At 43.8% G+C, this 57671-nt stretch carries 48 protein-coding genes and 1 pseudogene; 18 read left to right on the top strand and 31 right to left on the bottom strand.

Going from position 1 to position 57671, the window contains the following annotated elements:
* Window positions 1-360 precede the first annotated feature (360 nt).
* The 8 genes from hydF to R3O62_RS00210 form a co-directional block, all read right to left on the bottom strand.
* Window positions 361-1545 (bottom strand): [FeFe] hydrogenase H-cluster maturation GTPase HydF, encoded by a 1185-nt coding sequence (gene hydF, locus R3O62_RS00245; RefSeq protein WP_188520918.1) that lies wholly within the window; start codon window positions 1543-1545, stop codon window positions 361-363.
* Window positions 1542-2960, bottom strand: a complete 1419-nt coding sequence (hydG, locus tag R3O62_RS00240) for a [FeFe] hydrogenase H-cluster radical SAM maturase HydG (RefSeq protein ID WP_005781494.1) — start codon at window positions 2958-2960, stop codon at window positions 1542-1544. The genes hydF and hydG overlap by 4 nt, the downstream gene beginning before the upstream one ends.
* 12 nt (window positions 2961-2972) lie before the next feature.
* The gene (hydE, locus tag R3O62_RS00235; RefSeq protein WP_250710103.1) at window positions 2973-4010 is read right to left on the bottom strand and encodes a [FeFe] hydrogenase H-cluster radical SAM maturase HydE; all 1038 of its coding nucleotides are present in this window, start codon (window positions 4008-4010) and stop codon (window positions 2973-2975) included.
* On the bottom strand, window positions 3991-5460 hold the full coding sequence (locus R3O62_RS00230) for a monomeric [FeFe] hydrogenase (RefSeq protein ID WP_032529799.1): 1470 nt from the start codon (window positions 5458-5460) through the stop codon (window positions 3991-3993). The genes hydE and R3O62_RS00230 overlap by 20 nt, the downstream gene beginning before the upstream one ends.
* Before the next feature lie 88 nt (window positions 5461-5548).
* A complete protein-coding gene (locus tag R3O62_RS00225; RefSeq protein WP_005781490.1) occupies window positions 5549-6328 on the bottom strand; it encodes a LytR/AlgR family response regulator transcription factor in 780 nt (259 codons plus the stop codon).
* Window positions 6325-7386 carry a sensor histidine kinase gene (locus R3O62_RS00220; protein ID WP_005808531.1) on the bottom strand — a complete coding sequence of 354 codons (1062 nt, stop codon included), beginning with the start codon at window positions 7384-7386 and terminating at the stop codon, window positions 6325-6327. Before R3O62_RS00220 ends, R3O62_RS00225 begins: the two co-directional genes overlap by 4 nt.
* A 28-nt stretch (window positions 7387-7414) precedes the next feature.
* Complete coding sequence (locus R3O62_RS00215; RefSeq protein ID WP_005808529.1) at window positions 7415-8302, bottom strand: efflux RND transporter periplasmic adaptor subunit; 888 nt, start codon at window positions 8300-8302, stop codon at window positions 7415-7417.
* A gap of 20 nt (window positions 8303-8322) precedes the next feature.
* Window positions 8323-12642, bottom strand: coding sequence for a CusA/CzcA family heavy metal efflux RND transporter (locus tag R3O62_RS00210; RefSeq protein ID WP_188520920.1), 4320 nt, complete (start codon window positions 12640-12642; stop codon window positions 8323-8325).
* Between the two features lie 178 nt (window positions 12643-12820).
* Here R3O62_RS00210 and R3O62_RS00205 point away from each other — a divergent pair, with 178 nt between their 5' ends.
* Window positions 12821-15163 (top strand): GH92 family glycosyl hydrolase, encoded by a 2343-nt coding sequence (locus R3O62_RS00205; protein WP_317472528.1) that lies wholly within the window; start codon window positions 12821-12823, stop codon window positions 15161-15163.
* 62 nt (window positions 15164-15225) lie between these two features.
* On the top strand, window positions 15226-15768 hold the full coding sequence (locus R3O62_RS00200) for a glutathione peroxidase (protein WP_005781482.1): 543 nt from the start codon (window positions 15226-15228) through the stop codon (window positions 15766-15768).
* Window positions 15769-15887: 119 nt separating this feature from the next.
* Here R3O62_RS00200 and R3O62_RS00195 read toward each other — a convergent pair whose 3' ends face one another.
* Window positions 15888-16418: an NUDIX hydrolase gene (locus tag R3O62_RS00195; protein WP_005808522.1), complete on the bottom strand. Its 531-nt coding sequence runs from the start codon at window positions 16416-16418 to the stop codon at window positions 15888-15890.
* A gap of 3 nt (window positions 16419-16421) precedes the next feature.
* The gene (locus tag R3O62_RS00190) at window positions 16422-17642 is read right to left on the bottom strand and encodes an S-adenosylmethionine:tRNA ribosyltransferase-isomerase (RefSeq protein ID WP_165017572.1); all 1221 of its coding nucleotides are present in this window, start codon (window positions 17640-17642) and stop codon (window positions 16422-16424) included.
* Window positions 17643-17722: 80 nt separating this feature from the next.
* Between R3O62_RS00190 and R3O62_RS00185 the strand changes: the two genes are divergently transcribed.
* Together R3O62_RS00185 and R3O62_RS00180 are read left to right on the top strand one after the other, a co-directional pair.
* Window positions 17723-18772 (top strand): DUF2027 domain-containing protein, encoded by a 1050-nt coding sequence (locus R3O62_RS00185; protein WP_317472526.1) that lies wholly within the window; start codon window positions 17723-17725, stop codon window positions 18770-18772.
* A gap of 111 nt (window positions 18773-18883) precedes the next feature.
* The gene (locus R3O62_RS00180) at window positions 18884-19108 is read left to right on the top strand and encodes a hypothetical protein (protein ID WP_250710101.1); all 225 of its coding nucleotides are present in this window, start codon (window positions 18884-18886) and stop codon (window positions 19106-19108) included.
* 304 nt (window positions 19109-19412) lie between these two features.
* Here R3O62_RS00180 and R3O62_RS00175 read toward each other — a convergent pair.
* The 11 genes and pseudogenes from R3O62_RS00175 to hemW form a co-directional block, all read right to left on the bottom strand.
* Window positions 19413-19619, bottom strand: a pseudogene (locus tag R3O62_RS00175) (hypothetical protein); the annotation flags it as partial.
* A 456-nt stretch (window positions 19620-20075) separates the two neighbouring features.
* On the bottom strand, window positions 20076-20639 hold the full coding sequence (locus R3O62_RS00170) for a DUF2007 domain-containing protein (protein ID WP_317472525.1): 564 nt from the start codon (window positions 20637-20639) through the stop codon (window positions 20076-20078).
* A 1088-nt stretch (window positions 20640-21727) separates the two neighbouring features.
* Window positions 21728-22081, bottom strand: a complete 354-nt coding sequence (locus R3O62_RS00165; RefSeq protein ID WP_005808506.1) for a hypothetical protein — start codon at window positions 22079-22081, stop codon at window positions 21728-21730.
* A gap of 265 nt (window positions 22082-22346) precedes the next feature.
* Window positions 22347-22949 carry a lysine exporter LysO family protein gene (locus R3O62_RS00160; RefSeq protein ID WP_005808504.1) on the bottom strand — a complete coding sequence of 201 codons (603 nt, stop codon included), beginning with the start codon at window positions 22947-22949 and terminating at the stop codon, window positions 22347-22349.
* Complete coding sequence (locus R3O62_RS00155; RefSeq protein WP_005808502.1) at window positions 22946-23233, bottom strand: LysO family transporter; 288 nt, start codon at window positions 23231-23233, stop codon at window positions 22946-22948. Before R3O62_RS00155 ends, R3O62_RS00160 begins: the two co-directional genes overlap by 4 nt.
* 37 nt (window positions 23234-23270) lie before the next feature.
* Window positions 23271-24305, bottom strand: a complete 1035-nt coding sequence (locus tag R3O62_RS00150; RefSeq protein WP_317472524.1) for a DUF4249 domain-containing protein — start codon at window positions 24303-24305, stop codon at window positions 23271-23273.
* 6 nt (window positions 24306-24311) lie between these two features.
* On the bottom strand, window positions 24312-26990 hold the full coding sequence (locus R3O62_RS00145; RefSeq protein WP_269095285.1) for a carboxypeptidase-like regulatory domain-containing protein: 2679 nt from the start codon (window positions 26988-26990) through the stop codon (window positions 24312-24314).
* 2 nt (window positions 26991-26992) lie between these two features.
* A complete protein-coding gene (locus tag R3O62_RS00140; protein WP_250741083.1) occupies window positions 26993-27871 on the bottom strand; it encodes a FecR family protein in 879 nt (292 codons plus the stop codon).
* 11 nt (window positions 27872-27882) lie between these two features.
* Complete coding sequence (locus R3O62_RS00135) at window positions 27883-28320, bottom strand: hypothetical protein (protein WP_005808494.1); 438 nt, start codon at window positions 28318-28320, stop codon at window positions 27883-27885.
* Between the two features lie 125 nt (window positions 28321-28445).
* A complete protein-coding gene (locus tag R3O62_RS00130) occupies window positions 28446-29003 on the bottom strand; it encodes an RNA polymerase sigma-70 factor (protein WP_005808492.1) in 558 nt (185 codons plus the stop codon).
* 12 nt (window positions 29004-29015) lie between these two features.
* On the bottom strand, window positions 29016-30149 hold the full coding sequence (gene hemW, locus R3O62_RS00125) for a radical SAM family heme chaperone HemW (protein WP_217737806.1): 1134 nt from the start codon (window positions 30147-30149) through the stop codon (window positions 29016-29018).
* Between the two features lie 835 nt (window positions 30150-30984).
* Between hemW and R3O62_RS00120 the strand changes: the two genes are divergently transcribed.
* The 6 genes from R3O62_RS00120 to R3O62_RS00095 all read left to right on the top strand — a co-directional run bounded on the left by R3O62_RS00120 (window position 30985) and on the right by R3O62_RS00095 (window position 37851).
* Window positions 30985-31296 (top strand): hypothetical protein, encoded by a 312-nt coding sequence (locus R3O62_RS00120; protein ID WP_005808483.1) that lies wholly within the window; start codon window positions 30985-30987, stop codon window positions 31294-31296.
* 6 nt (window positions 31297-31302) lie between these two features.
* Complete coding sequence (locus R3O62_RS00115) at window positions 31303-32289, top strand: hypothetical protein (RefSeq protein ID WP_005781464.1); 987 nt, start codon at window positions 31303-31305, stop codon at window positions 32287-32289.
* The gene (locus tag R3O62_RS00110) at window positions 32276-32770 is read left to right on the top strand and encodes a hypothetical protein (RefSeq protein WP_005781462.1); all 495 of its coding nucleotides are present in this window, start codon (window positions 32276-32278) and stop codon (window positions 32768-32770) included. Before R3O62_RS00115 ends, R3O62_RS00110 begins: the two co-directional genes overlap by 14 nt.
* Before the next feature lie 272 nt (window positions 32771-33042).
* Window positions 33043-35199, top strand: coding sequence for an elongation factor G (locus tag R3O62_RS00105; RefSeq protein ID WP_005781460.1), 2157 nt, complete (start codon window positions 33043-33045; stop codon window positions 35197-35199).
* A 389-nt stretch (window positions 35200-35588) separates the two neighbouring features.
* Entirely contained in the window at window positions 35589-37148 is a 1560-nt protein-coding gene (locus R3O62_RS00100) for a sensor histidine kinase (protein WP_269109921.1), read from the top strand.
* 1 nt (window position 37149) lies between these two features.
* Window positions 37150-37851 carry a response regulator transcription factor gene (locus R3O62_RS00095; protein ID WP_005781457.1) on the top strand — a complete coding sequence of 234 codons (702 nt, stop codon included), beginning with the start codon at window positions 37150-37152 and terminating at the stop codon, window positions 37849-37851.
* Window positions 37852-37926: 75 nt separating this feature from the next.
* Here R3O62_RS00095 and R3O62_RS00090 read toward each other — a convergent pair whose 3' ends face one another.
* Entirely contained in the window at window positions 37927-38103 is a 177-nt protein-coding gene (locus R3O62_RS00090; protein WP_005781456.1) for a hypothetical protein, read from the bottom strand.
* A 138-nt stretch (window positions 38104-38241) separates the two neighbouring features.
* On the bottom strand, window positions 38242-38688 hold the full coding sequence (locus R3O62_RS00085; RefSeq protein WP_005781455.1) for a MarR family winged helix-turn-helix transcriptional regulator: 447 nt from the start codon (window positions 38686-38688) through the stop codon (window positions 38242-38244).
* A 161-nt stretch (window positions 38689-38849) separates the two neighbouring features.
* Between R3O62_RS00085 and rpsF the strand changes: the two genes are divergently transcribed.
* Genes rpsF through rplI form a run of 3 tightly spaced genes read left to right on the top strand, consistent with a single transcriptional unit; the run spans window position 38850 to window position 39924 of the window.
* Window positions 38850-39194, top strand: a complete 345-nt coding sequence (gene rpsF, locus R3O62_RS00080) for a 30S ribosomal protein S6 (protein ID WP_005781453.1) — start codon at window positions 38850-38852, stop codon at window positions 39192-39194.
* Window positions 39195-39196: 2 nt separating this feature from the next.
* Complete coding sequence (rpsR, locus tag R3O62_RS00075) at window positions 39197-39469, top strand: 30S ribosomal protein S18 (protein WP_005781450.1); 273 nt, start codon at window positions 39197-39199, stop codon at window positions 39467-39469.
* Between the two features lie 11 nt (window positions 39470-39480).
* Entirely contained in the window at window positions 39481-39924 is a 444-nt protein-coding gene (rplI, locus tag R3O62_RS00070) for a 50S ribosomal protein L9 (protein ID WP_005781448.1), read from the top strand.
* A gap of 225 nt (window positions 39925-40149) precedes the next feature.
* Here rplI and R3O62_RS00065 read toward each other — a convergent pair whose 3' ends face one another.
* A complete protein-coding gene (locus R3O62_RS00065) occupies window positions 40150-40365 on the bottom strand; it encodes a hypothetical protein (RefSeq protein ID WP_005808476.1) in 216 nt (71 codons plus the stop codon).
* A 158-nt stretch (window positions 40366-40523) separates the two neighbouring features.
* Window positions 40524-42197, bottom strand: coding sequence for a long-chain fatty acid--CoA ligase (locus R3O62_RS00060; RefSeq protein ID WP_317472523.1), 1674 nt, complete (start codon window positions 42195-42197; stop codon window positions 40524-40526).
* A gap of 139 nt (window positions 42198-42336) precedes the next feature.
* Between R3O62_RS00060 and mtaB the strand changes: the two genes are divergently transcribed.
* Genes mtaB through R3O62_RS00040 form a run of 4 tightly spaced genes read left to right on the top strand, consistent with a single transcriptional unit; the run spans window position 42337 to window position 46102 of the window.
* On the top strand, window positions 42337-43656 hold the full coding sequence (mtaB, locus tag R3O62_RS00055) for a tRNA (N(6)-L-threonylcarbamoyladenosine(37)-C(2))-methylthiotransferase MtaB (RefSeq protein ID WP_005808470.1): 1320 nt from the start codon (window positions 42337-42339) through the stop codon (window positions 43654-43656).
* 2 nt (window positions 43657-43658) lie between these two features.
* On the top strand, window positions 43659-44555 hold the full coding sequence (locus R3O62_RS00050) for a lysophospholipid acyltransferase family protein (protein ID WP_032537576.1): 897 nt from the start codon (window positions 43659-43661) through the stop codon (window positions 44553-44555).
* Entirely contained in the window at window positions 44548-45579 is a 1032-nt protein-coding gene (locus tag R3O62_RS00045; RefSeq protein WP_195316797.1) for a glycosyltransferase family 2 protein, read from the top strand. The genes R3O62_RS00050 and R3O62_RS00045 overlap by 8 nt, the downstream gene beginning before the upstream one ends.
* 4 nt (window positions 45580-45583) lie before the next feature.
* Window positions 45584-46102, top strand: coding sequence for a methylglyoxal synthase (locus R3O62_RS00040; protein WP_005781440.1), 519 nt, complete (start codon window positions 45584-45586; stop codon window positions 46100-46102).
* A gap of 563 nt (window positions 46103-46665) precedes the next feature.
* Here the strand turns inward: R3O62_RS00040 and R3O62_RS00035 are convergent.
* The 5 genes from R3O62_RS00035 to R3O62_RS00015 all read right to left on the bottom strand — a co-directional run bounded on the left by R3O62_RS00035 (window position 46666) and on the right by R3O62_RS00015 (window position 55134).
* Window positions 46666-48087, bottom strand: a complete 1422-nt coding sequence (locus tag R3O62_RS00035) for a TlpA disulfide reductase family protein (RefSeq protein ID WP_317472522.1) — start codon at window positions 48085-48087, stop codon at window positions 46666-46668.
* Between the two features lie 23 nt (window positions 48088-48110).
* A complete protein-coding gene (folB, locus tag R3O62_RS00030) occupies window positions 48111-48479 on the bottom strand; it encodes a dihydroneopterin aldolase (protein WP_005781435.1) in 369 nt (122 codons plus the stop codon).
* Between the two features lie 51 nt (window positions 48480-48530).
* Window positions 48531-49562, bottom strand: a complete 1032-nt coding sequence (locus R3O62_RS00025) for an acyltransferase family protein (RefSeq protein WP_005781433.1) — start codon at window positions 49560-49562, stop codon at window positions 48531-48533.
* Between the two features lie 128 nt (window positions 49563-49690).
* The gene (locus tag R3O62_RS00020; RefSeq protein WP_317472521.1) at window positions 49691-52393 is read right to left on the bottom strand and encodes a 4-alpha-glucanotransferase; all 2703 of its coding nucleotides are present in this window, start codon (window positions 52391-52393) and stop codon (window positions 49691-49693) included.
* Window positions 52394-52590: 197 nt separating this feature from the next.
* Window positions 52591-55134 carry an adenosylcobalamin-dependent ribonucleoside-diphosphate reductase gene (locus R3O62_RS00015; RefSeq protein ID WP_032539721.1) on the bottom strand — a complete coding sequence of 848 codons (2544 nt, stop codon included), beginning with the start codon at window positions 55132-55134 and terminating at the stop codon, window positions 52591-52593.
* Between the two features lie 248 nt (window positions 55135-55382).
* On the opposite strand from R3O62_RS00015, the gene R3O62_RS00010 reads away from it, so the two are divergent.
* Complete coding sequence (locus tag R3O62_RS00010; protein ID WP_217737813.1) at window positions 55383-56171, top strand: NADPH-dependent oxidoreductase; 789 nt, start codon at window positions 55383-55385, stop codon at window positions 56169-56171.
* Between the two features lie 72 nt (window positions 56172-56243).
* Here R3O62_RS00010 and dnaA read toward each other — a convergent pair whose 3' ends face one another.
* Entirely contained in the window at window positions 56244-57671 is a 1428-nt protein-coding gene (gene dnaA / locus R3O62_RS00005) for a chromosomal replication initiator protein DnaA (RefSeq protein WP_005781424.1), read from the bottom strand.

Below are 57671 nucleotides of genomic sequence, written 5' to 3'. Positions count from 1 at the left end.
TGGTGAAGAGTCCGGTGTCGGTACGCAAAACGGGGAGGAACGGCGCAATCTTTTTTCCGTAACCGTATTTGTTACGTGAGTTGTGGGTAACTCACTATAACATAGTGTCTTGTTTCGCCATTCGTACCCGTTTGTCGCATTTTCGGACATGGTTACGAACAAGTAACGTTGCGGCGTCAAGATTTGGCTTCGGCAAGGATTGTAATGGCTTCACGAATTATCGCCACTTTAACTAAAACCCTTGTAACTCAATTCTATCACTATATCTTTCCGCATTTCACTTTTTTGTAGTAACTTTGCATCTGTAACATTGCAATAACCTTTTTTCTGAGCTAATACTATTAGGGTATTGGGGATAGCCTATTTATCTATCTGTTCTAAAATACCATTGATATATGCGATAACTACCCCATAGTTAGTCATCGGGACACCTTGCGTTTTAGCTTTGGCTATCCGGTTCAGAACATGTTTGCGGTTGAACATACATGCTCCACAATGGATAATCAGGTCGTAACAATTCAGGTCCTTAGGGAAATCATTTCCGGAAACAATATCGATATGCAGTTGCTCTCCGATCCGTTTGCGCAACATTCGCGGAAGTTTCACTCTGCCGATGTCTTCGGACAGGGGAGCATGGGTACAGGCTTCGGCTATCAGGACACGGGAGCTTTCCGTCAGTTGGTCTATGATATACGCTCCTTCGGTATAGTAGTCAATGTCTCCCTTGTACCGGGCGAATAATACCGAAAAGGAGGTCAGCCGGCTTTGTGGCGGCTTTTTCTCGTATACGGTCCTAAAGATTTGTGAATCGGTGATGATCAGTGCAGGAGGGGCTGACAAAACATTCAGGGCACTGTCTAACTGGTCGGTAGTGCAACTCAGGGTGATGCACTTCTTGTCGAGCAATTCGCGTAGCGTCTGTACCTGTGGCAGGATGAGCCGTCCTTTGGGAGCTTGAATATCTTGTGGCATGACGAGTAGAACTACATCGCCTTTGTTAACCAGATCGCCCATAATATCCGGCTGTCCGCCGAGTTCCGGTAGTTTTTGGAGGATGGACCTGCAGATAGAGTCCATGCCTGTTTTCTCTTTGGCGCTGACAATCAGAGGACGTTCTCCTGTCTGCCGTTCCAGTTCGTTGGCTGTTTCTTCCGGGTTTTCTGACAGATCGGCTTTGTTCAGTATCAGTAGATAGGGGATGCCTTTTTCTTTCAGCAGTTCTATCCATCGCTTCTCTTCGGATAACTCCGTATCACAACAAACCATCAGTGCAATGTCGGTTTTGTCCACTGCTTGCACAGTCCGTTCGATACGCAGGGACCCCAGTTCACTGTTGTCATCGAATCCGGCCGTGTCGATGAATACACACGGGCCGATGCCGTGTATCTCCATCGGTTGGTATACAGGGTCGGTAGTGGTACCGGCGATATTCGATACCAAAGCAGCATTTTGATTGGTCAGTGCATTGATCAATGACGACTTGCCACTGTTTCGCTTACCAAACAGGGCAATATGCAGGCGGTTGGAGAGCGGAGTTGTTTTCAAAATCTGAAATCCCTTTCTCCCGCTGCTATTTGCTTCAGGTTTTCCAAGGCCCTTTCCCGGATTTTGGGATTGGGGATGTGTTGCATTTCTTGTTTTATCATGGCCGCTCCGCGGACTTTCGTTTCTTCCGAAGCATAATCTTCCAGATACTCCTGTAAGGTCATCAGCGCATTGGGTGAACAGCAATTGGCTATTTGCCCCGATTTGACAAGTGACATAAACCGGTCACCTGTGCGTCCCGCACGATAGCAGGCTGTACAGAAGCTGGGAATATATCCGAGTTTCAGAAGCCAGTTAACTACTTCGTCCAGTGTACGGGTATCGCTGACATCGAACTGCGCAGAATTTTCCTCCGGAGTTTCCGTTTCGGCATATCCACCTACGCTGGTCCGTGAGCCTCCGCTTATCTGTGAAATGCCCAGATCGAGTACTTTTTCACGGGTTTTTTGTGATTCGCGTGTAGAGATGATCATGCCGGTATAGGGGACGCTGATGCGAATGACCGCTACTATTTTCCGGAAGATTTCATCGGAAATAGCATTCTCGAAGTCTCCGGCATCGATGTCGTCTGCCGAACAGATACGTGGAACGCTGATGGTATGTGGTCCCACACCATAGACAGCTTCCAGATGTTCGGCGTGCATCAGCAGGCCTACAAAATCGTAACGATATGTATTCAGTCCGAACAGGACTCCCATTCCCACATCGTCAATTCCCCCTTGCATGGCACGGTCCATGGCTTCGGTGTGGTAGGCATAGTTGCTTTTGGGGCCTGTGGGGTGCAACTGTTCATAGTTCTCTTTATGATATGTCTCCTGAAAGAGGATATAGGTGCCGATACCCGCCTCCTTCAGTTTGCGGTAATTTTCCACTGTTGTGGCGGCGATATTTACGTTCACCCGGCGGATAGCTCCGTTTTTATGATGAATGCTGTAGATGGTGCGGATAGATTCCAATATGTAGTCGATGGAGTTACGCACCGGGTCTTCGCCGGCTTCAAGTGCCAGACGTTTGTGTCCCATATCTTGCAGGGCAATCACTTCCCGGCGTATTTCTTCCTGAGTCAGTTTTTTGCGGGCGATAGTTTTGTTTTTGAGATGATACGGACAATATACACAACCGTTGACACAATAATTGGATAGGTAAAGCGGAGCAAACATTACGATGCGGTTGCCGTAGAATTTTTGTTTGATTTCTTTGGCAAGACGAAATATTTCTTCAGTCAGGTCCTCTTCAACACATTCCAGCAATATGGCAGCTTCCCGGTGGGTGAGTCCTTTGCAAGTGCGGGCTTTCTCTATCAGTTCCCGAATCAGTTTCCGGTCATTTCGGTGCGCACGGGCATACTCCAGAGTTTCAATTATTTCCTGATGGTCTATGAAGTCGGTGGCATCAGGTGAATCTACTTTATACATATCATTTATTGATTAGTCGTTATAGTCTCCCCTGCTGTAGTCGATGTGGTATCCGACATCTGCCAGTTGCTTTTCCAGCAAGGCAAGTCCTTCGGCAGCTTCGGCACCGAAAGCTACTTTCTGGTCGTACAGGTCATATTTATTTCTCACAATAATGGGTGACAGATTGGGCATGACCACATTGGCTCCGGCAAGGATGCCACGTACTCTTCCATCCGGTGCCAAGCTTGCCAATGCCGTTGTCGAAGGGATCAGCGCCTGGGGGTGCATCAGCCTGAAGATGGAAAGCAGTAACAGGGTCAGTTCCACGCTGCCCGGCTTTTCGTCACAAAATGGAGTTCGCTGATGGGGAATGAAGGGGCCGATGCCAATCATTTCCGGATGAAAACTTTCAATAAAGCGGATATCTTCTATCAAGTATTCTACAGTTTGAAGAGGGCTGCCCACCATGATACCTGTTCCTGTCTGATAACCGATTCGTTTCAGCTCGTGGAGGCATTTGATACGCCTCTCGTTGGACATTTCGTAAGGGTGCAGACAATAGTAATGTCCCCTGTCGATTGTTTCGTGACGTAACAGGTAGCGGTTGGCTCCTTTCATGAAATAGCGTTCGTAGGCTTTCGGTGGTTTCTCGCCGATGGATAATGTAATGGCACACTCCGGATAGCGCCGGCGGATTTCCGCGATGATCTCCTCCATGTCGTAATCAGATCGTTTCGGATCTTCTCCTCCCTGAAGAACGAATGAGCGAAAACCGAGCTTGTAGCCGTGTTCGCAGCAATCCAGAATCATTTCTTTGCTGAGGCGGTATCGGTCGGCTTGCCAATTATCCTTCCGGATACCACAGTATTTGCAATTGTTCCGGCAGTAATTACTTATTTCAATGAGTCCGCGTATGTAGACCCCTTTTCCAAAGTGTGCGTTGGCCACTTCGCGTGCCTGCAGGTTGATGTATGCCAGAGTTTCGTCATCATAATGCGATAGCAGGTGTGCAAACTCTTCGTTGGTGAGGGTGTGTTCCCCCTTTAATTTATCTATGAGTCTCTTCATATGATTCGCGGCGTTTTATCAGTTCCTGGTTCAACTGCCGGCGTCCGCCGACAGCGTCATTATGGGCGCTGGGGCCACTGATACATCCGCCTTCGCAAGCCATGACTTCGATGAATTGTCCTTGCGCTTTGCCTGTTTTGGCAGCAGCACGCAGTAAACCTATGTTTTTCTTATTCAGGTCTGAAACCTGGATGGCAGAGAATCTCTTTGCCTCTTCGCCCAGATATGCCTGAATCGCTCCCATCACGCCTCCGGCTTGTGCGAAGCCGTGTGCTTCGCGCACTGAAGTGTAGAGTACAGAGAACGGTTGTGTCTGTTCAAGCTGGATATCCAATCCTTCGAAGATGGAAGCCATTTCCTCAAAAGTGAGTATATAGTCTACACATTCGTCGCGACGGGCTTCTTTACGTTTGGCTACGCATGGGCCGATGAATACGATTTTTGCGTCCGGATGGCGTTCTTTGGCGATACGGGCGGCATAATACATCGGTGATCCGGTAGAAGAAACATAAGGCTTCATTCCCGGTATATGCTTGTTTACCAGTTCGATGTAGGATGGGCAGCAAGAGGTTGTCATGAATGGTTGTCCCTCTTCCAGCTTTTCTTTCAGTTCGGCAGCTTCGTGGCTTACGGTATCCATGGCTCCTTGAGCCACTTCGACCACATCGGCAAATCCCATTTGGCGGAGTGCACCGTATACTGCCTCGATCGATGTGTTGAATTGTCCGAGAATGGAAGGAGCGGGAATCGCAACCATTTTTTCACCACGGCGGATACCTTCGAGCACATCAAAGGCTTGTGAGATTTCGAAGATAGCCCCGAAAGGACAAGCGTTGAGGCATTTGCCACAGTAGATGCATTTGTTTTCGTCAATGTGTTCGATACCGTTTTCGTCTTTGCTGATGGCTTTCACAGGGCAGGCTTCTTCGCAAGGTACCGGAATGAATACGATGGCGTGGTACGGGCAACTTTGATGGCATTTTCCACAACTGATACAGGCGTCATGGTCGATCTTTGCCTGTCCGTTTTTCCGGAAGCGGATAGCGTCTTTAGGACAGTTCATGTAGCAACTGCGAGCCACACAACCACGACAGAGGTTGGTTATCTCGTAATTGACCTGTACACAGGATGAACACGCCTCGTCGATGACACAGAGTATGTTTTCTTTTTGTTCGTTTTTACGCTCCAGGGCGTGACGGGCATACTCTGAAAGCGGAGTGAGTTCATCTGCTTCATCTGTCATGTCGAAGCCCAACAACGGGAACAGCTTGTATTTGTACACTGCACGCTCTTTGTGGATGCAGCAGCGTCCGAGCGGGCGTGAACGGCGTGGGCTCAGTTCAATGGGAAGTCTGTCAATTTCATTAGTCAGTTTGTTCTCTTTCCAGAGATTTACCAGTTTTGCCAGCAACTTGTGGCGTACAATCATTACGTTGTTGGTGAAAGCCATATTTGAGTATTTAGAATTAGGGTTACAAAGATACGGCTTGCAGGGGTATCCTGCAAGCTTGCATTAATATTTGTTTTTTATTCCTTAATTATTTAACACAGAACCACTCTTTAAACTCGGCTACACGTGCCTTGCTCACCAGAATCTTTTCCCCCGCAACCGGATGACGTAGATTGATGGAGAGGCGGCTGTTGAACCAGAGGTCTATATCCTTGATAGCTTCTCGTGAAAGCAGGTATTGTCGGTTTGCGCGGAAAAAGAGTGCCGGATCCAGACATTCCGTCAACTCATCAAGAGTCTGTGGAAAGGAGTATTCCGTATTATCTGTCAGGACAGCTTTCACCTGGCAGTCTTTGATATAGAACAACATGATCATATCGACCGAAACCGGGAGTAGTTTATCCCCTTTCACTGGAATCAGGAAATGGGTTTTATAGCTTTCTTGTTTTTTTAATGAACGTATCAGTTTCAACAGTTCGTCTGTTTCCAGGCCAGCGGGTCCGGATGTGTTGGAACTGAAGAGAGATAACTTTTCCAGTGCCTGTTCTACATCTTTTCGTCCGATGGGTTTCAGCAGATAATCGATACTGTTGACTTTGAAGGCCCGTAAAGCATATTCGTCGTAGGCAGTCGTGAAAATAATGGGACATGTGATGTGGATGTGTTCGAATATCTCAAATGCCGAACCGTCCGCCAGATGGATATCCATAAATATCAATTCAGGCATAGGGTGGCTGGCAAACCATTCGATGGTGCCGGCAATGCTGTCGAGTTCCGTCACCATTTCTATTTGCGGACAGACTTCGGTGAGGAGTGAAGTCAGATTCCGTATTGCTGCTTTTTCGTCTTCAATGATAATTGTTTTCATGGGTATTTCCGGATGAGGGGTATACGAACGGTAAAGTTACTATCTTCTGTGATTTGTATTTCCTGCCGGAACAAGAGATGGTAACGTTTGTCGAGGTTAGCCAGTCCGATGCCGGTACCGGTGGCTGCTGTCAGTTTAGGTTGGATAGGGTTACTTACAGAGAGGCTGCCCTCCGGATCGGTGACGATTGTGATGGTGAGCGGACGACGGTTACTGATTTCATTGTGTTTTACAGCGTTTTCAATTAACATCTGTATCGACATAGGTGGTAGAAAATAGTCTTCAAGGTTACATTCTATGTCAATTTCGAATTGCAGATTATCTTCAAAGCGCATTTTTAAAAGAAAGATGTAGGCCGATACAAAATCCATTTCTTCACGTAAGGTGACAGATTGAGATTCGTTGCCTTGCAATGTATAGCGTAATACGCGTGACAATTCTTGAATGTAATCTTGTGCCCGGTCCTGATTTTCACGGACGAGTGAACGCAGCGTGTTGAGCGAATTGAATAGCATATGTGGATTCAGCTGGTTTTTCAATACTTCGAACTGGTTGCGTATGTTCTCTGCCTGCAATTGTTCATTTTCAATGATTACTTGTTGTTGACGGCGGATCAGGTAGATGATGTAACAACTGCTGGTGACAAGGCATGACATGATAAAATCGCGTAATGGGTGCAGGTAGTGGTGTACCATGGCATCGATTGCGGGAATATCGAATGTTTTGTGCAGATAGACAAAACATTGTCCCAATAGGTTACTCAATATCCAGGTCAGTACAAAAGAGAGAACAATCTTTTGCCACGTGATTTTCATCGAGGTCTGATTGAAATGAAACAATCTTGTGTTGACAGCGAACAGGGCCAATAGTGAGAGGAAAGTGAAGATAATCTCGTTGGCTACATCTGCAAATTTCATGCCCGGGAAAAGGGTATGGCTCTCAAACCCGTCAAAGAGGGAGACGGATTCGGGGAAGTGGATAAGTACCGCCACAGCCATTGAAATGATAACCGTGGACAGAAGGTATTTATCGTTATATAGAGCTCTGATTCTTTTCATGGGAACAAAGATAAGATAATCTACCGGATTATTTCTGTATTCTTGCTGTTACATACATGCCGGGACGGAACTGTGGAGCGGTGCTGTCAATCCGGGCGTATACTTCGAGTGAACGACTCGTTTCATCTACTTTCTGCCCGATTGAGACCAAGGTAGCTTTAAATACTGTTTTGCCCATGCCGTTTACCCGGAATTGGACGGGGCTGCCTACCTTCATATCTGCCAGGTCTTTTTCATAAGTTGTCAGGCAGAGTAGGGGAGATGATTTGTCAATGACCTCACAAAGCGCTTCTCCGGGTTGAATGTATTTGCCTATATTCATGGTTACATCGCTGATATAGCCGCTTATAGGAGCTTTCACCTGCAACAGAGGCTGTATACCACTTTTCAATAATTCTTCAGGGGTAATACCTAATAAGGAAAGTTGTGCAGCTGTAGCTTCCAGTTTGCTTTTCATTGATAAGTAGTCTGCTTTGCTTTGTTGAAACTTTTTTTGCGAAGCGGCCTGTTCGGCTGAGAGTGACTTTTGGCGTTCATATTCCGCTTGCAAATATTCTGTTTGGGCATGACTGTCAAGGTAGGTCTGTTGCAACATGATGAAGTCCGGATTCTCAAGGGTTGCCAGCAGGGTACCTTTCTGCACCTGTTGTCCCGGTAAAAGTGAAGTGTTTCTTACTACTCCTCCCATGGTAAGGGCTACGGTGGCCTGGCGTTGGGGAGATAGTACGATAGTTCCGTTGAAAGATACTTGATTGGGTTTTGAGGTGGCTGATGTAATTCCATCCACTTGCGTAGCAGTAGTATCTGTTTGTACCTTAGCGATGGAAGGAGCTGTTGTTGCTGTTTCGGAAGTTTGTTTTGTCTCTTTGCATGCTATAAGAGCCAACAAGAGAATGGGATAAAATATTCTTTTCATATTATTTATGTTTCAACAGGTTATTGATAAAGTTCATACTCCAGTGAGGCGATGTTATATTGATATACCGTTTCGATATAACCTTTGCGTATTTCACGTGCGGCACTGACCGATTGGATAAATTCCGCGATGCTCGTTTCGCTGTGTTGCAATTGTAGATTAGCCACCTTGATTAATTCGTCTGCTTCTTTGAGTGCAGACGAGGTATAAAACCGGAGACTCTCTTCGTGACGGCGTAAGGTGGCACTCAGTTCAGTAACTTTATTGTTCAATTCGCGAATATTGGCTTCTGCTTGTATTTGTGCGGCAGAAGCGGCAAGTTTTGCTTGTTTGATCCGGCTCTTTTGTGGTAAGAAGTAGATAGGAAATGATACCCCCACCATCCATGCATTCAGGTTTTTCAGGGGCAGAATATTTTGGCGGCTATATCCTATGCTGAGTTCCGGAAAGAAACGACTGCGCTCTACGTTCAGTGCTGCCCGTGTTTCGGAAATCTGGCTGTTGAAAAATCCGAGATGGGCTTCGGATACGCTTCCTGGCTGAATATTTGTCGGGAAGAGCTGCATGCTCGTGTTTTCCGGTATGATGGGCGCATCTGCGTAGCAACTCCATTGAAAACGGGTAAGAGCCATTTTTTCTTCTTCCTGTGCCTGAAAGAGTCGGTTGTGCAGGTCCGCAGCCGATGTAGCCATCATGTTTTTTTCCAACAGGGTGATTTCTCCTTGTTCGTATCTCAGTTCGCTGATGCGCTTTAATTCAGCAGCCATGCGATCTTGGTCGCGATAAAGTGAACATATTGCTGAAGCATACTGATAATAAGCCCATGCACGTTTTACTTCTGCCGTTACTTCTTTTTCTACCATTTGGCGGTAGTAAGTGCCGGTTTGTACTTGACGGTTGACAAGAGTATTCTTGTAGAACGGTGTCAATAGTGAACCCAGGTTTTGTTCGAGAACCATTTCTTTATCTTTCTTGTTTTCACCGTTCAGTTGTCCCCAGGAGTAACTGAATGTGGTAGGGGAGGCTTCTACAATCTCGCCTCTTGTGGCCTGTGCCTGCCGGATGGCGGTTGTGGCTGTCTTAAGCCTTGGATGGTTCTGTCTGGCTATTTTTATTGCTTGTTCCAGGCTGACGGTTTGTGGCGCTTGTGCTGTGACGGTGGCACTCAGCAGAAGTGCCGGTAGCAGGATGAACAGATGCAACCGTCTCTTAGGTTGTTTCCAACCGGCACTTGTCGCATTTACTATTTTATAAAAAACCGGAAGGATAATCAGGGTCAATATGGTTGATAGAATCAAGCCTCCGATTACAACAGTTGCCAGTGGGCGTTGTACTTCAGCTCCGGCGGATGTGGCAATGGCCATCGGTACGAAACCCAATGAAGCTACCAGCCCGGTTAGGAATACCGGACGTAGCAGGTGTGGTGTTCCTTTTTTTATAATCTGATTAGTGGTCATGGCATATTTATTTTGTTTTCTTAAGTCGTTGAAGTGGTTAATCATCAGAATTCCATTGAGCACAGATACCCCAAACAATGCGATGAATCCTACTCCTGCCGAAATACTGAACGGGAGTCCGCGTAGCCAAAGAGCCAGGATACCACCTATTAATGATAATGGCACTGTAGAGAATACCACCAGTGTATAGGTTACATTCTTGAAAGCGAAGAATAAAATCAGCAGGATCAACATCAGGGCTACCGGTATTACGATAGTCAGTGTACGGATGGCGTTCTGCAGATTTTCAAACTGCCCCCCGTATTCAAAATAATATCCCGGTTTCAACCGGATGTTTTTGTCCAATGTTTGTTGGATTTCTGATACTACCTGTTGAATGTCGGCATCGCGCACATTGACTCCGATCACGATGCGGCGTTTAGTGGCATCCCGGTTAATTTGGAGCGGACCGCTTACCAGGTCAATACTTGCCACTTCGCTGACAGGAATCTGTACTCCTTCTGAAGTACGGATAAAGAGTTTATCGAGGTTCAGGTCTGCCACTTTCTCTTGATCGAGGCGTACTACCAAATCGAATCTTCTTTCGTTTTCAAATACTACTCCGCTTACTTCGCCGGCATAAGCTGTACGGATCATTGTGTTTAATTCCTCGATGTTAATGCCATAACGGGCTATTTTCCCCCGGTTGTATTTTACTACCAGTTGGGGTAATCCCATGGTTTGCTCGACAATGACATCGGCAGCGCCCGGAATCTGTTCGACAAACTTTGCAGCCTCTTTCGCTTTTGCATAAAGTTCGTGAGTGTCTTCGCCATATAGCTTGACCGCTATGTCAGCCTTAGCTCCGGTCATCAGCTCGTTAAAACGCAACTGAATGGGTTGGGAGAAGTTGAATTCTGCACGGTTCTCTAAAGGCAGGAGAGCTTCTTTCATCTTTTCTACCATTTCCGCCCTGCTCGAAGCAGAGGTCCATTCCTTGAAGGGTTTCATTACAATCATCACATCGGCATCTTCCACAGCCATTGGATCGGTAGGAACCTCGGCAGTTCCGATTTTGGCAACTACATGTTTGATTTCCGGAAATTGATCCATCAAAACCTTTTCGGCCTGGTTGGATACTTCAATACTTTCAGAGAGTGAACTTCCGGCCGGTAATGTCATTTGCATGGCAAAATCGCCTTCGTCCAAAGTAGGGATAAATTCTGCTCCCAAACGTCCGAAGAGTAAGAAAGAACCTATTAAAGCAGCGAAAGCTATAGTGACTGTCTGCCATTTGAAACGCAGGCAGAAGCATAGGCAACGTTGGTATATGACATTAAGTTTTTTAAAGAAACGGTCGGCAAACGTAGGTTTTACCACAATGGTGTGTTTCAGGAAGAGGGAAGCCATCATCGGTACATAAGTCAGAGAGAGTAATAGGGCTCCGATAATGCAGAATACCAGTGTCTTTGCCATTGGAGTGAAATATTTTCCTTCAATTCCGTTCAGAGTCAGGATGGGGAAGAATACGATCAGGATGATGAAAACGGCAAATGTAGCCGAACGTACTACTCCCGAAGCACCCTTCTCCACTTCTTCATCCATTTCTGTTTTCGATAAAGTGCGGCCTTTTAGTTTATTGCCGTAGAGGTGAGCTAATATACCTTCTACTATTACAATAGAACCGTCTACCACAATACCGAAGTCGATGGCACCGAGGCTCATCAGGTTGGCTGTCACACCGAAAATACGCATAAGGATAAATGCAAACAGCATGGCCAGTGGGATAACTGAGGCTACGATGAGCCCTGCACGTACGTTACCCAGGAAAATGATAAGTACTACGAATACGATAATTGCACCTTCTATCAGGTTGTGTATGACGGTGGAGATATTTCGGTTGACAAGTTCCGAACGATTCAGATAAGGCTCTATACTTACCCCTTCGGGTAATAGTTTCTGTATTTTTTCCACCCTTTTTTCCAACTCTTGTGTCACAACGTTGGCGTTGGCTCCTTTCAACATCATCGCAATGCCTCCTACACATTCACCATTTCCGTCTTTGGTCATTGCGCCAAACCGCTTTGGAGCTCCAAAGCGGACAGTACCTACATCACTAATGTGCACAGGAATGCCGTTGCGGTTGGCAACAACAATCTGCTCGATGTCTTTAGTGCGGCTGATCATTCCCTCTGAACGGATATAATAAGCATTTCGAGCCTTCTCAATATAGCTTCCTCCGGTGTTCTGATTGTTTTTGCTTAAAGCTTCGAACACCTCACCGATGGTGATATTCAGCGAAAAGAGCGCATCCGGATCAACGGCTACTTCATATTGTTTCAGGTATCCGCCAAAACTGTTAATTTCCACAATACCCGGTATGCCGGATAATTGGCGTTTCACCATCCAATCCTGAATTGTGCGGAGTTCCATCGCATCATATTTGTTTTCGTAACCGGATTCTACCTTTAGGATATATTGGTAGATTTCTCCCAATCCGGTAGTGATGGGCATCATTTCCGGCATACCCAATTCCGATGGAATTTCTCCTGCTACGGATTGTATCTGTTCGTTAATCAGTTGCCGGGCATCCAAGGTCGGTACACTCTCTTTAAATACAACTGTCACTACCGATAGTCCGAAGCGACTTACCGAACGGATATCTTCCACATTCATGATATTGCTCATGGCAATTTCGATGGGCATTGTGATCAGTTGCTCTACTTCCTGTGGGGCAAGTGTCGGCGAGACAGTTACGATTTGTACCTGATTGTTGGTGATGTCCGGTACGGCATCAATTGGCAAGGTCATCATCGCATAAATGCCTCCGATAAGAAGAAAGAGGGTAGTGAGTCCTACGAATAGTTTCTTCTTTATAGAAAAACGTACGATAGCTTTAAACATAATCCTTAAGTGTTTGAATATCGGTACAAAGGTAGATCGCTGAAACTTTTGTTGTTGATGAAAAATTGCGAGGTGGAAAGATTGGCAGGTGAAATGGCAAAATGTGGGAATGAAGTGGAACGGAATTGTTGAAAAAGGCTATCTTTGCATATCAACAACACATCACAATAATAAGATTATGAAGAAAAAAGCACTTTCCTTGCTGGCATTCATCCCGGCATTTACGACAGTGACGGCTCAACAGCCGGCAGTACCGGATGTATGCGCACTTGTCAATCCCATTATCGGAACCAATGGTATGGGGCACACCTTTCCCGGGGCCTGCGCTCCGTTCGGACTTGTACAGTTGAGCCCTGATACGGATACAATTCCTCACAATGTGGATGGAGTTTATCAAAAAAATGCATATGAATATTGTGCCGGGTACCAGCATCACGATCAAACAATAGTAGGATTCAGTCATACCCACTTGAGTGGTACGGGACATTCTGATCTGGGGGATATCTTGATTATGCCTGCTACAGGTGAATTGAAACTGAATCCCGGAAGGGCGGACACCCCAGACGAAGGATACCGTTCCCGTTTCAGCCATGAAACTGAAGTGGCTCGTCCGGGCTATTATGAAGTGGAGCTTACAGATTACGGTATAAAAGCACAGTTGACAGCTACCCAACGGGTAGGGATACATAAATATACTTTTCCGGACGGTGCCGACGGACGCATTATTCTTGACCTGGTACACGGCATCTATAATTATGACGGGAAAACGTTGTGGGCTAATATACGCGTAGAAAATGATACATTGCTGACGGGGTATCGTATCACGAACGGGTGGGCCCGCACCAACTATACTTATTTTGCCATATCCTTGTCTCAACCCATCAAAGACTATGGATATACAGATAAAGAGAAGGCTTTGTATAAAGGATTCTGGCGACGGTTCAATACCGACCGGAATTTCCCGGAAATGACCGGACGAAAACTGGTGGCTTATTTCAACTTCGATACCCGGCAGAATCCGGAACTGATAATTAAAGTCGCTCTTTCGGCAGTGAGCACAGAAGGGGCTTTAAAAAATTTGCAGGCTGAGGCCGGCGGAAAGACTTTCAGCCGGCTGGCAGCCGAGACACATTCGGCATGGAATCGTGAATTGGATGTGCTTGAGGCCAAAGGAACCCCTGACCAGCTTGCCATGTTTTATACTTCACTGTATCATACGATGATTAATCCGTCTGTCTATATGGATGTAGACGGTAGTTATCGCGGGCTCGATCATAATATCCATACAGCCGAAGGATTTACCAATTATACTATTTTCTCCTTATGGGATACGTACCGTGCAGAACATCCTTTTTTGAATTTGCTTAAACCCCGGCAGAATAGAGACATGGTGCAGTCTATGATTCGGCATCAGCAGCAGAGTGTGCATGGCATGTTGCCGGTATGGAGTCTGATGGGGAATGAAGGCTGGTGTATGAGCGGTTATCATGCTGTATCTGCTTTGGCTGACGCGATTGTCAAAGGTGCCGGAATATCCGTCCGGGAGGCTTTGCCGGCGATGGATCATACGGCAAATGTGTCTTATTATGAAGGCATTGAAGCGTATAAACGATTGGGATATGTGCCTTTTGATCAGAGTGGAACGGCTGCATCTACTACGTTGGAATATGCTTATGACGACTGGACCATTTACCGGGTGGCTTTGTTGGCGGGAGATAAACGGTTAGCCGATATTTATAAGAAAAGGGCGGATAATTATCGGAATGTTTTTGATGCTTCTGTCGGTTTTGCCCGCCCTCGCTATAGCAACGGTGAATTTAAGAAAGAGTTTGATGCTATGCAGACCTACGGTGAAGGTTTTATTGAAGGAAACTCATGGAATTTCTCTTTCCATGTGCCGCATGATGTAACCGGATTGATCGGGCTGATGGGTGGTGAAAAGAAATTTGTCAACCGGCTGGACACACTCTTCTCTATGGCACTTCCCCGGAAATATTATGAAAAGAATGAAGATATCGCCGAGGTGAGTTTGGTAGGAGGGTACGTGCATGGCAACGAACCCAGTCATCATATTCCCTATTTGTATGCATGGACTTCCCAGCCCTGGAAAACACAATATTGGGTGCGTGAGGTGATGAACCGGATGTACAAAAATGATATTGACGGTCTGGGGGGCAATGACGATTGCGGGCAGATGTCTGCCTGGTATCTGTTTACGGCAATGGGATTCTATCCCGTTTGTCCGGGTACCGATCAATACGTGTTGGGAGCACCTTATCTTCCATACATCCGTATGAATCTGCCTAATGGAAACACTTTTGAGATAAAAGCGCCGAAAGTGAACGATCGCAACCGCTATGTTCGACAGGCAAAGCTCAACGGAAAAGTTTATGATAAAATGTATATTACCCATGCCGATCTCTTGGCAGGGGGAATACTTGAATTTGAAATGTCTGCTTCTCCAAACAAGAAGAGAGGGCTTGCCAAGGAGGCTAAACCTTATTCGATGTCTGAGGAGTAGAACGTTTTCAAACATTCTGTCCGGGCTGCTTGTTAATTATTTGATGAACCAAATAATAGAATATGAAAGCAATTTTTTCTTTTGTAGCAGTCTTGGTACTCTCATTATCGATGGCTGCGCAGAGTAAATCGTTCTATGACTTCTCTGTGAAGACCATAGATGGCAAAGAGTATAAACTGGCAGACCTTAAAGGCAAGAAGGTATTGGTGGTTAATGTCGCTTCCAAGTGCGGACTGACGCCACAGTATGCCGAGTTACAGGAGTTGTACGATCAGTATAAAGATCGGAATTTTGTGATTATAGCTTTTCCTGCCAATAACTTTATGGGGCAAGAACCGGGTACGAACGAAGAGATAGCCAAGTTCTGTTCGGCAAATTATGATGTTACTTTCCCGATGATGGCTAAGATTTCGGTAAAGGGTAAAGATATGGCTCCACTTTATCAGTGGCTGACTGAGAAGAAGCTGAACGGGAAGCAGGATGCGCCCGTACAGTGGAATTTTCAGAAGTTTATGATTGATGAGAATGGAAATTGGGTTGGTTTCGCAGCTCCTAAAGAAAGTCCTTTTTCTGAGACTATTATCAGTTGGATAGAAAAGAAGTGATTTAATGTGTCAAAACTCACCACAGAGGACACAGAGTAACACAGAGACGATTTTAAGTTGTTGATTATTAATAAAAAGACTCTGTGCTACTCTGTGTTACTCCGTAGTGAAAAGAGTTTCTACACAGCCTCTTTGGGGGAAGTAGAAGAGAAAATCCCAGCTTTTTCTATTTCACTTTCAAAGTTCGGTGTGAAGACACCTTTTCCTAAATTCGTTTTGATTTCTTCATAGCTCCAGAAACGTCCGCCATCTAATTCATCGCTGGGATGTATTGCTCCGTCATATACTGTTTTATGCACAAAGACTAACTCCCGTTCACGGGAAGACTCAAAGACATAACTTGTCAGGAGTTCCGGTGTGAAGTCCGTGATACCTAATTCTTCGGCGACCTCTCTCTTTAAAGCTATTTCTACACTCTCTCCCAGATCGATGTGTCCGCCTACGGCGGTATCCCATTTGCCCGGCTGTATATCCTTCCATTCAGGGCGTTTCTGCAAGTAAAGTTCACCTTTTGAGTTGAATACGTGCAGATGGACAACCGGATGCAATAGCTTGCTTCCGCTATGGCATTCGCCGCGTGTAGCAGCTCCTGTAATAGTTCCCTGTTCGTCTACGATGGGAAACATTTCCTGATTATTATCGCTTTGCATATCTTAAGGTATTAATAAGGATGAATCGCCGTAGCTCAGGAAGCGGAAATCGTGGCTGAGTGCATAGTCGTAAATTGTACGCCAGTTCCCTTTGACAAATGCCGAGACCAATAATAGCAGGGTGCTCTGTGGCTGATGAAAATTGGTAACCATTGCTTTGACTATTTTGTATTCGTACCCCGGAGCAATAATAATTTGTGTACTGGTGTGCAATGCTTCCATACCGTGACGGTCGAGATAACCTAATATTTTCTGTAAAGCTACAACAGGGCGTACGTCACATTCCGTTTCGTAAGGTTGCCACTGTTTTACACGCAATTGTTCTTCCGTAGCTTCCGGGTTGTTGGCCAGCGTTACACCGATGTGGTAGAGACTTTCAAGGGTACGTACGGAAGTTGTTCCTACGGCAATGGCACAAGCGTCGTGGTCTATCAGCTTTTTGATAATACTGCGTGATACGGATATATATTCCGTATGCATTTCGTGTCCCTCTATCTCTTCACTTTTTACCGGTTTAAAAGTACCGGCGCCAACATGGAGGGTCAGTTCCTCGAGGTCGATCCCTTTTTCGGTCAGGGCATCCAGTACACGAGGGGTGAAATGTAAACCTGCCGTAGGAGCGGCCACCGAGCCTTTTATTTTTGAATAGACTGTCTGATAGGTCTCTTTATCACTTTCTTCCGTATCCCGGTTGAGATATGGAGGGATGGGTAACTCGCCGAATACTTCAAGAATATCGGCAAAGGTGACTTCCGGATTATCCCAGTTGAAATCTATCCAATGACTGGTTCCACGACACTCGCCACGAGTAGCCGTCAGGGTGATGGGGAAACCTTTTACAGTCATTTCACGACGTAACGGACCGTCTTTCCATTTTTTCAGGTTACCGATCATGCAAAGCCACGCCGCATGTTCCGTTTGCTGGAAATTGAGTACATAGTCGTTAGGTTGAATCGGTTCCAGACAAAAAACTTCGATTAAGGCTCCTGTCTCTTTGCGGAAATGGAGTCGTGCCTGAATAACCTTGGTATTGTTGAATATCATCAGACTTCCGGCAGGCAAGTGTTCCGGTAAGGAGGTGAATACATCTTCGCTGACTTCGCCGTGACGGTAAATAAGTAACTTAGACTGGTCCCGCATAGGCAACGGGAATTTAGCGATGCGTTCATCCGGCAATGGATAATTGTATTCGCTAATACGGATATGTTTCGGGTTTTCTTTCATCATTTCTTTCTTTGCGACGACAAAAGTAGTTATATTTGCCTTAATTTGTAGATTGTAAATGGTAAATTGTAAACAGAACGATGAAAATAGGTGATAAAGTGCGCTTCCTCAGTGAGGTGGGCGGAGGAATCGTAAAGGGATTCCGGGGAAAAGATATTGTATTGGTGGAAGATGCTGATGGATTTGATATCCCGATGCAGATACGCGAGTGTGTGGTGATCGATACGGATGATTATAATATGACCCGGAAGGCTGCTCCTGCGCCAAAGAAACCCGAAGAACCCGTCAAACCGGTAAAGCCTGAGATTCCGGTAGTTCGTCCGGCCGAAGTGCGGGGTGGCGATGTTTTAAATGTTTTTCTGGCTTATGTGCCCGAAGATGTGAAAGCTATCAGCAGTACTCCATTCGAGGCCTATCTGGTGAATGACAGCAATTATTATTTGTATTATACGTATCAGAGTGCCGAAGGAAAGGCTTGGAAAACCCGTTCGCATGGACTGGTGGAACCCAATACGAAGCTTTTGCTGGAAGAGTTTACTAAAGATATGCTGAATGAAATGGAGCATGTAGCCGTTCAGTTCATTGCTTTTAAAGATGGACGGACAGCGCCTTTGAAACCTGCGGTTTGTGTGGAGCTGCGTATCGATACGGTGAAGTTCTATAAACTTCATACTTTCCGTGAGTCCGATTTCTTTGAACAACCGGCACTGGTTTATGACATTGTGAAAGACGATGTTCCTACCCGTCAGGTATTTGTTTCGGCCGAAGAATTGCAATCCGTATTGATCCAGAAGAAAGAAGTGGATAAACCCAAGTCGCAGCCTATCGTAAAACGTGGCGGGAAAAATGATATTCTTGAAGTGGACCTGCACATCAACGAGTTGCTGGATGACACACGTGGCATGGGGAATGCCGAGATACTGAATTATCAGTTGGATAAATTCCGTGAAGTGATGGAGAAGTACAAAACCAAACGTGAACAAAAAATAGTTTTCATTCATGGCAAAGGTGACGGAGTGCTTCGTAAAGCATTGATTGATGAGCTAAAGCGAAAATATAGTAATTGCCGCTATCAGGATGCTTCATTTCAGGAATATGGCTTCGGAGCAACCATGGTGTCCATTAAATGATGCTTCTATGCCTGTTTTTGAAATAAATAATCTTTGAAATTATACATCGATGTATTATACGTTGATGTATAATTTGTGTCTTTAGTTCTATGATAAAGAAGGAAACAGCTTATGAAATCACCTTTTCAGTATGGTACACTGGTCGATAAAGAGAATTTCGTCAACCGGGTAGAAGAACGCAAACAGCTGAAAGAGTGGTTAGATTCGGGAAGTGTACAAACCATCACCCGCAACAAACGCATGCTGACCGAACGTGATTTTATTGAGAAGGAGGGGGAACTGTATGTGTTTTCTGATCCTGTATTCGAACTTTGGTGTAAGAGGGAGTATTGTTGAGCTGAATTGTAAGGGGAAAACCGGCTGTTTAACAATGTTAACGTCAATTTTCGTTCATTTTATTCTTGTGTGCAAATAACAAGCCTTTTGCATTTAAAACACTTGTTATTTGCATCCAAAGAACAAGCTTTAACTCTGTGTTAAAACAAAGCTTTTACTGACAGATGTTTTGAACTTTGAATAGTTTGTATTTCAGTTTGTTAAGTCTGATTTTTACTTCTTAGCCTCACTAAAGGTCTCTGCAGGTTAGAGCCGATATACTTGCTTTTTTGTCAACTATACACAGGGGACTTGCCCTATCCGTTTATTTCCTTTTTGCCTTATTCTGTGCCGCTATCAGATACCTTCCTTTTGACCCTATGTTATTCCAGCAAGTGTTGGCAATCAGCCGCCACACCGTCGTTCCCTTTCTTCCATAGTCCGACAGCCTGAGAATGGCATTTACTTCGCTCACTTCGTTAATCCCCAATCTTTTTAGTGTATCTGTCAGTCCCGGATAATTGTGTGTCATCATGGCTTCACTTTGTGATGCCGGTCTTTTTTTCCGTTTCATACGTATATTTTTTAAGTTGATAAAATGTTATCGTCACGAAGATAGGGACGTTTCATGTAAGGCGGATTATGATAATTCATTGTGCGTATTTTTGTGGATGACGGCTTTGTGCGGTTTGTCTTTTCCCACTTTTTCCCAAATGTTGCTGATATAGACTGATATTGAACTGATGGATAATGGTTTAAATACTCCGTTTTAAATATTCCGAATTAGTCTTTTTTCATTGATGTAGTGTGCGAGTGAAGCCTGGCATGTATTGATATTTTGTGTATCTGCATTCTCTGTGTAGGATTTTTATATATAAGTCAGAATTTTAAACCTCATAATAAAAAACATTTATTATGTAAGACAATCTCTTTTTATTAACTTGATTCTGTTGGAATAAAACAATAGAATCGATTATGGACAATAAAGTCAATAATGCCTAAATCTATTGCCGCATTTTTTACACTTGTAATTAACATTATAATGATTAATAATTGGCATTAAAATAAAACCTAGCACAACCATCATTAAAGCAATTTTATTTATTAAGGAAGACCTGAGTCCAAAATCTTCAGGCAAAGCAATATAAATACCAGGAGTAAGTATAAGAAACAGGCAAAGGAAAATTAAATAAGTAATATATTTGTGATTACCAATAATGGGTTTTACATTCTCACTTCCACATTTTGGACAAAATGTACTGGTGGTATTAAAATCTTTAAGAATAGGGGAAACTATAGATAAAGCCTTTTCATAATCCTTAGCAAATACATATATAGCAATACCAGTTACGGCACCATATGCACCAACCCTAGGATTCTGATTCTCGTCATGCTGTCGTAGCGCAATATTATGTTCGTTGAGCAAGCTCACAATTTTGTAAGCGCGAATACTATTTTCGCACTTTAATAATAATTTTTCATCCATGTTTCTATTAGTAACATTCTCATGTAAACTAATTTTGTTCAATTGTTTAAATTCTAACTGTGCCATTGTTCATATTATATTTAAAGATTGAAGGAACATTTTTCTAATATAGTCAAAATAAATTTTATTGTAAGTATATACTAATGTGTTTTGCGTAATTTAACAAATTGTCTAATTTACGAGAAAATCAGATTGCAAAAAGAATATTGATTTTTATAACTCATATTCCAATTATTACTTAGATTTTGTTTTAAAATATAGTATATTCTATAAATAAAATTTAAAGTTGTAGAAAAGGACTAATACTCGTTCTGATTTTAGCAAAACGATCTTTCTATATACCGTTTTTATCTATTGTCTTTTTCATGGTAAGATGAATCTCCTCTACCAACAGGAAAGGCGGATCAATAAGTTTGAGAATGGGCTTTTCTTTATTGTTATGCTTCTTGTATTTTTTTGTATTACACCTCTTCGAGTTCCATCTTTACTAGGAAGAAATTTCTTCTGCAGCAAACAGGAATTATTAATTAGATTAAACTGAGGATTTTTCTCGCTCTTTCTGAGCTAATAAAAGAATTACTCCAATGGTGTAGCCTTATTAGGAAGTACATCACTTACCAATAGTGTAACAGTATCAATGCAACACCGTAGCTATGAGAGGATATTATGAAACCTTCCAATTCACTCATAATCAAATTATTGAAAATTGTTTGATTTTTTGTGTCTTTAGGTATCTCGTGCGACAAGAAGTCGTATAAGTAATTATTCAGCTTGCTGAGTGGAATATATATTGTTTTTATGCGCAAATATTTTCACTTGCATCTTTTACCTAAAAGATAATTATTATAAATATAATAATTTTAGTTATGGCCGTTATTAATTCTTTGGTAGTTAGAGGATACGTTTCTCCTCGTTCTTTTTGTGATAGCGTTGTCGAAACAGAAAACTTGATTCTATGATAAATCTGGTGCTAAACAATATAATTGCTACATAAGACTTTACTTTTCAAGAAATATTTTTTCGTCTTCCGGAAAACCAAAAACATCAGTGCTAACCATCTTCGCGGCTGTCGGTGATTGGTATAAAAATAAAAGACCGGTGTCAGTTCATTCGACGACACCGGTCTTTTATCCTTTTATTCATCAATCAAGTTCCTACTTTACTTCGATGCCCTTGTTCTTCAAAGTCATATTCAATATTGTAGTATACTTCGTGTACTGAGCATCCGTCAACGTTTTTTTCATCAACTTCAGATTTCCGTAGACAGCGTTACGAACCAGGGTGTCTTTATTCTTTTTTGACGTAGTGGCTCTTCCCATCTGCTCGTCAAAGTAGTTACAAATGTTGGCTACTTCTTCTGCCTGTACAGAAGATAAATTCAGGTATTTACCCAATTTATTCACATTGATGTTACCTTCCCATTTTGCAACTGTAGGTTGATTTTCTGCTGCAAATGTGGTGGCAGCAAGGCAGAGTGCTGCTACTAATGTTAATCCTAATCTTTTCATAATACCTACTTTTTTAATTGTTATTCCTGAAAACTAATCTTTGTCCTTATCCTTATCATAAGGACCCCTAATACCTATTAAAAACAATTGTTAAGCTCTTAGCTTTTTCTTTTTACCTATGCAAATATACAAATATGTTGTTCAACATAAAAGGGATAGGGAAGGGAAGTAGGCAATAAGGTGTCATTTCTTGATGTATATCAAGAAAGAAGTGTGAAAAAGATAATCTTATTACGAAAATTGAAACAGTTTTGTAATAAGATGCCTATATGGAACAGAATAGTGTCACCAGAAACGGCACGCTAAAGTCCACAATGAAACCATGAAAGATAGAGACTATGACGAATTCCTGCCCTGAACAGCGGGTGATAATGGGAAGAGTCGTATCCATAGTGGTAGCTCCTCCGACAGAAATGGGGGCCAGTTTTCCGAAGAACTTTACCAATAAAGGAGCGCAAAGCAAGGCGATGATTTCGCGCATGATATTTGAGAGCAGTGCGATGGTTCCCAGTTCGGCTCCCTTGTATTCGGTGATGAAAATGCTTGAGAGTGAATAATACCCGAATCCGGAACCCACTGCCATGCAATCGGCCGGTGAGCGATGCGATAGAAAGAGACTGACTACGGCACATCCTGCCAGTGTTCCCAGAATGGTCATTACGGGCAGGAAGAGTAAGCGCGGATTCAGTGACCGGAAACTTTTCAATGTTTGCGGATCATTGCCTATACTGATACCGACACAAAACATCAGCCCGCATAAAGCATAAAAACTGAGTTTGCTTTGGCTGAAATCATATGGAATCAGATGAAAAAGTCCGCACAGGGTGCCGACGATAAAAAAAGAGACGATAATAAGGCTGCCTTTCATGGCTTCACCTCCTTTTTCTGATAACGTGCATAAAGCAGATACCATAGTCCCCATGCAGCCAGTGTGCTTCCGGCTACGGCTGCTGTGGTGATGATGAAGGCTTCCAGCCCGATGGCGTGCAGTCCTTTCACGATGGCTTCGTTGCCTCCTACGTCGATGCCGAGGAGGAAGAGCAACAGCCATATTAATAATGTGATGACTTTATGTATCCATGTGAGTCTTTTGCTCCGTAACAGGTAGCCAAGCAGCATACCTGTAAGCATGATTCCGATTATTATAAACATATAAATGTGCTTTTAGGGCACAAAGATAGTGGTTTCTTTATAAATCCGGCATCGTTGGGGGAACTGCGTGGTTTTTAACCGTCAGCATGTAGTTGGTTTCTGCGCTGAATCCAACCATTCCGGTACCGCCGTTCACATTGCTGGGGAAAGCAATGGGCTCACTTAAGGTATTGTCATAGGCATCTGAGTCGAGCAGGTTCAGTGCTCTCAGATAATAATATTCTTTTTCGGTGATGCTGAGTATGCGGATATAGACATCTGTTTTTATCCATGTATATTCACTTCCCCAGAATCCCCATCCGTAAATATCGTTATAGACAGTCATTGTATAACTTCCGTCCGCGAAACGTGAGTCGTCAAATACGGCATACTTGTTAGTGACACTGCCGAACAGGCCGTTTTCGTCATCTTCTTCCGTACTCGGCTTGCCGTCGGTCAATACCACATCTTCGTTTGTCTGCAACTTAAAACTTTTCGACATGGCCGATTCCCAGTTAATCTGGTCACCCTGTTGCCAATAGTATTTCCAGTATTTCCGCTGTTCCACAATGATCCGATAGAAATTCTTCTCCCCCGGACGGTCGTTTATTTTGATTTGATAACGGAGATGTCTTCTCGGCGGAGTCCCGTAACCATAGTTACTTGGTATTCTCATGATAGAGACTGTATCTACCTTTTCTATCTTCCCGATAGGTTGGGGGACGGTGACTTCCGCCCATGCATGATATGCACCGTCATCTGTCATGGCGTCTATGCGGACTACATCGCTCGGACGGAAAGTACTGTTGATATAAAAACGTCCTTTATCGCTGCTGTACGGATCGGGGCGCAGCGTTTCGCTGAGAGAACCGTTAATGCGTACTTCCACAGTGGCTCCGTTGATTTGTCCGATTTGGTTTCTGCCGGTAAAGTTCAGGAACAGTTCGTTGTAAGTGCTATCGGCGTTGATGATGGCGTTCATCACCAACTTAGGCGGATTCTCCTTCAGGTCGAAAGGGAGATCGTGGTTGCAGGCTGTGGCAGATATAATAACCAGCAGGAACAGGAGTATGTCGGGAATGGATCGTTTCATAAATACTTAGAATTTATATGTATAACTGAATGAAGGAATACAGGGCAACAAAGTGAATTTCCGGATGACCGGTATGCGGTTGCCTTGTGTTTGTTCGCCTTGAGTATATTCAGTCTTTTTGTAGGTGCGATATACCAAGGTAGGGTTCATGGCATTGTATACATTATATATACTGACGTTCCAGATACGCATGCCATGCCGTGTTTTCTTGCTGAAATTAACACCTACATTGAGCCGGTGCGTGGCGGGAAGGCGATAGTTGTTGCGGTGCTTGACATAATCTCCTTCTTGTATCGATGAATTGTTATCGCCCGGACGTATGATAGCCGTCAGTTCAGTGGGGATTGTGGTTGTACCTCCGGTGGTAAGTATCCATGAGGCACTTACGTCGATTCGTTCATTGAACCGGTGGTTGAGGGTCAGGTCTATATTGTGCCTCCGGTCATATTTATATGGAAAGCGTGCCCCATTGTTTATCCCTCCTTTGGCAAACTTACGGTCACTCTTGGCCAATGTATATGCCAGCCATCCGGTTGTCTTCCCGATGGTTCTCTGTGCCATGAATTCTATACCCATGGAGCGTCCGCGTCCCATCTCCACTTTGTCTTCCCATCCGGTGGAAGAGCCGAGGAAACTGACTCCGTCTTTGTATTCAAGCACATTTTTCATTCCTTTATAGTAGCTTTCCACCGAGAATTCCCATCCGTCGATTCCTGTGTAATAGCCACCCAACGATACCTGATGCGCCTGCATAGGTTTGATTTTATTGGTCACCGGCACCCACAGGTCGGTGGGCATGGCGAACGGCATGGATGAAATCAAGTGTACATACTGGCTCATTTTGGTGTAAGAAGCTTTGATTACGATGTCCTTGTTGAGCTGATAGCGTGCGGAGATGCGGGGTTGTATGGAGAAATAGTTCTTCTTTTGCACTTGGAAAGTCGAGAAGTGCAGGCCCAGGTTCATACGCAGGCGACTGCTCAGGTTGAAGTTGTCTTCAAGGTAGGCAGATGCTTCGTGGGCAAGGATTTCGCTGTTAGAGGCGGTATAATACGTCGTATCCCGCTCGATGGTTTCTCCGGTCTTGTCGAATATCTTTGAGGTGGATACTTCCGGGCGGAAACTATGGTGCAGGTATTGTATTCCGAACTTGACATGGTGTGCGGGGATAGGATTATAGTCAAAATCTATCTGAGCACTCCAGTCCCGGATTCCCGATTTATAGTCGGCTTTATAGCGGTTCCAGGTTATTTGGTTGTTTGTATGTATCTCGTTCTTGGTGAACGTGCTGACGTCAAACTTATAGTTATTGAAAGCGACTGTGGTATTGCTGAACAGTTTGTTGTTAAAGATGTAATTCCAGCGTCCCGAAACGATGGTGTTGCCCCAGTTCATTTTTCCGCCGTCCCTGTACTTGTCTTCGTCACCGTAGTAAGTGTCGTCATACTTTGTCATGAAATGGTCTTTGCCATTGTATGCACTGAGGAAGAGGCGGCTCCGGTCGGAGAATTTATGGTTGATTTTGGCATTAATGTCATAAAAGTAATAACTGTACTTTTCCTCTTTCGGCATGAAGGGTTTGGCCAACAGGTCGATGTAGGAGCGGCGGGCAGAAATGTTGAAAGAGGTCCGGTCCTTGATGATCGGCCCTTCGAAATTGAGTTTGCTGGTCAGGAGTCCTATACTGACTACGCCATGATAGTTCTTCATGTCGCCATCGTTGGTGCGTACGTCGATTACGGAGGAGAGGCGTCCGCCGAAGCGGGCGGGGAAAGAACTTTTGAAGAGGGTTACTTTCTTTACGGCTTCGGGAGTGAAGACAGAGAAGAATCCTAATAAATGGTCTACGTTGTACACCGGTACACCGTCCAGCAAGATCAGGTTTTGGTCGGGGCCGCCGCCACGTACATACAATCCGGCAGATCCTTCCATTCCGGCCTGTACGCCCGGCATCAACTGGATGGCTTTCATTACATCTGCTTCTCCCAATATGCTGGGAGTGTTTTTTATTTGTGTCATCGGTATCTCGCTGGCCCCCATTTGAGTGGCCATGATCCCCGATTCGGCCTTGTCCGATACGATGACCACTTCTTGCAGCATGTTATTGTCTTCCATCCGGATGTTCAGCAGGGTGTCACGGGTCAGGGTCAGTGCGTGTTGCTGGCTGGTGTAACCCAAATAGGAGAAGCTCAACTGAGCTTCTCCTTCCGGCAGCGTAATGCTGTAGAAACCGTAAGGATTGGTGGTGGTTCCTTGATGATGACGACTCTCAAGAATATTGGCACCAATCAGCGTTTCGGCAGACGCCCCGTCGGTTACGTATCCACTGATAGTAAACCTGCGGCTTACGGGTTTGGGGGGGATTTTTTGTAACAGGATGTGTTTCCCTGTTATTTTATAACTTATCGGTTCGTTGGCAAACAACTGGTTCAGAACTTCTCCGAGAGGTTTCTTCTGTACGTTGAGGCTGACTTTATGGTCGAGTTTCACCTCTTCACCGTAGATGAAAGAGAAACCGGTGGCTTGTTCTATATGCCGGATAATCTCTGAGAGGCTGGTGTTCTGCAGCTTGAGAGTGATCCTGGGTTCCGGTGTCTGCGCATTGATAGTTGAAAAGAATATGGAAACCACACACATCAGAATGTAACTTCTGATGTGGTGGAAATCCGGATTGGATTTTCTCATGTTTAGTTAAGTTTAGTAGTAATCGTTATTTTTTCATTGTTGTGTGAATAGTTGAATTTACCGACTGTATGCAGCAAATCGAGAATCTGATCGAGTCCTTCTCCGTCGGAGAATCGTGCTGTGATCCGGTAGTTCTGCAATGCTTTGTCTGCTATGGAGATGTTTACACCAAACGTGTTGGACAGCTGTCGGGCAATCTCCTGCAGGGGGAGGTTGCTGAAGACTAATTCGCCATTCCGCCAGGCTATCTCCTCGGCAGCGCGATCTGAAACTTCAAGGGTCATGCTCTTTTTCACCTTATTATATATAGCACTTTCGTTGGGCTTCAGAACCATGCGCACAGAATTGGCTTTATTGCTCACCACCACGGAACCTTCGAGTAGGGTGGTTTTCACTTCCGGATCTTCCGGATAGGACTCTACGTTGAAGTGAGTTCCCAATACCTCTACATTGACCGACTCTGTCTGTACGATGAAAGAGTGTTCCTGATTCTTCGTCACTTCGAAATAGGCTTCTCCTTTCAGGCCCACTTCCCTGTGTTTCCCTTTGAATTTCTCGGGATAGGTGAGAGAAGAGAAGTGGTTCAGCGTCACTTCCGTTCCATCGGGTAACTTTATAGTCCGTGTATCGGCCAGTGTAGAAACGGTTTGCAAGGCGGCAGGTTTCAGATAGCAATAAGTGTTCCATCCGATGTAGCAGAACAAAGCGATGGCGGCTACTGCCGAGAAAATGCGTATAGAGAAAAGCCGGTGTGCCGGACGTGGCAATCGCTTCTCTAATATCTGATAGCTTGCCGCTGCCGAGAATCTTCCTCTGGGCGAGCGGGTGGAGGCTATGAGTTTCTCCAATAATCGGTTAAGTTCCTGGTCGGTATACTTCATTTTTTATTTCGTTATTTTTTCACCAGGCGGATAGACATCTGGGTCGTTTCCGACTTTCCGTTCTGAGGCCGGCAGATAAGCTGAATGTATTCATTCGTTCCCACTTTCTGGGGATAGACCAGAATAGTGGCTTTGGCCGATTTACTGCCTCCCTTGATGGTGACTTTATTATCTTTAATCTTAAAAAACTGTGCCGAAGGGCTTCCGGGCTTCGTCGGACGTGAGGGTGATTCGATGAAGACAATCCGGTCTTCTTTCGTTTTATCAACCGCAATGATCTTTACCTGAAATTCGGCTTCCGCAGTGTTCTTTTTGTAAGAGAAGTCCTGCGCTTTCTTTTCGAATCCCAGATATTCCTTGGGATAGGAGTTGTTGCCGTTTTCGCATGCAGTGAAACACAGTGCCATCGTAAACAATGCAAAGGTTGTAGGTCTTAATAACTTCTTCATAAGCTAAGTCTTTGTGTTTTGATTAAAATGAATTTCACTGATAAAGACAGAGCGTTCGAAGGATCTCCCTATCGGGGATATGCAAATAAAAGTTAAACCTTGTCCATCGGTTTCCGGCCGGTGGTTCATTGTTTATCGTTCATCGTCAATATCGCTTCTTTCAGTCGGATTGTTGCTTTCTGGAGTTGGGCGTCTACGGTCTTTGTGCTGATGCCCAGTTCTTCGGCCACTTGTGCATAGCTTTGTTTTTCTTCGCGGACGCGGATGAACACTTCTCTGCAACGTTCGGGCAGGCGGTCGAGCGCTTTCACATAGATGGCGAACAGCTCTTCGCTGATCATTGATTCCTCGGGCGAATCGCTTTGTGCTTCCGGTTCCGGCAATACTTCGGTGGATACGGTTGTGCGCCTGTTCTCTTTTTCCAGATAGTTGAGTGAGGCGTTTTTCACCAGTATGAAGCAATAGTCCTCAATGCTTTTGACTTCGGGCAACGAACTGCGTTGTTCCCAGAGTTTCAAGAATACATCAAGTACGATCTCCTGCGACCATTCTTCCCGCTTTACGTAATAGTAGGCAATGCGGTAAAGCCGGTCGTACGTCATATCGTAGAAGGATCGGAACGCCGTTTGCGAGTCCAGCTCCTTCATTCGTCTTAATAGTTTTCGAACCTCTGATTCGGTCATGACTTTATAATTTTAGTTGTCCACCCGGAGAAGATCGCTCATGATGCTGTCGGAAATAAAAATTCCTTCTCGGGTGAGGCGCAGAGCACCTTCGTGTATTTCTAATTTGCCGTTTTCTAAAGAAGGACGTGCCATCTTGAGGCAGTATTGTTCCAGTTCGGTTCCATAATCGTTGCGGAGGCGTTCGAGTGAAATTCCCCATTGAGTGCGGACGGAGGTAATGACAAATTCATTGTACCGGGTAGTTAAATCCCGTTCTTCCCGTTCAAAGTCCCGTTTGCCGCTTTCGATGCCTGCTATGTATTTCTCTATCGACGAACAGTTCCATTCGCGTGTTGCTCCGTCGAAAGAGTGTGCCGACGGACCACAACCGAGATAACTGGCCCCTTGCCAGTACGAAGTGTTATGGCGTGAATACATTCCCGGCTTGCAAAAGTTGGATATTTCGTAGTGCTCATATCCTGCTTCCTGCAGCCGGTCTATCAATAAGGTGAAGAACCGGACACTGCTGTCCTCGTCCACTTCTTCAACCTGGTGTTTTTGCAACATTCTATAAATAGGAGTACCTTCTTCATAAATCAGGTGGTAGGCCGAAACATGCTCCACATTGAGGGCAACGGCCTGTTGCAGGTCCCTTTCCCAACGCTCTGCTGTCTCACCGGGAAGTCCGTAAATCAAGTCGATGCTGATGTTGCGGAACCCGTAGGTACGGCATAATTCTACTGCACGAATGGCTTGAGTGGCATTGTGGCGTCGCTTCAATAACGTAAGCGTGGCATCATCAAAAGTCTGGATACCCATACTGATGCGGTTGAATGGCAAGCGGGAGAGCATTTGCACATATTCCGGACAGAGGTCATCCGGATTGGCTTCAAGCGTTATTTCATGGCAATTTTCCATTCCGTATACACGCCGGACGGTGTCGAACACTTTCCGGAAGTCCTCTTCATCAAGTTGCGAAGGAGTACCTCCACCAAAGTAGAGCGTTTCTATGGGCTCTCCTTTCAGGTAAGTATATCTCATTTCCAGCTCCTTGCAGAGGGCTTCGATGTAGTGTCCTTTCCGTTCGCTTCGCGTGGTGGAGTAAAAATCGCAATAAATACAGCGTGTCTTACAGAAGGGGACATGTATGTATATGCCTGCCATGATAGTCTGAGTTATTTTTGCGTTTTAAATTGCAAAAGTAAGGTTTTCGTTTTAGTAAACAACTTTGCAGGGCATATATTCTTTCTTATTTAACGGGAGGAAAGTTCCTTTTTAACCATTTGACAATCTGATTATCTGATGATCTCAGAATGCTTTCGTTTCGTGCCGCTCTGAAAGTTGGAGAAAAAAACGCCTGCATTTGCCGGTAGGATTTTCCCATGTGTCGCAGATCTGTGATATCTGTTCTCCAATAGATAGCTGTGCGGCGGAATCCTGCCCTTTTTCTTTTATTTTCCTCTTCCTCCGGTGATTCTGTTATATATGGTTTGACTGGCTTTACAGAACAACCGGAGGAGAAAGAGGCATCCATACGGCCTTTTTGTTATAACAATATATGTAATGTGGCAAAACATTAAGAGATTTCCGGAAAAGAAGTAAGCATTTCCGGAAAGTGCTTACTTCTTTGGGTCCGAATACTTACTTCTTTTTCCGGAAATACACCGTCTTTGTGCTGAAAAACCGCCGTCTTTTGCCTCAAATACTCCCGTTTTGCGCCGAAAACCTCGTTACTGAATCCTATTTCATTCAGTTTGGCAGAAGGCAGTGTAAGCAGATGTGAGGTGGATAATGCTTTTTAATAGATAATAAAGGAAAAGACTTTCATTCTGTCAAACAGCTTGTTCTCTTGCTCTTTGTCTTGATATGTTGCATAACATTGTTTAGTAACACTGTCAGTTTTCTTGCTTTTCATTTGATTAATGCCTAATTTGCGCCTCAGTAAAAAAAGGGTATGCGAAAAACACATACTGAATCATTCATTTAAATCTTATATATCATGAAAAAGACCTTAAGAATTTGTTTAGGAGTGACTTTCTTTTTATTTGTTTCTGTTAATGTCTGTTTGTCTGCGTTGAAAAACAAAGATAAAAAAGCGAATATGAAGATGCTTACTTTAGAGTGTCTTGCAATGGGAGAAGGTACTGATACCGGAGAAGGAGGAGGAGGCAACTATTCATGTACAGTAACTGTAGAATGTGGATTTCCTCTATCTGGTTCAGTATCTTGTAGTGGTAAAAAATGTAGTAGAGGACTTGATTGGTTAAATGGTGCCTATGTTGAATGTGATGGAAATAAGACTTATTGCTAAAGGGTAATGAATAGAATATTGATTCTTATTATCGCAATTTTATGTTTTTCTTCTTGTAACAACAAGGAGAAAAATCGTAACTTAATGTATTGTCAGTCGGAAATTAAGATAGAAGAATATCCTGATTCTAGTTTCTTCTCCAACATTACGTGTATGACTTATTATAAGAATAAGATATATGTTTTGGATAAAAAACGGGGAGACATTGTGGCGTTAAGTGATAACTTAAAAGAGATGGAATATGTTAGCAAACATGGTGAAGCCCCTTATGAAACAACATGGCCATTTACCTTTAATGTACTGAATGACACGGTATATGTTGTTGATTTTGGAACAAAGTCAATGAAAAAATTTCATGGAGGAGTTTTCTATGGTGATTTTTCACTTTCAAATGCAAATGAAAACAGATTTAGTCTCAATGATTCTTTAATCTTTTTATCTGCGAATACGGATTCGACAAGTTTTCTAATGATTGATAAATATCACCCAAACAAACAAATCCCAATGGGAAAGGTTGTACGAGAAAAAACTCCTTTTAAAACCATTATATCTAACAAGAAACATATTCTTTATGATCAAGGCAAAGGGATATTTTCGATTTCAAATTGCTACCCTTATATAGAGCAATATAATATTCATGGAGAATATATTAAAACATTTGATATCTCTTCAATTCCTATAATAAAAGAAGCAACAGAAATTGCTAAAAAGAATTCTAATAAAGAGAAATCTGTCTATATATACATACGTGATGCTTATCTTGCAAATGATCATATATATATACTGTGTTCATCACGGAGCTCATCAGGCGATTATCGTGTAAATACTATTTTGAAATTATCAATCAATGACGAAATGAAGCATATCTCTACCTACATTCTTCCACATGATATATATTCTTCTTTTTGTGTTTCAGACACATATCTATTTGCTTCACAAGAAGTGGCAGGAGTAACCATTGAAAAAATAAAAATAGGTGATGCGAAAAAATAAATTCTTTACCTTATTTATATTGCTTTGCATTATATGGGGATGTAGCAATAATCAAAAAAAAGAAAATGATGTTACTAAAACTCCCCAAAAGGATGTTTATAACTTAATAGGGAAAAGGGTAACCTCCATTGATTCTATTGTGTCAAATAAGACTTGTAGAGTTATTTTTCTATTTAACTATTATGATTGTGGAAGTTGTATAGATTTAGGATTCTCTATTACAAAAAAAATAGATTCTCTTTATAGAAATAATAAAGTAGCTATTATTTCAACTATGGGAAGCCCTTCATCTTTCCAGAAACGTAATAAATATTATGAGTATATATATCTTGACTCAAAAGATCTGATAAGAAAAGAATTGAAATATGTTCCAACACCTATAATGCTTTTATTGGATTCTTCAAACTGTATAAAAGACTATATATTCCCTAATACATCAGATGATAGAGAAGTTGTTCCATTTATAGAATCTGTTTTATAAGGAAGCATAAGCCAAGAGGTATATTATATTGGTGTTACCAAGTTCGATAATACGGAAAGTTGTTATCCTAATTCAACTTCGTTTAGAGAGTGCCAAGAGTTTGTGACACTGTGTTATCTGCTTAATAAACAGATCCTGTATGTTACATAACATTGTTTAGTAACACTGTCAGTTTTATTGCTTTTCATTTGATTAATGCCTAATTTGCGCCTCAGTAAAAAAAGGGTATGCGAAAAACACATACTGAATCATTCATTTAAATCTTATATATCATGAAAGTATATCAGACTAACGAAATTAAGAACATTGCCCTTCTTGGCAATGACGGCTCAGGAAAAACCACTCTCACAGAAGCGTTGCTCTATGAGAGTGGTATTATAAAACGTCGCGGCAGGATTACTGCCAAGAATACCGTAAGCGATTACTTTCCGGTGGAACAGGAATATGGATATTCCGTCTTTTCAACTATTTTTCATGTGGAATGGAATGGAAAGAAACTGAACATCATAGACTGTCCGGGCAGCGATGACTTTGTAGGCGCTGCCATGACGGCACTCAACGTAACCGATACAGCTATTTTGCTGCTGAACGGACAATATGGACCGGAAGTGGGAACACAAAATCATTTCCGCTATACCGAAAAACTGGGTAAACCGGTAATCTTCCTGGTGAATCAACTCGATAACGAGAAGTGCGATTATGATATGGTGCTTGAACAACTGAAGTCCATTTACGGACCGAAAGTGGTTCCCGTCCAGTATCCTTTGGCTACAGGCCCGAATTTCAACTCACTGATCGACGTGCTGCTGATGAAGAAATACTCTTGGGGACCCGAAGGTGGAGCACCCACTATTGAAGAGATCCCGGCCGAAGAGATGGACAAGGCTATGGAAATGCACAAAGCCCTGGTAGAAGCCGCTGCTGAGAATGATGAAGGCTTGATGGAAAAATTCTTCGAACAGGATTCACTGACAGAAGACGAAATGCGTGAAGGTATCCGCAAAGGATTGGCTGCACGTGGCATGTTCCCCGTATTCTGTGTATGTGCAGGCAAAGATATGGGTGTACGTCGTCTGATGGAGTTCCTGGGTAATGTAGTGCCCGGTGTATCCGAAATGCCGAAAGTGCACAATACCCGTGGCGAAGTGGTGGAACCCGATCCTGATGGGCCTACTTCACTCTATTTCTTCAAAACAGGTGTGGAGCCGCATATTGGCGACGTTCAATACTTCAAGGTGATGAGCGGAAAAGTGCACGAAGGAGATGACTTTACGAATGCCGACCGCGGTTCGAAAGAACGTGTGGCACAGATTTATGCTTGTGCCGGTGCCAACCGTATCAAAGTAGAAGAGATGGTGGCCGGTGATATCGGCTGTACGGTGAAGCTGAAAGATGTTCATACCGGAAACACGCTAAATGGTAAAGGTGCCGAAAACCGGTTTAATTTTATTAAATATCCGAATTCTAAATATTCACGCGCCATCAAACCGGTGAACGAAGCCGATACAGAGAAGATGATGGTTATCTTGAACCGTATGCGCGAGGAAGATCCGACTTGGGTCATCGAACAATCGAAAGAATTGAAACAGACTATCGTACATGGTCAGGGTGAATTCCACCTCCGTACTTTAAAGTGGCGTCTGGAGAATAATGAAAAACTTCAGGTGAAATTCGAGGAACCGAAGATTCCTTATCGTGAGACCATCACTAAGGCGGCCCGTGCCGACTATCGTCATAAAAAACAATCGGGTGGTGCCGGACAGTTTGGTGAAGTACACTTGATCGTAGAACCATATTATGAAGGAATGCCGGTGCCCGATACGTATAAGTTCGGTGGACAGGAATTTAAGATTAATGTGAAAGGTACCGAAGAAGTTCCATTGGAATGGGGCGGAAAATTGGTATTTGTTAACAGTATTGTCGGTGGTTCTATCGATGCCCGCTTCCTGCCTGCTATCCTTAAAGGTATCATGTCCCGTATGGAGCAGGGACCTCTCACCGGTTCGTACGCCCGCGATGTACGTGTCATCGTATATGACGGAAAGATGCACCCGGTAGATTCTAATGAAATCTCGTTCATGCTGGCCGGACGCAATGCTTTCAGCGAAGCATTTAAGAATGCGGGACCGAAGATTCTCGAACCTATTTATGATGTAGAAGTCTTTGTGCCTTCCGATAAGATGGGTGATGTGATGGGAGATCTTCAGGGACGTCGTGCCATGATCATGGGCATGAGCAGCGAAAACGGTTATGAAAAGCTGGTCGCTAAAGTGCCTTTAAAAGAGATGGCTTCTTATTCGACAGCGCTCAGCTCGCTTACCGGAGGTCGTGCTTCGTTCATTATGAAATTTGCAAGTTACGAACTTGTTCCGAGTGATGTGCAGGATAAATTAATAAAAGACTTCGAATCCAAGCAAACAGAAGAATAATGTGGTTACAGCCTGCCGGACTGCGGGCTGCAAATGGCTGAACTGCTGAGTTATAAAGCTACGAGGAGTGTACAATGTATGTGCAACTGCTCGTAGCTTTGTTCTTTTAAGGCATTCTGCTTGTGGTTGTAGCTGCCGTTACATGCCATTGACAGTTCGTCGGTCGCCTCTTGAAACCTGCTTACTCATTAACAATGATTAAAGAAAGTAGATTTTCTGAAGAGAAATCTTTAATTTTTTATTAAATTTGCAAACCAAAGGCATATACGTTTTGTTATAGTGGTCAGAATACGACCTAAAAAACGTCTTTCGGTTAATTATAGAGAACATCCTGTTAAAACAGGTTAAGCTGTTAGGAGTGTTAATTAGGGAGTGTTAATTTTGTTGCTATGAAAAAGTCAACAATCTGGATATTAGGCATTATTATGGGTCTTTCCTTTCTGAGTTTGCTCTATTTACAAGTGAGCTACATCGAAGAAATGGTGAAGATGCGTAAAGAACAATTTAATACATCCGTGCGAAATGCTTTGTTTCAGGTTTCAAAGGATGTGGAGTATGATGAAACGCAACGTTGGCTGTTAGAAGACATTACTGAAGCGGAACGTAGAGCACTGGCTCAGTCTTCTTCTACTACCGAACAGAAAAATGGTTTGATTCAGCAATCGGAGCGTTATAGGTTCAAGTCACCGGACGGAACCCTGTATTCGGAGTTTGAACTAAAGATGATTACCACCGAGCCGTCGAAGGTGCCCAAAGCCATGATTTCGGAGAGACATGGGCGGAATACCATTCCGCAGACATCGCGAAGCTTGACCGACGCTATTAAAAATAGGTATATGTATCAGCGTTTCCTGCTCGACGATGTAGCTTTGCGGATGATTTACAAAGCAAGCGATAAGTCGATTGGCGAACGGGTGAACTTTAAGAAGCTGGATAATTATCTGAAGTCTAACTTTATTAATAATGGTATAGAGCTGCTATATCATTTTTCGGTAATCGATAAAGATGGACGTGAGGTATATCGCTGTTCGGATTACGAAGAGGGAGGAAGTGAGGATTCTTATACCCAACCTCTGTTCCAAAATGATCCGCCTGCGAAGATGAGTATTGTGAAGGTGCACTTTCCGGGAAAGAAAGATTATATCTTCGACTCGGTTAGTTTTATGATCCCTTCGATGATATTCACTTTCGTACTGTTGATTACATTCATCTTCACTATCTACATCGTCTTCCGCCAGAAGAAGCTGACAGAAATGAAGAATGACTTTATCAACAATATGACACACGAGTTCAAGACACCGATATCTACCATCTCGCTTGCCGCGCAGATGCTGAAAGATCCCGCAGTCGGGAAATCACCGCAGATGTTCCAGCATATATCGGGAGTCATTAATGATGAAACGAAGCGGTTGAGATTCCAGGTGGAGAAAGTTCTTCAGATGTCTATGTTCGACAGACAGAAGGCAACACTGAAGATGAAAGAACTCGATGTCAATGAGTTGATTACCGGGGTTATCAATACGTTCGCTCTGAAGGTGGAACGCTATAATGGTAAGATTACATCGAACCTTGAGGCTACCAATCCTGTTATATTTGCGGACGAAATGCATATCACCAATGTGATATTCAATCTGATGGATAACGCGGTGAAATACAAGAAGCCCGAAGAAGACCTGGTGCTCGACGTGAGAACTTGGAACGAACCCGGTAAACTGATGATTTCGATACAGGACAACGGTATTGGTATTAAAAAAGAAAACCTGAAGAAGGTGTTTGATAAGTTCTATCGCGTGCATACAGGTAATCTGCACGATGTAAAAGGTTTCGGTCTGGGACTGGCTTATGTGAAAAAGATTATTCAGGATCATAAGGGAACCATCCGGGCGGAGAGTGAACTGAATGTAGGAACTAAATTTATTATTGCATTACCTTTATTAAAAAATGATTGATATGGACGAGAAACTGCGTATTTTATTATGCGAAGATGATGAAAATCTTGGCATGCTTTTAAGAGAATATTTACAGGCGAAAGGTTACTCTGCTGAGTTGTATCCTGATGGAGAAGCCGGATTTAAGGCTTTCCTGAAGAATAAATATGACTTGTGCGTGTTCGACGTGATGATGCCTAAGAAAGATGGTTTCACGCTGGCACAGGAGGTTCGTGCGGCCAACGCTGAAATTCCGATTATCTTCCTGACTGCAAAGACACTCAAGGAGGATATTCTGGAAGGATTTAAGATCGGTGCGGATGATTACATCACCAAACCTTTCAGTATGGAAGAACTTACTTTCAGAATTGAAGCGATCCTGAGACGTGTTCGTGGAAAGAAGAACAAAGAAAGCAATATCTATAAGATCGGTAAGTTTACGTTTGATACACAAAAGCAGATTCTGGCTATCGGTGACAAACAAACTAAGCTGACTACCAAGGAATCGGAATTGCTGGGATTGTTGTGTGCACATGCCAACGAGATTTTGCAGCGTGACTTTGCTTTGAAGACTATCTGGATTGATGATAACTATTTCAATGCCCGTAGTATGGATGTATATATCACCAAACTGCGTAAGCACCTGAAAGATGATGATTCGATTGAGATTATCAACATCCACGGAAAAGGTTACAAGTTGATTACCCCCGAACCGGAATCATAATGGAGAGGGGGATATACAGAAATAAAAAAGCCGGAAAACATTCGTTTTCCGGCTTTTTTATTTCTGTTGAAAATATTAATCCGCAATTCTTTTATTGATCGCAATGTAAGAAATGAGTCCGAGTACCACCAATACTATCGAGCCTCCCAAGATAGCGTTGTTGTTCACGTCTCCGGTCAGAGAACAAACAATCAGAATGATTATTCCGACTAAGATTAATATCAATCCTAAATTCTTTAATAAGCCTTTCATGTGTGTGTATTTTAATAGATTATTATATTCCAGTCACAAATTAACGCATAATTCTTTAACGAGCGAAATTATTTTCGCAAAAAAACCATTAATTAGCCATAAATAGTTGATTTGGTTGCTTTCACTTCTCCGTATTGATTAATCTTTGGTATTGAAAAATATCTTTCTCAATACTTCCTGGCTTACGCTTAATTCTTCGACTGTGATGCCGTGCAACGCCTCTTTCAGTGTCCGGTTGGCTATAACACGGGCTTTTTCTTCCAGTTCTTTTCCTGTTTTGGTCAGGTGGATCAGATTGGTACGACGGTCCTTTTTGTCGGAGATACGGACAACCAGATGCTGACGTTCCATATTGTCGATTAAACGGGTCATACTCGGTTTATCTTTAAAAGTTGCATTGCACAACTCTTGTTGGGTCACTCCGTCTTTTTCCCAGAGAAAAATAAGAACCGTCCATTGTTCCGGGCTGATCTCCAGACCGTTCTGTCTGAAGTTACGGTATAGCTTACGGTTGATGGCGGCAGAAACTTTGCCATTCAGGATAGCAAAGATTAGTCTGATATCAAAATTAAATTGTTCGATCATGAAATTATTGTTTAAGCAACTTTGCAAAGATAAATGTCTTCTTCGACAAATCCTATCCCGTGGCATAAAAAAAGATTAAATGTTTGCAGTTCAAAATAAAATGCCTACCTTTGCACCGCATTTTTAAAATCAAATAATTTATTTATTTAATTAAAACGAGTATGAATCAATACGAAACCGTTTTCATTTTAACTCCCGTTTTGTCTGATGTTCAGATGAAGGAAGCGGTAGAAAAATTCAAAGGCATTCTTCAGGCTGAAGGTGCTGAGATTATCAATGAAGAAAACTGGGGACTTAAGAAACTGGCTTATCCAATCCAGAAGAAGTCTACAGGATTCTATCAGCTGATTGAGTTCAATGCAGAACCTACTGTTATTGACAAGTTGGAATTAAATTTCCGTCGTGATGAACGCGTAATCCGTTTCCTGACTTTCAGAATGGATAAATACGCTGCAGAATATGCTGCAAAGAGAAGAAGTGTTAAATCAAACAAAAAGGAGGATTAATCATGGCACAACAAGTTCAATCAGAAATCAGATATTTAACTCCGCCTTCAGTAGACGTTAAGAAGAAAAAATACTGCCGTTTCAAAAAGAGTGGTATTAGGTATATCGACTACAAAGATCCTGAATTTTTGAAGAAATTCTTGAATGAGCAGGGTAAGATCCTTCCGCGCCGTATCACCGGTACTTCTTTGAAGTTCCAGCGTCGTATTGCGCAGGCTGTGAAGAGAGCACGTCACCTGGCGTTACTTCCATTTGTAACTGACATGATGAAATAAGGAGGAAAAGTATGGAAATTATATTGAAAGAAGACGTAGTAAACTTGGGTTATAAGAATGACATCGTAACTGTTAAGTCTGGTTATGGTCGTAATTACTTGATCCCCACCGGAAAAGCTGTTATTGCTTCTCCTTCTGCAAAGAAAATGTTGGCTGAAGAACTGAAACAGCGTGCTCACAAACTTGAGAAAATCAAGAAAGATGCTGAAGCACTGGCTGCTAAGTTGGAAGGTGTATCTTTGACTATTGCTACAAAGGTTAGCTCAACCGGTACTATCTTCGGTTCTGTTGGTAACATCCAGATCGCTGAGGAATTGGCTAAGTTGGGTCACGAAATCGACAGAAAGATCATCGTTGTAAAAGACGCTGTAAAAGAAGTTGGTTCTTATAAAGCTATCGTTAAACTGCACAAAGAAGTTTCTGTAGAAATTCCTTTTGAAGTAGTAGCTGAATAAGCCTATCATATGACATTGAGAAGGGACATTCCAAAACGGGATGTCCTTTTTTTTTTGAGAGATTATTGGGAGAGTGTCTTTGTTTATAAATAAAGAGATACCCGGCAGAGGTGCCCAGTGTTGAAGAAGGTAAACGACTTCCGTAATGGAAAGGTACGGATATAAAAAAAGTCTGTACGTGCTTTTGCACGGCAGACTTTCAATTCTCTCTAATGTTGTTCGAGATTATTCAGCTACAACTGCTTCAGTTGCAGTAGAGTCAGTTGCTGTAGTATCAGCTACCTGAGCTGCTGCTTCAGCTGCAGCTGCTTCAACTGCTGCGATAGAGTCAGCGATACGGATAGAATCTGCAGTTGCTTTTTCAGCGTCAGCTGCTTTGTTACCACAAGATGCGAATGATACTGCTGCGATAGCTACGAACATCAAAACTAATTTTTTCATTTTCTTTGCTTTTTAAATCTGTAATACAATCAATTGCTTATTAAAACGATGCAAAGGTATGTACTTTTTGCATATGTTGTACTCCTAAACCCAACTTTTTTTTATTTTTTTTTTAGAAGAATGTTTCATTATGTTTTTTTGTATGTTTTAAAACATATCTAATCTTCTGCTATACTGTTATATAGATAGCGTTTGATACTTCTTTTCGGAGTCTTCTCAAACTCAGTGGGGTAGAGTTGAATCTGGCTTACTCTTTCGTAGGCTGCCACGCTATTATTCAAATTCTTCAGGTTTTCGTCCATAATCGTTTTCAGGTTATCTTCGTGGTTGAGTCCTAAAGAATCCAGCGCTTCATAATCGGCATATACCAAGGCAACCAGTTTCTTGTTTCGTTCTATGATAAGACTTTCGAGAATGAAAGGCAGATTATTAAGTTTAGCCTCAATTTCTTCGGGGAAGATGTTCTGTCCGCTCGAACTGAGTATCATCGTCTTCAGGCGGCCACGGATGAAAATATTACCTTCATCGTCCATAGTGCCTAAGTCCCCGGTGCGCAACCAACCGTCTTTAGTGAAAACTTCGCGGGTGGCTTCCGGATTTTTATAATATCCCGTCATTACGTTTTCTCCACGCACTTGTATTTCTCCGGTACCGGCTTCCGGATTCTCCTTATAAATACGGGCTTCCATGATATCGAGTATTTTACCTGATGAGGAAGGGACGAATTTATCCCAGGGAGCATAACTGATGAGCGGCCCACATTCCGTCATGCCGTAGCCAATGGTGAAAGGGAACTTGATTTTATGGAAAAACTCTTCTACTTCCGGGTTCATAGCGGCTCCGCCGATAATAATTTCCTTGAAACGTCCTCCAAGGGCATCGATCAGCTTCTTGCGAATCTGTCCGTATATCTGGCTGTCGAGAAGGGGGATGCTCAACGCCCATTTCATGCCTTTCTTGCTGATGATGGGTTGGATTACATTTTTATAGATCTTCTCGATGACAAGCGGTACTGTGATAATCAGGTTGGGTTTGACCTCTTCGAAAGCTTTCATTATGATTTTGGGGGAGGGAACTTTGCCAAGCAGGGTTACGTGCGTGCCAACTGCCGTAGCTGTCAGAAAGTCGAAAGCACATCCGTAAGCATGGGCAAGTGGGAGGAAAGAGAGCACTTTATCACCTTTTTTTAGCAATTCCGTTCGGATACCGAAAGTCACATTACCGGCCAGGTTGTTGCCGGTCAGCATTACCCCTTTACTGAATCCGGTAGTGCCAGAGGTATAATTCAGTAACATAACCTTGTCGTTGGACAAGGTGGTGTAAAGGACATCTTCTTTTTGGAATCCTTTCGGGTAAGTTTCTTCCATGCACTGATTGATGTGTTTCAGGAATTTCTGAACCGTTTCGCCGTCGCGTTGGTGCAGGCAACGGAAGTCTGTCAGTGAAAAGACGGCACGGATGCCGGTCAGTCGTTCTTCTTCCAAAGTTTCCCAGATGGTGTCGCTGGTGAAAAGGAAGACAGATTCAGAATGATTTACGATATGGTGTACATCATTCGGATTGAAGTCTTGCAAGATAGGTACTACGATGGCCCCGTAGGTAATGGTCGCCATGTAGGCGATGCACCAACGGGCATTATTTTTTCCGATGACTGAGATTTTATCTCCCCGGCGCAAACTACAGTGCTTGAAAAGCAAATGAAGTTTGGCTATTTCTTCGGCTACTTCACCGTAAGTATAACTTTCCGGTTCACCATAATTGGTGTAGCAGGGCAAATCCCAGTTTTCACGGAAACTATTTTCGTAGAGTTTTATAAAGTTTTCTTTTATCATTGCACGTTTTTTGAAGATTTGTGCAAAAGTAGGTATAAACTTTCAGAATAGAAAACCTCTAACTCCTTTTAACTCCTTCTGCATCTTTACTCCTAATAATAATGTGTAACTTTGTACCGAATATGCGTTTTTACAGATTATGATAGATACCACTGTATTTCAAGATAAGACAGCCGTTTACTATACTTTAGGCTGCAAGCTGAATTTCTCAGAGACTTCGACGATTGGTAAAATCCTGCGTGAGGCAGGTGTGCGTACGGCCCGGAAAGGTGAAAAGGCTGACCTTTGCATTGTCAATACCTGTTCGGTGACCGAGATGGCGGACAAGAAGTGCCGTCAGGCTATTCACCGCCTGGTGAAACAACATCCCGGTGCGTTTGTGGTGGTGACAGGTTGCTATGCCCAGCTGAAACCCGGTGATGTGGCAAAGATAGAGGGAGTGGACGTTGTGCTTGGTGCGGAACAAAAGAAAGACCTGCTTCAATACTTGGGCGACTTGCATAAACACGAAGGAGGAGAGGCTTATACAACCGCAACGAAAGATATCCGTTCCTTTGCCCCGTCTTGTTCAAGAGGTGACCGTACCCGCTTTTTCCTGAAAGTACAGGATGGGTGCGATTACTTTTGTTCTTACTGTACCATTCCTTTTGCCCGTGGACGGAGTCGCAACGGGACTGTCGCATCTTTGGTGGAGCAGGCACGGCAGGCTGCTGCCGAAGGTGGGAAAGAGATTGTGCTGACCGGAGTCAATATCGGAGATTTCGGAAAATCTACCGGCGAGACTTTCTTCGATTTGGTGAAAGCACTCGATCAGGTAGAAGGCATTGAGCGTTATCGCATTTCTTCTATTGAGCCCAATCTGCTGACGGATGAGATTATAGAATATGTGTCCACCTCCCGTAGCTTCATGCCTCATTTCCATATCCCTTTGCAGTCTGGTTGCGATGAAGTGCTCCAGTTGATGCGCCGTCGGTATGGAACGGAACTTTTTGCTTCGAAGATTGCAAAGATAAAAGAGGTGATGCCTGATGCGTTTATCGGCGTGGACGTAATTGTGGGTACACGTGGCGAAACCGACGAGTATTTTGAGAAAGCCTATGAATTTATTTCCGGACTGGATATCACGCAATTGCATGTGTTCAGTTATTCGGAACGTCCCGGTACCCAGGCACTGAAGATAGACCATGTGGTGACTCCTGAGGCGAAGCATCAGCGAAGCCAGCGTTTGCTTGCGTTGTCGGATGGGAAAACGAAGGACTTCTATGCCCGTCATATCGGCCAGACTATGCCTGTCCTGATGGAGAAACCTAAGGCAGGAGCGCCTATGCACGGCTTTACGGCAAACTACATTCGTGTAGAGGTGGAAAGTGACCCGGCATTGGATAATCAAGTAGTAAATGTTCTCTTGGGAGATTTTAACGAAGATGGCACTGCACTGAAAGGAACTATAACACAATAAACATGAAATCGAAACTTCTTTATTTGTTAACCTATGTGGGGATGTGGCTTTTGGCTATTCTTCCGTTTCCGGTGTTGTATGCTCTGTCCGATTTTATTTACTTCTGGTTGTACCACGTGATCGGTTACCGGAGAAAGGTGGTGGGTACCAATCTGAAGAACTCTTTTCCGGAGAAGTCGGCAGCAGAATTGAAGGCCATTGAACGTAAGTTCTATCATTACCTTTGCGACTATATGCTCGAAGATGTGAAAATGTTGCGCATGTCCGAGAAAGAGCTTTGCAAACGTATGACTTACGAAAACAAGGAAGCTTATCTCCGGATGATTGACGAACGGGGCGGGATTGTCCTGCTGATCCCCCACTATGCTAATTTTGAATGGATTACGGGGATGGGAATGATTATGCGTCCCGGCGATGTACCTGTACAGGTATACAAACCTTTGAAAGATGTTTATCTGGATGGTCTTTTCAAGTACATCCGCAGCCGCTTCGGAGGGTACAACGTGCCGAAGCACTCCACCGCCCGCGAAGTGATCAGGCTGAGACGTGATGGCAAGAAGATGGCTATCGGACTGATTACCGACCAATCGCCCAATACGAACGAGGCGCACCATTGGACTACTTTTTTGAATCAGGACACGGTGTTCATGGATGGTGCCGAGCGCATTGCCAAGATGATGGACTTTCCGGTTTTCTATTGTGAGTTGCGCAAGGAGCGGAGAGGGTATTGCCGAGTAGAGTTCGATCTGGTCACTGATCGTCCGAAAGAAACCGCCGATGGTGAGATTACCGAAATCTTTGCTCGCAGATTGGAGCAGACCATCCGGAAGGAACCTGCTTACTGGCTTTGGTCACATAAGCGCTGGAAGCTGAAACGCCCCGAAAAGAAAGATGAATAAGATATCTGTCGTTATATTGAACTGGAACGGTTGCGAAATGCTCCGTTCGTTTCTTCCCTCCGTACTCCGGCATTCCGAGGCGGAAGGTGTGGAAGTTTGTGTGGCTGATAATGGTTCTACAGATCAGTCGGTAGAGATGCTGCGGCACGAGTTCCCTTCGGTTCGCCAGATTCTGCTGGATGAAAATCATGGTTTTGCCGACGGTTATAACTTTGCCCTCCAACAGGTGGAAGCCGAATATGTAGTTCTGCTGAATTCTGATGTAGAAGTAACAGAGCACTGGCTGCAACCGATGGCTGATTATTTGGATACCCATCCGGAGGTTGCTGCCTGCCAGCCTAAAATACTCAGTTGGCGACAAAAGGACCTGTTTGAATATGCCGGCGCTTCCGGCGGATTCATCGACCGTTGTGGTTATCCGTTTTGCCGGGGACGGGTGATGGGAGTGGTCGAGGCGGATAAAGGACAATATGATACAGTATTCCCCGTGTTCTGGGCTACCGGTGCCGCCCTGTTCATTCGTCTGGCAGATTATCGTGAGGCAGGCGGGCTTGACGGGCGTTTCTTTGCCCATATGGAAGAGATAGACCTTTGCTGGAGGCTTCGTGCCCGTGGACGGGGGATCGTTTGCATTCCTCAAAGTACGGTGTATCATGTAGGAGGGGCCACATTGAAAAAAGAGAATCCGCATAAAACCTTCCTCAACTTTCGTAATAATCTTGTCATGCTCTATAAGAATCTTCCGGATGAAGAGCTGCCCGGAGTGATGCGGGTACGTTGCTGGCTCGATTACATTGCGGCAGCTACGTTTGTTCTTAAAGGACAGCTGCCCAACGCAAAGGCCGTTCTCCATGCCCGTCGTGAATTTAAACAATTGCGCGATAGCTTCCGGGATGCAAGAATGGAGAATCTCAGAAAAACTTCCTCACACTTTATTCCCGAACGGATAAAAAGTAGTATCTTAGTGCAGTTCTATGTGAAAGGGCGGAAGTTCTTTTCGCAATTACCAGATTTTAAAGGATAACGTTATGGAAAAACTAATTCGAAGAATCGGGCTGGTAGCACACGATGCTATGAAAAAAGACCTGATTGAATGGGTTCTTTGGAACTCGGAGTTATTGATGGGACATAAGTTTTATTGTACAGGTACCACTGGTACGCTGATACTGGAAGCATTGAAAGAGAAACATCCCGATGTGGAATGGGATTTTACCATTCTGAAGTCAGGTCCTTTGGGGGGTGACCAGCAGATGGGATCGCGTATTGTGGACGGAGAGATCGATTATCTTTTCTTCTTCACTGACCCGATGACCCTGCAACCGCACGACACGGATGTAAAGGCACTGACCCGTCTGGCAAGTGTAGAGAACATTGTTTTCTGCTGCAACCGTTCCACTGCCGATCATATTATTTCGAGTCCGCTCTTTGTTGATCCGGATTACGAACGGACACATCCGGACTACTCCGGCTATACGAAACGTTTCGAAAACAAACCGGTAGTTACCGAAGCGGTAGAATCGGTAAAGAAAAGAAAGAGAAAGAAATAAGAGCCTATTCGGCTGCAAGTATATTTCACTACAGAGTACACAGAGGGCACGGAGCTTTAATTATATAGAATTACTATATAATAACTCCGCGCCCTCTGTGTGTTCGGTGGTACATATACTTTGTGGCGTATCGGTTTTGCCTGTCGTTTATCTTTCTGTTTTTGTCAAGAGCAGATTTATGTATTGTTAACTTCCAAGCCTTCATCTTTCCCGCCGTTGATTATCAATAGGAGAAAAAAGATTATCTTCTGATGAAAAAACATTTTCATGCCGGGAAATGTGTCCCGACATACCGGGAAAAGTATCGGAAGCAACCGTCTGAATGAGTAAAACTCAGGCTCTAAATGGGGGGAACACCGGCTCTGCAGGCTTCAAACCAACGCTCTTCCGGAATTTTTTGATGCAGGTACAAAAAAATAGGGAGAAACATTTATTCCTCCCTATTACCGTATTTTAATTCGAATATACTTTATGATTACATAGGCAAAGATACTCTGTTTTCTTGCAGAAGTCAAGCTTTTGCCTGTTTTTATTTTTCCAATGATCCGGCCGGGAATATGTTTTCACTCATTATAATAGGTGCCCAACTGTTCTATTACCTTTTCCGGTTCGTCCGGGGCGGCTGCGTGTCGGATAGCTATTTTTCCTGTTTTATCAATAACTACAAAGCAGGGGATACTTAGTATTCGCCGTTCGTTTCCAAGTTCGGCATACAACGATTTTCCTAACTTTTCGTTTACCAATAAGTGATAGCCTTTCAATTGGTGATATCCGATGGTTTTTTCCCATTTCTCCTTGTCCTGAGGGCGGTCTATCGAGATGTATAGGTACACAATGTCCATGTTATGTGTTTTTTCTTTGAGGGCGGGCAGGTATTGGAACTTTTTGATGCATGGGCCGCACCAGGTAGCCCATACGTCGATATAGACCACTTTGCCTTTGAAAGGTTTTACCGCATCTTCCAGATTTTCAACTGTGGAGTCGCAAGGCAGAATGTGATAGTCCTTGTCGTCGATGCGGCTGTTTTGGAAGCGGAGGTTTTTATTAACGCCCGGTTCAAGAACAGATAGAAAGGGGCTGTTGGGGAATTCGGCCTTATATCTTTCGTATAGTTGGGGGATTGAGGGAGTGTTTCTTGTTTGAAATTCGTCTTCGTAGATAAGTAGCGCTTGTGCATATTGCAGATTGTCGCCTTTGAAGAATTTCCGGTAACGGTCGAAGCGAAAGGAGCAATAGTCCTTTATCTCTTCGGGTTTGCCGTTTTCCAGTTTTATGAATTGTGCGCCGATCAAGTCGTTTATAAAGAGTCCGATTCCGCGGTAGGAACGCAGATAATCACTGTCTACGGGTTGATTGATGATTTCTGCAAGTTCTTTGCGCCAATTTTCGGTAAAGTTTTCATTTTTCACCAGATACATTGCGACGTGCAGAAAGATAGACCGATGGGTGTAATCGATGTGTGCACGCTGCTCTGCGAGAAACTCTTTATCAAGTCCGGAGGCATTTACAGAGTCGAGTGCCTGTTTCATCCTGGCATCTGCCAACTGATGATATTGTTCCAATGAAGTCACCCCTTCGAGTTCGTGAGGCTGCATGTATATCAGATTGTCGCTATATTGCTGATAGTCGTCCACCGCTTTCAGACATCGGTTGTAGACCCGGTTGGTGCCACTGAAGTTGATCGTGTCTTTGGCCACAGCGATAGTATCTTTGCTTCCTGGTGTCAGGTAGAGCGTGAAAGAATTATTCCCTTTGGCCCATACATGAATCGTAGTGGGACGGCTCACGCTGAATTCATGAACGAACTGCCCCTGAGGGTCAGCTTGTGCCTTAGTGCCCAAGGTAATGAAGAACAGGTGATCTTTTCCTGTAGGCCAGTAAGCGATTTCGTTGTCCGGGGTGGTCTTGACTACAATTGTCGCAGTTTGTTGTGCGCTGATTTCTCCCGTTAGCAACAACAGGAGGATTAATAAAAGGTTTTTCATCGTATTAGTATATTAATGTTGATTCAGTCTCTCGTGCAATGCATCTCTACTCCGGCAGAGTCGATGTCTGCTCCCATGGGCGGATTCCTTTTCGACAGTTTGATTTCTATCTCACTGATTTTCGGGAAGTCCCGGAAGAGCCTTTTCACGATTCGTCCGCAGGCGTGTTCCAGCAGTTTAGAGGGAATATCCATTTCTTCTTTCAGCGCGGCGTGTATGTCTGCATAGCTGACGGTATCTTCTACTTCATCCGTTTCGGTGGCTTTGCCAAAGTCGGTTTTCAACCTCAGGTTGATGATGAACTCGTTGCCAATCGCAGTCTCTTGTGGAGCTACTCCATGATAACTGTAGAAACGGACGTTTTCCAAAAAGATATAATAGTGGGTAGTCATAAATATAAAGATTGATATTGTCTTCTGGCAAAGATAAGATAATAAATGCAATTATGATTCCTGTTGTTGCGATTGCTTGGTTTTGATAAAGTCTTTTTGCGCCACAGCCTGCGGAATCAGTTTCAGAAATATGGGAGTTGCGGCAATGCAGATTGTCAGGGTGAGCAATAGCAAGACAATGGCTTGTCCCCATTCATTATGGATAAACCGGCTGACAACCGGATATTCGAAATGTAAAAGGGGGGCATGTATTCCCAATGTAATGACCGAGTAACGTCCTAAATAAGAGATGACAGGGAGCTTTTTAAACTTTTTGCAGAAAAGCATAATCATAAAGATGCCGGCAAACGCTGAGGCCCAGAACTGGAAAATGTTGCCTGCATAATTGTTGGTACGCATACCGACAAACGTGGCGGTGAAGTACATCACGACCAAGGCTGCCAGGATACATAGCGGAATCAGTTTGTCGAAACGGTGGGGAAAGAGGAAAAAGTTGTAACGGCGAATCCAGAATCCGGCCACATAGAAGGGCAGGGCGGTCATGGCTATGTCTATGTACAAGGGCAGTTCGATCTGGTGTTTACCCATATAGAATCCGGCGATTCCGATCAGGAGGGTGAGGGCAAACATCAAACCTAACTTCCGGTCGCGCAGGCTGTGGACCAGATAGAACAGGATATTGCAATTGAAAAGTGCCAGTAAAAACCAGATAGGAGGGTTGAACTTGATCAGGGCATGATCATGAAACACAACTAAAAGCTCTGTCCAACTGACCGGGAGTTGAAATACACCCGGAGCAATTTTCCATACAATATACTTCAGGAGGAATGCGCTGAGATAGAAAAAGAGGAAGGGGACGATCAATTTGTTTATCTTCCGGATGAAGAATCCGAAAAGCCCCTCGTACGACTTGAAGAAGATACCTGAGATAAAGAAATAAAGGGGCATACGAAAACTGGCGATCATCGAATGGTAATCGAGCTTTTCGAAAGCTCCACCGATGTGTGCCATCACCACCAGGATGATGCAGACTCCTTTCGTTAAGTCTACAAAATCAATTCGTTTGTTTTTGTCGTCTCCCATTCTGACTGTTTGTGCATTGGTGCAGCAAAGATACTGAATATTACTGAAAAGCAAGAGAGAAGAGCGAAAAACACACCGGTTCGCTCTTCTCTCTTTGTTCTTTTTCTTCCTTGGGAAACTGACGGATATTATTTTTCCGGATTTCTGCCGGTTTGCTTAACCAGTTCTCTGATTTTCTCATTCAGGCTTTCGGCTTTCATGAGCTGTTCCAGTGTCAGATGCATCCGGTAACGCCAGTAGTGACGGGGATTGGCAGGGACATTGATCCGTTCTTCCTGCACGTTCGGGTTGCGCCATCTTCCGTCCATCGACAACCAATCTTGTAGTGACAGAATGCAAAGGATGGAGTTACTGTAGAGGTGGTTGCGGACCACTTCTTCACACAGTTCCGGTGTTGCTACGGCAGGGGCGGCACCATAATGCCCCAGCATCTGATTGTAGTAACGTTGAGTCTGTTGATAATCCTCTTCCCACCATCCGCGTAAAGTCGACATGTCATGGGTAGAGAATGTGCAAACCGAGCGATACGGATATTCGTTCAGGCGACCGAACTCTTCAGCCGGGTTCTTGGGCATCCGCTGGATTTCGAGACTCAGAATGCGTAGGTCGTTCATCACCCATGCCACGCAATCCGGTATCATTCCCAAATCTTCACCACATACCAGCATGCGGGTCGACTGAGTCAGTTGTGGCAGTTTCTTCATGGCTTGTTGTTGCCAGAAGTCATTATGGCGATGATAATAATACTGATCGTAAAGCCGGTTGAATGCTGCTTTCTCCCAATCGTTCAGGGCACGGTAGATGAAGTCGTGCTGTACTCCGATACGCGGATGAAAGAGGTTCGTGTCCTTACGGTCGGGCACAAACAGTACGTCGCTTATCAAGGCGTACAATCCGTCTCTGATCCATATGCTGTCTTCATCGTTCTTGCCGGCAAAGAAAGCTTCCACTTTGCGTTGAGTGTCGAACTCTGGACGCATGCGGTACACTTCGTACGTGTCGGTCGGCTCAATAAAGGTTTGTTTGACGTAGTCGGTGTGGGGACCAAACACCTGTCCGAGGAAGTACTCGTGGATATAAGGCGTCAGGAATTCTTCGCGGAAAGGTAATCCGTAGCTTTCTATTTCTTCACGGCTCATGGGCAGTGCGGGAACAAACTGTCCCAGTAATCCATGCACGGCATTCATCGGGATTTCCCAAATGCGGAAAAATCCCAGAATATGGTCGATGCGGTAAGCGTCGAAATACTCGGCCATCTTTTGGAAACGTTTCATCCACCATTTATAGCCATCCTTTTCCATTACGTCCCAATTGTAGGTGGGGAAACCCCAGTTCTGCCCGTTGACAGAAAAATCATCGGGTGGGGCACCGGCCTGTCCGTTGAGATTGAAATAATAGGGCTCTGTCCAGGCTTCCACACTGTTGCGGCTGATGCCGATAGGGATATCTCCCTTTAGTACCACTCCGTGCTCGCGGGCATAAGTGGTTGCTTCCAGCAGTTGTAAGTGGAGGTTGAACTGTATATAGAAATAGATGGCGATATTGGGATAGACTTCCGTACCGGGACGGCAAAGCTCTTCAATCTCTTGTGCATTATATTCCGAATATTTAGGCCATTCGCGGAAGTTTGGTGTCCGGTATACGTCACGCAGATAACTGAAGGCAGCATAGGGTTGCAGCCATTCTTTGTTGGCCTCAAAGAAATCACGGAAGGCTTTCGAAGCCAATATTTTTTCTCCTTCTTGCTTGAATAGCTGATGGAAATATTCCCATTTTCCCCGGTTCACTGCTTCGTAGTCGATGGCAGAAAGTGAATTCAACTCTTTCTGTTTTTGGTTGAAAGCGGTAGCGACTTCTTTATCTTTCAGGGTACCCATCTGTTTAAGGTCGGCATACATCGGGTGGAAAGCATAGATGGAAATACTATTGTAAGGGTAGGAATCTGTCCATGTATGGGTCATGGTGGTGTCATTGATCGGTAGGATCTGTACCACTTTCTGGTTGGTACTGACTGCCCAGTCCACCATTCGTTTCAGGTCTCCGAAGTCTCCTACACCGAAGCTTTTCTCCGATTTGAGTGAAAATACGGGGACAGCCACTCCTGCACCTTTCCAGGCCGGAACGTCAAAGTAGACATATCGGTCGGAAACAACCAGTGTTTCGTTTGCTTTAATCTCGGGGGTAGCCATGTAACGGTTAGGATTGTTTTCCCAAGCTTCAGCTTTCTTCTCTTCCTTATTATATAATACAAATTTGTACTCTAATGGAAATTCCAGTTTAGATGCATCCAATTCGGCTTGCCATTCCGGAAAGTTGATGTCGCTCATAGGCCATGCTTTGTCCGGGTTCCAGTTGCCAAGGACTTTCTGATTGCCACAGATGGCCAAACAGTAGTTGCCGTTGATGCGTGGAGCATAAGCCTTGATCATCAATCCTTTTTTGTAACTTTTGGGGGTTGCACTCCGGTCACGGTGTGCCAGAAGCGATTCGGTGAATGCCGAACTGTAGAAATACTGCTGCTCCGGAAGGTTCTTCCAGCAATCATTGATGCGCAGACTTTTTTTGTCATCCGCAGGCAGGTAGGCACGCCGGGGGAAAGAGTTCCATTCAGTACGGATGTTCTTATTGTCGCGATAAATGTGATAACTGTATTCTATAACTCCTTCTGCCGGTGATTGAAGAGCTATTTCACTGCTCCAATGGATACCGTCTACTGTGGTGAGGGAGATAGCTTTATCCGGATCATTGTTTCCAAGTTCGGGTACAGAACCTAATATTCTGACTTCTTCTCCCCAACTTGTGCGATACTCAATATGAAATGATACTATCATATATATTAGATTTAATTTTTGACTAATGATTTTGCAAGTATAGAAATATTCTACGTATGTCGTATCTTTACTTTCATCGAACTACTTTAAAATAGTATGCAAACGTTTGTGTTGTTTATGTTATTAAACATTGAAAGGAGCCAAGAGGCTCCTTTCAACGCTTTTGCTTATATATTAATCATTTACAGGTTTGTTTTTTATCCGCACCTGGATGCACCGCAAGTGGTACAGATGAGGCAACCTTCCTGATAAACCAATGTCTCATTTCCGCAGTTCGGACATTTTTTGCCTTTAGCTTCCGTTCCGTCCTGCACATATTTCTTCAGCGCACGTTCTACACCATTCTTCCAGGTATTGATGTTTTCGCTGTCCAATTGTAGCGAACCTACCAGTTTGATGACTTGTTCGATCGGCATTCTCCAGCGGAGCACACCTGAGATCAGTTTGGCATAGTTCCAATATTCTTTGTTGAACTTCTCGGACAGACCTTCGATTGTCATTTTGTATCCGCGTTTGTTTTCAAACTGGAAGTCGTAACGTTTGTTTCCGTTCTCATCGACATTCTTGATGATGCGTCCGGTATTTACACTTTTCGGAATAATGATTCCTTCGTCATCGTCTTGCAGACCGGTGAATATTTCGTAAGGTCTGCCGTCGAGCAGGCCGACCAAAGCTACCCATTTCTCTTTATTGTTCTGGAAACGCACAACATCAGCTTCAAGTACCGGCGGACGTACTTCAACTACCGTTGGCGGCTTGCAAGGAGGAAGCTCTTCTTTCTTGTCTTTGTCGGACTTCGCAGAGATAAGCACTCCTGAACGGGAACCGTCACGGTAAACCGTACAGCCTTTACAACCGGACTTCCATGCTTCGACATACAGGCGGTTCACCAGTTCTTCGTCTACATCGTTCGGCAGGTTAATGGTCACACTGATGGAGTGGTCTACCCATTTCTGGATTTTGCCTTGCATACGGACTTTCATCAACCAGTCTACGTCGTTTGAAGTTGCTTTATAATAAGGTGACTTGGCCACCAGTTCGTCCACCTCTTCCTGAGTATATCGTTTGGCGGGATCGTAACTGTTCGCTTCCATCCAGGTCACGAATTTGTGGTGGAACACGATGTATTCTTCAAAAGCGTCTCCGGTTTCGTCTACAAAGTCAACGCGTACGTTGGTGTCATTCGGGTTCACTTTTCTTCTGCGTTTATATACCGGGAGGAATACAGGCTCGATACCTGAGGTTGTCTGAGTCATCAGACTGGTTGTTCCGGTAGGAGCGATGGTCAGACACGCAATGTTACGGCGACCATATTTCTTCATGTCTTCGTACAATGCCGGATCAGCTTCGCGCAAACGGTTGATGAACGGGTTGTTCTTTTCTCTTTCCGTATCGTATACATCGAATGCACCACGCTCTTTGGCCATATCCACCGATGAACGGTAAGCACCCAGTGCTACGGCTTTGTGTACTTTCTCAGAGAAGTCAGTCGCTTCTTCTGTTCCATAACGCATTCCGAGTGCGGCGAGCATATCGCCTTCGGCAGTGATACCGACACCGGTACGTCTTCCCTGACCGCTCTTCTTATAAATCTTTTCCCACAAACCGCGTTCAGTGTGTTTCACTTCTTCGTTTTCCGGATCCAGATCTATCTTCTCCATGATGCGTTCTATCTTTTCCAATTCCAGATCGATGATATCATCCATGATGCGCTGAGCCAGTGCTACATGTTTATGGAAGAGCTCAAAGTCAAAGTAGGCATCTTTAGTGAATGGGTTGACTACATATGAATACAGATTGATGGCCAACAGGCGGCAAGAATCATAAGGGCACAAAGGAATTTCTCCACAAGGGTTTGTCGAAACCGTTTTATATCCCAAATCTGCATAACAGTCGGGCACTGATTCACGGATAATGGTATCCCAGAACAATACGCCCGGTTCAGCCGATTTCCATGCATTATGCACAATCTTCTTCCACAAGTTGGAAGCATCGATCTCTTTCACCGTAGTGGGATGGTCAGAGTCAATGGGGTATTGTTGGGTATACTTTCTGCCTTCTACAGCTGCTGCCATGAATGCATCATCCAGCTTTACTGAAACATTGGCACCTGTAACCTTGCCTTCTGTCATTTTTGCATCAATGAATGCTTCGGAATCCGGATGCTTGATCGATACACTGAGCATCAACGCACCGCGGCGTCCGTCTTGGGCAACTTCACGTGTAGAATTAGAATAACGTTCCATGAATGGGACCAGCCCGGTAGAAGTCAGGGCTGAGTTTTTCACAGGAGAACCTTTGGGACGGATATGGGAGAGGTCATGACCTACACCTCCGCGTCTTTTCATTAGTTGCACCTGCTCTTCATCTATTTTGATGATAGCTCCGTATGAATCGGCAGAACCATCAATACCAATCACAAAGCAATTGGAAAGTGAAGCAACTTGATAATCGTTACCGATACCTGTCATCGGACTGCCTTGCGGCACGATATACTTAAAATGGTCAAAAAGCTCAAACAGCTGTTCGGAGCTTAGTGCGTTTGGGTACTTTGCCTCGATGCGGGCCACTTCGTTAGCAAGTCTCCAATGCATGTCCTTCGGTGATTTCTCGTAAATATTTCCGAAAGAGTCTTTTACTGCGTATTTGTTTACCCAAACTCGCGCAGCAAGTTCATCGCCCTGAAAATATCGTAAAGATTCTTCGTAGGCTTCCTCGTAAGAGTAAATTTGCTTTTCCACGATGCAATGTGTCTTAGATATCATTATTAATAAGTAAATATGTAGAAGCTTACTTATCATTAACAAACGTGCCTGCAAAGCTATGAATGTTTTTTGGTATATCAAAATAAAAACGAGATAATTTATTAACCGGTACTAAGTTATCCGTTTATAAATGATAAGCAATTGATAAACAAATGAATGATGGTTTTGTTCAGTGCCTGAAGTTTTCCAAAAAGAAAATTAATCTAAATTGGAAATGAGATAGAATGATTATTCTTTTTATATCTTTGCAGAAAAAAGATATGATGGATACAGTTAAGAACAGAAGAACTATCCGCAAATATCAGCAAAAAGATATTACGTCGGATTTGTTAAATGATTTGCTTGAAACTTCATTTCGTGCTTCTACGATGGGCGGAATGCAGCTTTATAGTGTGGTTGTCACTCGTGATGCCGAGAAAAAAGAAATACTTTCTCCGGCACATTTTAATCAGCCGATGATAAAATCTGCGCCGGTGGTGTTGACATTTTGCGCAGATTTCCGCCGTTTCTGCAAATATTGTCAGGAAAGGAATGCGGAACCGGGATATGATAATTTAATGTCTTTTTTGAATGCGGCTATGGATACTTTATTGGTTGCACAAACCTTTTGTACGCTTGCCGAAGAGGTCGGATTGGGTATTTGTTATTTGGGTACTACTACTTACAATCCTCAAATGATAATCGATGCTTTACACTTGCCGGAACTGGTATTTCCCATTACTACTGTAACGGTGGGATATCCGGCGGAATCTCCTAAACAAGTAGATCGTCTGCCTATAGAAGGTATCATACATGAAGAGAGTTATCACGATTATACAGCCGAAGATATAAACCGGCTGTATGCTTATAAGGAGTCCTTACCTGAGAATAAGCAGTTTATAGAGGAGAATCATAAGGAGACTTTGGCTCAAGTGTTCACAGATGTTCGTTATACAAAGAAGGATAATGAATTTATGTCTGAAAATCTGTTGAAAGTACTTCGCCAACAAGGCTTTATGAATGATGGGCAATAACTGGCGGTGATTAATAAACAGCGAACGATGAACAGCTTGCATGATTGGTTGCAAATGTTCATCGTTCACTGTTTATCGTTCACTGTTTATATTTCTTTTCTTTAGTAAAGTTTCTATGTTTTCCAGATCGGACCGGAAGCTTTTATCAACTTCGCACTGGCCTTTTACTGTTTTGCATGCATGCAATACGGTGGCATGATCTTTATTGCCTATGAATTTTCCGATTTTGGAAGTAGAGAAGTCTGTATGTGTCTTGGCCAAATACATGGCAACCTGACGTGCCTGTACCACTTCTCTTTTTCTTGATTTGGTGTGGATGGCTGATGATTCCAAGTCGAAATGTTTGCAGACCACATTAATGATATCATCGATGGTCACAGCTTTCGTTTCACTGCGGACTACTTTGCGGACAATGCGTTGTGCCAGATCCAAATCGATTTCTTTATTGTAAATAGTCGAGTGGGCCATGATAGAAATAACAATGCCTTCCAAATCACGCACGCTTTCGTTTACATTCTCGGCAATGTAGTCTATTACTTCAGAAGGGAACTGTAACCCATCCCTATGAATCTTATTTCTTAAAATGTTCTTTCTGAGTTCTACAGTCGGTTTTTCCAGTTCGGCTACCATACCCCATTTGAAGCGGGTTAACAGACGCTCTTCCATGCCTTGCAGTAATACGGGAGCACGGTCGGAAGTCAATATCAACTGTTTGCCGTTTTGGTGTAGGTGATTGAAGATATGGAAGAAAGTATTTTGTGTTTTGGTGACACCGGCAAATTCTTGAATATCATCAATGATCAGTACATCGATTGTCTGGTAGAAGTTGATAAAATCATTCGTTGTATTATTACGCACAGAATCGGTGTACTGTACCTGAAATAAATGTGCTGAAACGTAAAGCACTCTTTTGTCCGGATACAACTCTTTTATGCGAGTTCCGATGGCGTTGGCCAAATGGGTTTTTCCTACTCCCGATGCTCCATGAAGAAACAACGGATTAAAGACCGTCTTGGCTGGATTTTCGGCAACGGCCTCGGCAACACTTCTTGAAAGTTTATTACTATAACCTTCAATAAAGGTTTCGAAATTATAGTTCGGATTTAGATGTGGGTCGAGGTCCTGGACAGCCGGAGCACGCAATAATCCCGGAGCTTTCCTTTCGTCAACCCGGGGGAGTCCGGACTGAGGGATAGCCGTAGAGCGGGTAGTAGACTCCTGGTTCACGGTTGTCCCTGAACTTTTGTCTACCAGCACATTGTACATCAACTTAGTGCCGTCTCCTATAACCTTATATAACGTCTTACGTAGCAAGTCCACAAATTTATCTTCCAGAAATTCATAGAAAAACTGGCTGGGAACTTGTACGATTAACGTTTTGTCCTCATATTTTAAAGGAACAATGGGAACAAACCATGTTTTGTATGTCGACTCAGGAACATTGTCTCTTATAATTTCAAGACAGCGGTTCCATAGGCCGACATGACTCGATTCACTCAT

The sequence above is a fragment of the Bacteroides hominis genome, assembly GCF_033042785.2.
Taxonomy (GTDB): domain Bacteria; phylum Bacteroidota; class Bacteroidia; order Bacteroidales; family Bacteroidaceae; genus Bacteroides; species Bacteroides hominis.
Note: the sequence above shows the minus strand (reverse complement) of the source record. Positions and strands in the feature narration are given on the sequence as shown.

Coding starts and splice junctions, on each gene's coding strand:
- R3O62_RS00145 (WP_269095285.1), bottom strand. CDS start 26,990: ATGAGAAAATCCAATCCGGATTTCCACCACATCAGAAGTTACATTCTG.
- R3O62_RS00185 (WP_317472526.1), top strand. CDS start 17,723: ATGAAAATAGGTGATAAAGTGCGCTTCCTCAGTGAGGTGGGCGGAGGA.
- R3O62_RS00010 (WP_217737813.1), top strand. CDS start 55,383: ATGATTATTCTTTTTATATCTTTGCAGAAAAAAGATATGATGGATACA.
- R3O62_RS00090 (WP_005781456.1), bottom strand. CDS start 38,103: ATGAAAGGCTTATTAAAGAATTTAGGATTGATATTAATCTTAGTCGGA.
- R3O62_RS00230 (WP_032529799.1), bottom strand. CDS start 5,460: ATGGCTTTCACCAACAACGTAATGATTGTACGCCACAAGTTGCTGGCA.
- dnaA (WP_005781424.1), bottom strand. CDS start 57,671: ATGAGTGAATCGAGTCATGTCGGCCTATGGAACCGCTGTCTTGAAATT.
- R3O62_RS00120 (WP_005808483.1), top strand. CDS start 30,985: ATGAAAAAGACCTTAAGAATTTGTTTAGGAGTGACTTTCTTTTTATTT.
- R3O62_RS00020 (WP_317472521.1), bottom strand. CDS start 52,393: ATGATAGTATCATTTCATATTGAGTATCGCACAAGTTGGGGAGAAGAA.
- R3O62_RS00180 (WP_250710101.1), top strand. CDS start 18,884: ATGAAATCACCTTTTCAGTATGGTACACTGGTCGATAAAGAGAATTTC.
- mtaB (WP_005808470.1), top strand. CDS start 42,337: ATGATAGATACCACTGTATTTCAAGATAAGACAGCCGTTTACTATACT.
- R3O62_RS00220 (WP_005808531.1), bottom strand. CDS start 7,386: ATGAAAAGAATCAGAGCTCTATATAACGATAAATACCTTCTGTCCACG.
- R3O62_RS00170 (WP_317472525.1), bottom strand. CDS start 20,639: ATGGCACAGTTAGAATTTAAACAATTGAACAAAATTAGTTTACATGAG.
- R3O62_RS00040 (WP_005781440.1), top strand. CDS start 45,584: ATGGAAAAACTAATTCGAAGAATCGGGCTGGTAGCACACGATGCTATG.
- R3O62_RS00085 (WP_005781455.1), bottom strand. CDS start 38,688: ATGATCGAACAATTTAATTTTGATATCAGACTAATCTTTGCTATCCTG.
- R3O62_RS00190 (WP_165017572.1), bottom strand. CDS start 17,642: ATGAAAGAAAACCCGAAACATATCCGTATTAGCGAATACAATTATCCA.
- folB (WP_005781435.1), bottom strand. CDS start 48,479: ATGACTACCCACTATTATATCTTTTTGGAAAACGTCCGTTTCTACAGT.
- R3O62_RS00200 (WP_005781482.1), top strand. CDS start 15,226: ATGAAAGCAATTTTTTCTTTTGTAGCAGTCTTGGTACTCTCATTATCG.
- R3O62_RS00035 (WP_317472522.1), bottom strand. CDS start 48,087: ATGAAAAACCTTTTATTAATCCTCCTGTTGTTGCTAACGGGAGAAATC.
- hydG (WP_005781494.1), bottom strand. CDS start 2,960: ATGTATAAAGTAGATTCACCTGATGCCACCGACTTCATAGACCATCAG.
- hemW (WP_217737806.1), bottom strand. CDS start 30,149: ATGGCAGGCATATACATACATGTCCCCTTCTGTAAGACACGCTGTATT.
- R3O62_RS00110 (WP_005781462.1), top strand. CDS start 32,276: ATGCGAAAAAATAAATTCTTTACCTTATTTATATTGCTTTGCATTATA.
- rpsR (WP_005781450.1), top strand. CDS start 39,197: ATGGCACAACAAGTTCAATCAGAAATCAGATATTTAACTCCGCCTTCA.
- R3O62_RS00205 (WP_317472528.1), top strand. CDS start 12,821: ATGAAGAAAAAAGCACTTTCCTTGCTGGCATTCATCCCGGCATTTACG.
- R3O62_RS00115 (WP_005781464.1), top strand. CDS start 31,303: ATGAATAGAATATTGATTCTTATTATCGCAATTTTATGTTTTTCTTCT.
- R3O62_RS00160 (WP_005808504.1), bottom strand. CDS start 22,949: ATGAAAGGCAGCCTTATTATCGTCTCTTTTTTTATCGTCGGCACCCTG.
- rplI (WP_005781448.1), top strand. CDS start 39,481: ATGGAAATTATATTGAAAGAAGACGTAGTAAACTTGGGTTATAAGAAT.
- R3O62_RS00155 (WP_005808502.1), bottom strand. CDS start 23,233: ATGTTTATAATAATCGGAATCATGCTTACAGGTATGCTGCTTGGCTAC.
- hydE (WP_250710103.1), bottom strand. CDS start 4,010: ATGAAGAGACTCATAGATAAATTAAAGGGGGAACACACCCTCACCAAC.
- R3O62_RS00130 (WP_005808492.1), bottom strand. CDS start 29,003: ATGACCGAATCAGAGGTTCGAAAACTATTAAGACGAATGAAGGAGCTG.
- R3O62_RS00045 (WP_195316797.1), top strand. CDS start 44,548: ATGAATAAGATATCTGTCGTTATATTGAACTGGAACGGTTGCGAAATG.
- R3O62_RS00165 (WP_005808506.1), bottom strand. CDS start 22,081: ATGAAAAGATTAGGATTAACATTAGTAGCAGCACTCTGCCTTGCTGCC.
- R3O62_RS00210 (WP_188520920.1), bottom strand. CDS start 12,642: ATGTTTAAAGCTATCGTACGTTTTTCTATAAAGAAGAAACTATTCGTA.
- R3O62_RS00050 (WP_032537576.1), top strand. CDS start 43,659: ATGAAATCGAAACTTCTTTATTTGTTAACCTATGTGGGGATGTGGCTT.
- R3O62_RS00215 (WP_005808529.1), bottom strand. CDS start 8,302: ATGAAAAGAATATTTTATCCCATTCTCTTGTTGGCTCTTATAGCATGC.
- R3O62_RS00100 (WP_269109921.1), top strand. CDS start 35,589: ATGAAAAAGTCAACAATCTGGATATTAGGCATTATTATGGGTCTTTCC.
- R3O62_RS00065 (WP_005808476.1), bottom strand. CDS start 40,365: ATGAAAAAATTAGTTTTGATGTTCGTAGCTATCGCAGCAGTATCATTC.
- rpsF (WP_005781453.1), top strand. CDS start 38,850: ATGAATCAATACGAAACCGTTTTCATTTTAACTCCCGTTTTGTCTGAT.
- R3O62_RS00105 (WP_005781460.1), top strand. CDS start 33,043: ATGAAAGTATATCAGACTAACGAAATTAAGAACATTGCCCTTCTTGGC.
- R3O62_RS00095 (WP_005781457.1), top strand. CDS start 37,150: ATGGACGAGAAACTGCGTATTTTATTATGCGAAGATGATGAAAATCTT.
- R3O62_RS00060 (WP_317472523.1), bottom strand. CDS start 42,197: ATGATAAAAGAAAACTTTATAAAACTCTACGAAAATAGTTTCCGTGAA.
- R3O62_RS00025 (WP_005781433.1), bottom strand. CDS start 49,562: ATGGGAGACGACAAAAACAAACGAATTGATTTTGTAGACTTAACGAAA.
- R3O62_RS00225 (WP_005781490.1), bottom strand. CDS start 6,328: ATGAAAACAATTATCATTGAAGACGAAAAAGCAGCAATACGGAATCTG.
- R3O62_RS00150 (WP_317472524.1), bottom strand. CDS start 24,305: ATGAAACGATCCATTCCCGACATACTCCTGTTCCTGCTGGTTATTATA.
- R3O62_RS00195 (WP_005808522.1), bottom strand. CDS start 16,418: ATGCAAAGCGATAATAATCAGGAAATGTTTCCCATCGTAGACGAACAG.
- R3O62_RS00135 (WP_005808494.1), bottom strand. CDS start 28,320: ATGAAGAAGTTATTAAGACCTACAACCTTTGCATTGTTTACGATGGCA.
- R3O62_RS00140 (WP_250741083.1), bottom strand. CDS start 27,871: ATGAAGTATACCGACCAGGAACTTAACCGATTATTGGAGAAACTCATA.